A 57,671-nucleotide genomic window follows, 5' to 3' on the forward strand; every position below is an offset into this window, starting at 1 on the left:
TATCGCACGAGTTTTCTACCATAAAGGGTGTCGTGGAAGACGTTACCGAGATCATTTTGAACCTTAAGCAGGTCCGTTTCAAGAAAACTGGGGAGATGGGTGACTCTGAAAAGATCTTTATGGTTGTTAATGGGCAAGATCAATTAACAGCCGGAGATATCACGAATTTTTCCAACAACTTTACCGTATTGAATCCGGATTTGGTAATCTGCAATATGGAAAGCTCTGTAACCCTCGAATTAGAACTCAATGTAGCAAAAGGGCGGGGATATGTCAATGCTGAAGAAAATAAAGTAGTTGACGGTCCAGTTGGCCTTATTGCTGTGGATTCTATTTTCACGCCGATAAAGAATGTAAAATATACCATCGAAAACTACCGGGTCGAGCAAAAGACAGACTACGAGAAATTGTTGTTGGATATATCGACAGACGGTTCCATTCATCCGGAAGATGCATTAAAGGAGGCTGCCAAAATTCTCATTCAGCACTTTATGTTGTTCTCAGATGAAAATATGCTGCTTGAGTCGCAGGCTAAGGAGGAAACGAAGGTGGTAGATGAAGAGATCCTGCACATGCGCAAGATTCTGAAAACAGAGCTGGTGGATCTCGACTTGTCTGTGCGTGCACTCAACTGCTTAAAAGCGGCCGACATCCGCACACTTGCCGAGTTGGTAACATACGATGTTGCGGATATGCTTAAGTTTAGGAACTTCGGTAAAAAATCGTTGAGCGAGATTCAGGAATTAGTAAAATCTAAAGGCTTGTCATTTGGAATGAATTTGTCGAAATACAAGCTTGACGAAGAATAAATAAATAGTTAGCGACCTGTTGCATAATTCCCCTTGAAGGGAGCAAAGACCCAAGGAACAAAGTTCAAAGAAAAACCGCATAGTCTTTAACCCTTGTTCCATAATCTCTGTTCCGAAAAAAGGACGGTATGCACAAATTTAAAGAAAAATGAGACACGGAAAAAAATTCAACCACTTAGGCCGCACAGCAAGCCATCGTAAAGCGATGTTAGCCAACATGGCCACTTCGCTGATTAGGCACAAGCGTATCACTACGACATTGGCTAAGGCTAAAGCCTTGCGCCAATATGTAGAACCTTTAATCACCAAATCCAAGAACGACACGACGCATTCACGGCGTACAGTGTTCAGCTACTTGCAAGACAAGGAAGCTGTGACTATACTTTTCCGTGAGATATCTGAAAAGGTAGCTAATCGCCCAGGGGGCTATACACGGATCATCAAGATGGAAAACCGTTTGGGAGACAACTCCGAAATGGCATTCATTGAACTGGTCGACTACAATGAGGTATATAAGAAGGATGGTGCTGTTACTGAGCGGAAGTCTACCCGACGACGCGGCGGTAAGAAAAAGGCCGGAGCAGGAGCCAGCGAAGCAGCCGCTGCCGGGTCGGTGGCGGAAAGCACTGCTGAAGAGGTGGTAGCTGAGCCAGTTGACGCTGAATCCCCTGCAACGCCGGAAGAGCCGGTTGCTGAAGCAACCGATGCGCAAGAAAACACCGCTGAAACGGAAGAAACTCCAAAGGACGAGAAGAAAGAGGACTAAGCGATTAATCAGGTGTAAAGAGTTGAACCCGTTTTTTGTTTACGAAAAACGGGTTTTTTATTGCAACCAACTACATTGAATACTATTTTTACTTTTGATAAGGCATGAACCTATTTGACGTATATCCAATTAACCCCATTGCGGTCACCAAAGCGAAAGGTAGCATCGTCTGGGATGCCGACGGAAATGAATACCTTGATTTGTATGGCGGCCATGCCGTAATCTCCATCGGCCACACCCATCCCCACTACGTCCGGCGAATCACCGAGCAGTTGAATCAAATTGGATTTTATTCGAATTCTATAGAGATACCGCTGCAGCGGCAGCTGGCCGATTTGCTGGGTAGCGTTTCGGGCAAATCTGATTTTCAGTTGTTCCTATGCAATTCGGGCGCCGAGGCCAATGAAAATGCGCTGAAGTTGGCTTCGTTTCACAATGGCCGAAAAAAGGTCATCGCTTTCAAAGGCGCATTTCATGGACGTACCTCGCTGGCTGTGGCAGCGACAGACAATCCGAAGATTATTGCGCCCGTAAATGAGACGAGCAATGTTGTTTTTCTGCCGTTTAATGATGAAGAAGCATTAGAAAGCGCGTTCGCGGCCTTTGGCGAGGAAATAGCTTCGGTTATCATTGAGGGGATCCAAGGGGTTGGTGGAATCCAGGTGGCTTCTCCGCAGTTTTTAAAGAAGATCCGTGCGCTGACCGAGGAATATGGCGCAGTATTCATTGCGGATTCCGTCCAATGCGGATATGGGCGCACGGGTAATTTCTACGCTCATGATCATGCCGAGGTTGAAGCAGACATTTATAGCATGGCCAAAGGGATGGGCAATGGTTTTCCCATTGGGGCTATTGCCATATCACCGAAGATTAAACCGTGGTTTGGCATGTTGGGTACCACCTTCGGCGGCAATCACCTTGCTTGCGCTGCAGCACTGGCCGTCTTGGAGGTGATGCAACAGGACGACTTGATGCGGAACGCTGCTGACGTGGGCGCATATTTAATCAACGAGCTGCGTGCCTTTGATCGCATACAGGAAGTGCGGGGCATGGGACTGATGATTGGTATTGACCTGCCAGCCGAGCTGAATATGGTCAAGCGGGATTTATTGGTTAAAAACCGTATCTTCACCGGCGAAGCCAAGCCAAATGTGATTCGACTGCTTCCGGCTTTGAGTATGAGTAAACTACATGCAGACCGCTTTTTGGAAGCGTTTGACGAGCGGCTTAAAAATTTTTAGCGTTAGATTAGCGATTTTTGATATACTCGCCTGCCATAAGGCCGGCAATTTCAATATAGTGTGATGAAGCAGTTTTTTTCGGTGGCTGATGTAGCCAACCTCCCGGACATTGTAGATGAAGCGTTGCGCTTAAAAAACAATCCTTTTGTATATGGTCAATTGGGGACGCATAAGACATTGGGATTGGTTTTCCTAAACCCGAGCCTGCGTACACGCCTAAGTACACAGAAAGCAGCCGCCAATTTGGGGATGAATGTCATGGTTATGAATATGGATAAAGACGGGTGGGCGCTTGAAACGAGAGATGGCATAGCTATGAATGGTACGACCGTAGAGCATATCCGCGAGGCGGCTGCTGTAATGGGACAGTATTGTGACGTTCTCGGCATACGTTCATTCCCGAAGCTACAGGATCGGGAAGCCGATTATAGTGAAGATTTATTCCAGAAGTTTATCGCTTATAGCGGTGTGCCGGTGGTCAGCTTGGAGAGCGCCACCCGTCACCCTTTGCAAAGCCTCACCGACCTTATCACCATCCGAGAAAATTGGCACCAATCCCGGAAGCCAAAGGTTGTGATGGCGTGGGCGCCGCATGTCAAAGCTTTGCCGCAGGCGGTACCTAATTCGTTCGCCGAGTGGATGTGCAGGGCGCAGGGCGAAGGCATGGCGGAATTCACGATTGCCCATCCGCCGGGCTATACATTGTCCGAGCAATTTACCCATGGTGCCACAATCACCCATGTACTGGATGACGCACTAGCTGATGCAGACTTCGTCTATGTGAAGAACTGGTCCTCCTATGAAGATTATGGGAAAATCCATCCGGTCAGCGGTCAATGGATGCTGGACCATTCCCGGTTGGCGCTTACCAACCAGGCCAAGATTATGCATTGTTTACCCGTGCGCCGGGACGTAGAGCTGGCCAGCGAAGTATTAGATAGCCCGCATTCCATAGTCATTCAGCAAGCCGGTAACCGCGTATGGGCCGCCCAGGCGGTATTGAAACGTATGCTCGAACAATTATCGGTGGATAAATAAGTAATACGATGCTCGCGAAATTATGGGTAATTAAAATCGGGGGGAATATAATCGACCATCCCGAAGGGTTAAGTCGCTTTCTTGAACGCTTTTCTTACTTGAAGGGAAACAAGATTTTGGTGCATGGAGGAGGAAAGATTGCAACTCGGATTGCGGCCGATCTTGGTGTTGAGGCCAAGCTGGTAGACGGCCGCCGCATTACGGATGAAGCCATGTTGCGTATCGTGACGATGGTATATGCTGGGTTGACAAATAAACAGCTGGTGGCTAAGCTGCAATCGCATAAGTGCAATGCCATAGGGCTTAGCGGGGCCGATGGCAACGCTATCAGAGCAGTGAAGCGGCCGGTGAAGGAGATAGATTATGGGTTGGTTGGGGATATTCTACCCAATTCGGTCGATGCAGAAGCGATAGCCACACTGTTGGATCATGGTTTTGTTCCGGTTTTTTCGGCGATTACACATGATGGGCACGGGCAACTGCTCAACACGAATGCTGATACCATCGCTGCGGCCTTGGCTGTGGCCCTGTCTGACCGATATACAACCTCATTGGTGTATTGCTTTGAAAAACCGGGAGTGCTTCGTGATATCAACGATGAGGCGTCTGTCATACCTCAAATACGGGCTGGGGAGTTTGAACAATTAAGATCATCAGGAATCATTGCCGATGGCATGGTGCCGAAATTACATAACGCATTTGAGGCGATCGCTAAAGGGGTAGCCGAGGTGTGCATCGGCCATGCCGATGACGTGCTCTTACTGCGTGAGCAACAGTTTGGTACGCGAATGATCAGGTAATGGTATCCCCGCAATGGACAATTGATAACTTTTTAACGAAAATGAGCAAAATAACCATTATTGGAAGCGGTAACATCGGCCTATCATTGGCCCGTGGATTAGTAAATAAGGCATACTGTAAAGCAGACGACATTACCTTGACGCGACGGAGCCTCAAATCACTAAGCGAGGAGGCCGCAAATGGGTTTAAAGTCAGTGATAACAATAAAGTGGCCATTTATGACGCCGAGGTCATCGTCTTGGCAGTGCTGCCACAACAGCTCAAAAAAGTATTGGAAGAGATTGCCCCAGCAGTATCGCCGGAAAAGCAAATTGTGGTGTCGGTGGTATCCGGTGTTACCTGTGCCGACGTGCGCGATAAGCTGGGCAACAACATGCAAGTGATCCGTGCTATGCCCAATACCGCCATCGCTATTGGGCAATCGATGACCTGTATTGCTTCCGATAATGCCTCGGATGAACAACTCAACCGGGTGAAACAGCTGTTTGAAACGGTGGGGGCTGTTGTGACCATTAACGAAGATCTCATGACGTCCGCGACTGCGTTATGCGCCTGTGGTATCGCTTTTTTCCTTCGCAGTATTCGTGCAGCCTCACAGGGGGGCGTTGAAATCGGATTCCACGCACACGATGCGCTGAAAATGGCTGTCCAGACTGCCAAAGGCGCTGCCGATTTATTGTTGCAGACGCAAAGCCATCCCGAAAGTGAAATCGACAAGGTAACCTCACCTAAGGGCTGTACCATTGCCGGGTTAAATGAGATGGAACACAATGGGTTCAGTTCTGCATTCATTAAAGGCATAAAACTGTCCGCACTCAAGGCCGGAGGACTGTATAATGATTGAAAAGCTCATACACGATAGCACCAATCTTCTTCGTGACCTCATCCGTATCCCTTCGTTTAGTAAGGAAGAAAACCAAACGGGGGATACCATAGCGCGGTTTTTGCAGCAGCGGGGGGTACGCACTTATCGGAAGATGAACAATATATGGGCGTATAATAAGTTTTTTGATCCGGCAAAACCGACTATCTTGCTCAATTCCCACCACGACACAGTAAAGCCGAATACAGGTTACACACGTAACCCGTTTTCGCCTGATATCGAGGATGGCAAGTTATACGGATTGGGAAGTAACGATGCAGGTGGCTGCCTCGTTTCGTTGATAGCTACCTTTCTCCATTTTTATCCGCAGGAGGGACTCCACTATAACTTTTGCCTTGCTGCTACAGCAGAGGAAGAAATATCGGGTACGAACGGGCTGGAACTGGTCATTCCCGATTTGGGCCCATTGGATTTTGCGATTGTAGGAGAGCCTACGCTTATGCAACTGGCTGTAGCCGAACGGGGACTGATGGTGCTGGATTGCACCGCGTACGGCACTGCCGGGCATGCAGCCCGCGAAGAAGGGGATAACGCAATCTATAAAGCACTTAAGGACATCGAATGGTTTATCAGTTACCGCTTCCCTAAGGAGTCTGAGGAATTCGGTCCGATTAAAATGAGTGTTACCGTGATTCATGCAGGGTCGCAGCATAACGTGGTACCAGCTACGTGCGAATTTGTGGTGGACATCCGTGTAACGGATGCATATCGCAATGAAGAAGTGCTCGATATCATCCGTCAGCATGTAAAATGTGAAGTAAAACCACGTTCTGTACGGCTCAAACCGTCATCGATACCCAAGGAACATCCGGTCGTGCAGGCTGGCCTGGCGTTTGGACGCAAAACGTACGGATCGCCGACCACCAGTGATCAGGCACTGCTGGATATTCCATCGCTTAAGCTCGGACCTGGCGACTCCGCGCGCTCACATATGGCCGATGAGTTTATCTACCTGGATGAAATAGGAGAAGGCGTTCGGTTATACACCGCCATACTTGATAAAGTGGTAAACGGATAGTCCGGCGAGATTTTTTCACGTTTGTATAAGGGTAGGCCGCCCTTAAGTTGTCTGGTCTGAAATCAAACAAAACAAACATGGAAAAAGTAATTAAGCTGACGATGCTCATAGGCATCACACTGGTGTCATTTACCGCTTGCGACAAGGAACGTGTTATCGAGACAGACGAACTTCCATCCAACGCCCGGACTTACATAGCCCTGCATTTTCCAGATTATGAAATTATCCAGGTAGTAAAGGAGCGCGACGATTTAAAAACGACATATCAAGTCTTTCTCGATGAAGGGTTTGAGCTTGACTTCGACAAAAAAGGCGCTATAACAAGTGTGGAAGGAACAAATAAACTGCCCGACAGTGTTATTCCCGACAGGATACTTGCCTACGTGAACGTGACATATCCGGATGATTTTGTTGTGGGCTGGGAGCTGGATGGGGCCGGGCAGGAAATTAAGCTTTCTAATCGCATGGAGTTGAAATTCGACAAAGATGATAACTTTCTACGGATTGACTGACGAGGCATGTAACTTTTCCCTTTGCATGGCATCCAATTGAAAACGGAAAAGTTATGCTGGTTACGACAACACCTCAGGTAGAAGGAAAACGGATAGTAAAGTATATCGGTTTGGTGAGTGGTGAAACCATTATTGGCGCCAATTTCTTCAGGGATATTTTTGCCGGGATACGTGATATCGTCGGCGGACGGTCGGGTTCATATGAAAAGGTACTACGCGAGGCAAAGGAAACGGCAATTTATGAAATGCAACAGTATGCCGCTTCACTGGGAGCCAACGCAGTGGTCGGCGTTGATTTGGATTACGAAACCGTGGGTAGCGGTGGAAGTATGTTGATGGTTACAGCGAGTGGTACGGCTGTGATTATTGAGTGACGGCCGGACTGTAAAAACGTTGCAATCCCTTCATAAAACTAAGCTGACCGGTATCCATGTGGTCTAGGAAATTATAAATAAATGCGTTCAGATATAAGTTCGGGACGCTTTGGTGATTAAACAGCACTGTTAATTTCTGTAAGGGGCTTAACGTCCACTCTTCGTTTTCTAGTCCGCCGGCCGTTATGATGACATTCAGTTTTTCCCTCGGATGAGCTGAGGCCAGTTCTTCAGGTAATTGATAAAGGTAAAAATCATTGTACCACAGCGAGGGGCTTGCTGAAACGATGTTTGAGAAGATCTGGTGCCCCATTTGCGTTTGCTGCAGCAATGCAAAAAGTGCAAAATAGCCGCCAAATGAATGTCCCAAAAGTGTCCGTTGGGTAGTGTCCACTCGTAAATCTGCCTCCAGGTAAGGCAAAAGCTCATCCGTGATAAAACGGTAAAAATCCAATCCACCTCCTGGAGCATCAAGTTCGTCGGTTTCCAGTGATTGGGGGTAAAGCAAGTCCCGCATTCGTAGTGCGTCCATCTTCTGGAAGTCGCCATAGCCGATACCGACTAAGATTATAGGAGGTAGCAGGCCTGTCATCTCATACTGGCGCATTAATGGCGCCAATGTCGGGAAGTAAAAGTCACCGTCGATCAATAATGCAATGGGATAATGTTTGTCCGGCTCGGTTGTGTATTCCTTTGGTGTCTGAATGCTTATTGTGAAGGTATCGCCGACGACCTTCGAATGAAGTTCAACGGACTGGGCGATACAATAATGCTGAGGTTGGCTCAATTGAGCGACGCTGAATAGCGGCAGGCATGAGAAAAGGGCAAGTGCAACGATATTTTCCATGGCTTACTGATTAAGTGAGCGTAAAAATAGATGCCTAATTTTCAGTAGCCTAATGATTTAACTTTTTTAACAACTTTTACATATTTTAACAAAGGCATGCGTACGCCGGACTATTAAAGCATGACTGCCGGTTTTTCCGGTGAGCCCGATGAGTTCGGCGTGTAGGCGGCAAACAGCCGCGAGGCCCGGTGATGGCGTGAGTCCGATGAGGTCAACGACCCAAAGGCGGCTTAGCCCGTAAATACTGAAGCGGCCACGTTACATCTTCACCTACTTGGGTAGCTGCCTGGATCGCAAAGTAGGGATTCCGCAGCAGCTCCCGTCCGAGCAGTACCACGTCTGCCTCGCCTTCCGTAAGAATGGCTTCCGCTTGCGGTGCGGTGGTAATCAATCCGACAGCCGCGGTGAGCATGTCGCTTTCCTTACGGATACGTTCTGAAAAAGGCACTTGATAACCGGGAGTTGCGGGGATTACCGCCCGCGGTACCATTCCCCCGGATGATACGTCTATTACCTCCACCCCGTGGCCTTTCAATACGGTAGCCAGTTGAATACTTTGGGGCAAGTCCCATCCATCCGCCACCCAATCCGTAGCTGATAAGCGTACCCACAACGATACGTCTTTTGGGATAGCCGAAGCGACAGCGTCGACCACTTCAATCAGTAAGCGGATGCGGTTTTCAAAAGGTCCTCCGTAGCCATCGGTACGTTGATTGGATAATGGCGAAAGAAATTGATGAAGTAAGTAGCCGTGGGCTGCATGTATTTCAATAAGTTGGTAGCCGGCGCGAACCGCGCGTCGCGCCGCTTCAACAAAGTCCCTGATCACCTTTGTGATGGCGCGGTTGTCCATGGCCTGCGGTGCATCATCGTCTTTAGCAAAAGGTATAGCAGAAGGCGCAAGTGGGCGCCAAGCGTGTTTACCTGCTTTGATTTGCTTGCCTCCCAGCCAAGGCTTTTCCGCGCTTGCCTTTCGCCCGGCGTGCGCTAATTGGATGCCTGGGATAGCGCCTTGCTGCTTGAGGAAAGCGGTGATACGGTGAAGCGCGGTGATATGCCCGTCTTCCCAAATACCGAGGTCGCCATAGGTAATGCGTCCTTCGGGGCTTACGGCCGTCGCCTCCTGAATGACGGCCGACACGCCGCTGACAGCCCTACTGCCCAAGTGGACGAGGTGCCAGTCATTGGCAAATCCGTCTTCTGCGCTGTACTGGCACATGGGTGATACCACGAGGCGGTTTTTTAAGGTCAGCCCACTGTTGGGCAACGAAAGCGGTGAAAATAATATCGTGTTTGATGACATGTCCGAGTTGCTATTTCGCTTCCAAAATTAGCGATATCAGCATTGCGATATGTCATTGGCTTGTCGTCTTATGGTTAGTCAAATGTCATGGATTTAAAGTTAAAGCCTCCTGTTTCGGCAACAATGCGTATGCGGTGTTGTCCCGGGGAGAATTCCGGCAGTTGTATCGGGATGGTAGCCCATGTCTGCCCACCACCCGTGGCAGGCACTTCAATAGGTTCGGACAGAATTTTACCATTGATCATCACGATGATGCGGCCACCGTCAGTTTCGCTGGCTACGTTAAGCAATAGCTGCGCTATTCCTTCTTCCGCTATATTCAATGTGTATTGCAGCCATTCGCCGTTTTCGATATGGAAGACATAGTAGCCGGACGTATCGGCCTGAATGTCCACCCCGTCATTCCGGTAACTTCGGCCGCGGTTGCCCTGTGTGTTCATGCCGGGGGTATAGTGGTAGCTGGCGGTGTCGGTATCGTAGTAGGCTACGCGTTGCCGGCCCAAATCGAAGTCGGCAGCATTCAGTACGGTGCCCTTGCGAATTGCATGGTTTTTGAAGGCCAGCGCATCATGTGAATAGACCTGCCGGAACATGGCGTCTACCACATCACGATGGAAAATGTTGTTTTCCAGCTTGAGATTTTCCAACCATTGGTTCAATATGCGCAGCGCCTCTTCGTGTGAAGGTTTTTTGCCCTTGCCAGACCAGTAATCCAGCAACGCTGTATAACCTTCGGGGGGAGTGATTTCCAAGGGCTGATTGATGCCCATTTTTTTATTTTGCCACCAAGCCCAGCCGATGCCATTTTGTTCGCATAGCGCAATCGCTTCGGTAAACCAGGTGTTTGAATTTTCACCCGATTCGCCCAGCCATAGCGGGATATCATGCTCATCGCGCAGGTCGAGGAAGCGCTGGATGGATGCTTCGGTATTCGGGTTGCCATATTTATGGAAACTAAGCACCAGATTGTCGTCCCACTTGGGAAAGATGCCGTTGTAGTTGTTGGCGAAGCCATTGCCCTCCAAGAAGATGATGTGGTTGCTGTCTACTTCGCGTATGGCCCGGGTGACGTCTACCAGAAATTGCCGCAGCGGCACATTGGTCTGCTCGGCAGTACCCCTGAAATCAGCAGCATCCTCAAAACCCCAATTGGTTTCATTAAGCACATCATACCCGCCTATCCATTCTTCGTCGGCATAACGCTCAGCCAGCTTACGCCAGAGGGCGATGGTTTTCCGGCGGTTGGCCTCGCTCTCCCAAAAGGAGGGCTTATCGGGGTTGCGGTCCGAGATATTCAAGTCATTGCCTTGCCCTCCGGGGGCGGCATGGAGGTCGAGAATGAGGTACATCCCGTTGGCCTTGCACCAAGTGAGCAGGCTATCCGTGAGGGCAAACCCCTTTTCCAACCAGGTGTTTTCGCCAGTGACAGGCTCATCTTCCACGGGCAATGTATACAAGTTGTAATGCATAGGGAGCCGGATGGAGTTGAATCCCCACGCAGCCATTGAATCGATATCGATGCGTCGCGTATGGTTGACCAACCATTCGTTGTAAAACCGATCAGTCTCTTCCTTGCCTACGACATCTTCAATGCTTTCACGTATGCGATACTGCTGTCCGAGAAAGCCAAGCCTAAACATGTAACCCTCCTGAAGCATCCATCCGCCGAGGCCCATACCACGTAGTATAATGGTATCACCTTGTCCATTTACAATGTGGTGGCCCTGGGCGCGCAGAAAATTTTTCTTTGGCCCTTGGCAACATACGAACAGGACACAGCAGAATAAGATGGCCAGCGTAGCGGATATATTAGGCTTAGCGTCAGGTTTGACAACGTGTGTGTTCATTTTGCAATACGGTTAAGCTAGTTTTCGACCAAATTATAAACACGCACATAATCGACTTCCATGCGTGCTGGAAACGCACCATCGTCGACTCCCTGTTGGCCGCCCCAATTTCCGCCCACAGCGATGTTGATGAGCCAGTGGAATTTCTTGTCAAACGGCCATACTTGGAAACCGCCACCTTCATTGGGAAAGTTAAAGATGGGCATATCGTCTACGTATCCACGGATATAAGCCGGTGTCCAATCCACCCGATAGCGATGGAAATCCGTGGTTGCATGTTCTATCTTTCGAGTTGCGGTCTTCTGTGTGCCGATCGCATGGTTGTATGCTTCGGTATGCACACTTATGTGAACCACATCTTGATCATGCCCCACATGTTCGAGGATGTCGATTTCTCCCGATGCCGGCCACCCGCCATAAGCCCAGTCGGTGGGTAGCATCCATACGGCCGGCCATGTGCCGATACCAGCAGGAACCTTAGCCCTCACTTCAAACCGACCATATAAAAAGTCAGCCTTGCCGCGGCTTACCAGCCGTGCTGAAGTAAAATTCAACCCTTCATAGTCTTCTTTAATGGCCGTGATCGTGAGTACGCCATTTCCAACTTGGGCGTTTTCCAAACGCTTTTCGGTGTAATATTGCAGTTCGTTATTTCCCCAGCCATTGTTTTCAGATCCCACATCATAGCTCCATTTACTTTCGTCAGGAAGGCCTTCGTAATCAAATTCGTCGGACCAGGAAGGGGTGCTTTCGAAGGTGTATTCCGTAGGTTGCGGCGGTTCCGGCATCGGGATATTCGGTTTTGGAGACTCACTGGCGCAGGCCAAAAACAGGATAGGGATTAAAAAAAGACGTATCATGCGAAAATTATTTATGAAGTGTTACAGCGTTCTATTGCCCCGCTCATTAAGGGCCTAACAATGCAATCCGGCGGAATGAACCATGCCGGATTGCCAAACTAACGATAAAATTATAAAAAAACATCAGTAGGAACGTAAAGTGAAGGTCCACCAACCAGGACCGCCGATATTTACGCCGATTTTGAGGATGTCGTAGCCCTCGCCGTTTACATTCTGTTCCATCGCAAGGATATCGTAGGTCACCGAGTTTCCAACGGGGCCACCTGGTGTCTCTCCGCCATTATGCGCTTTCTTGACGCCGATGTGTGCGCCTCGCCCGTTCAACCGCAGTTGGCCAAGTCCGTTGATGCCCGCGCCCTCTATGACAGAAAAGGAAAATGTCCCCGAATCCCAAGCTGCTTGATCACCGGTCAGGTTACTGGCCGGCTCGCAAGCAGTTGATCCAGTACCGAGATAGCCATCAGCAAATAAATCGCCCTTGTTGTCATAGGCAAATGTGCCTTGCGCATCAAATCTAAACGTAAATTCGTCGTTAAACTCACAAGCACGTGCTTGGACATCTCCGGCACCACTTGACCACCAATTGCCATTATCAGGCCCTTCACCTACTTTGAATGCGCCCGCCTCAGGGTTGAGCCGCCAAACTTTTTCTGTACATCCGGCAATGAAACCCAACGGTCTATCCGGGCTGCAGGCGGTGGGGTCGTTTTGGGCGATAGTTACCTGTTTAGTGATGGTAGATGTACCGCCTTTGCCAGCAACTAACAACGTGACGTCATATGTGCCCTCAAAAGTAAGGCGTATAGTAGCCGTATCCCCCCGGAAAGTCTGTCCCGTGTTTTCGACAGTCCAATATGCAATCGTGGGTGTCGAAGTGGTGTTGATAAGTTGCACAGTATTGCTGCCTTCGGCAACCACGGCCTGGAAATCGGCGCTGGGCAGCTGGCCGAGCGAGAGGTCCTCAGTTTCGTCTGAACATCCGGCAAACAGCAATAGTACCGTAACCACATGTAGCGTTTTTGAGATAACGCGCTTGATGTATTTTTGATGCTTATATATCATGGCTTTTCGATTGGGTTATTTGATTGATTATTTCGTCCCACCCCACTCTACGCTCTGTTCGATTTGCGTATTTTCGAGTTCAAGCAGGGGTATAGGCAGGATTTCATGTCGTCCTGCGACAAAACCGCGTGACGCCAATGCGGTAGCTGCATCGCCCCATCGCACAAGGTCAAACCAACGGTGCCCTTCGCCTACCAGCTCCAGGCGACGTTCGCGTTTAATGTTGTCAAACGTTGCTGCTATGGGCCCTAAGCCTACACGGTGGCGTACAGCGTTGAGCAAGGCAGCCGCCCGGGTCGCATTGCCGCCGCCACGGACCAATGCTTCCGCTTCAAGCAGATAGGTATCGGCGAGCCGTATCTCATACATATTCTGCGGGAAGTTGAGTTCGGGACTGCCCGCACCTGTCCAGCGGTCTTTTTCCCGCCCGGCGAATTTTTCAAGAAAATAGCCGGTGTTCATGTACCCTTTTTCATAAGTCGCTAAGCCGTTTGCTTCCAAGCTGTCCAAGTTGGCTACGGTGTGCGGGTTGCGCGGATCGTAGTGTATTTCATCAAACAATTGCGGTGTGATGGGGAGGAAACTCCAGCCAGACACGTAGTCAGGTGCCCCAGGGCGGGGATTATAATTGCGTGGGCCGACCATGATGTTCATCACATTACCCTCGGTACAAGACACACAGCCCCAGTCACCTACAGAGGTGTTGGTAAACGATATTTCAAAAATAGATTCGCTGTTGAATTTATTGGATACTTCAAACAGATCGCCGAAGTTGTCAAGCAGTCTATAGCCGTATTGGCTGGTGCTGCCCGGCTCGCCATTCACTTGTGCCAACTGCTCGGCGGCGGGGCCGAATTTTTCCTGTTGCAGGTAGACCTTGCCGAGCAATGCTCTGGCCGTGCCTTGCGTAGCGCGGCCCCCCTCGGTCGCTACAGGTATGGTCGGTGGAAGCGCCGGTATCGCATCAAGTAAATCTTGTTCAATAAGTGCATACACATCGGCGGGGGGCGCCTGGGTGACGTTATACATTTGGTCGGTTGCTACCGGTTCCGTAAATAACGGGATATTCTTGAATAAGCGTACCAAATCAAAATAAAAGTATGCCCTCAGGAATTTGGTTTCCGCCGTAAAGCGTGCTTTTTCGTTTTCGTCCATAGGAATATCAGGCAATTTTTGAAGCAAGATATTGGCTCGGAAAATGCCTGAGAATCCTTTGCGCCACAACTCTTCCTGTGGCCCTTGTGCCGGGGTAAGTGAATAATCAGACCAAACCTGTAGGTTCGTCACGTCATTTGGCCCGCCACCGCCGGCATAATGATCATCTGAGGCAGCACTCACGGCGTTGATCTTGGTGACATAGCCACCGCCTTGCCAGCCGACCACGTCATAAACAGCCACCAAGCCATTAAAAGCTTCCTGCCTGTTTCGGTAGTAGTTGGCTTCAAGGTCGGTCCCCCGAGGTTTCACATCAAGGAAGGAATCGCTGCATGCACTGCCCAGTAAGGCGACGGTGCAGCTGTAAAAGAAATATTTTATCGTCTTATTCATCGTATTCGTAGTTTAAAAGCCCACATTTAATCCAATCATGAATGACCGTGCTTGAGGATAAATCCCCCGGTCGATACTCATCACGCCGCCGCCTATTTCGGGGTCATAGCCCGTATACCTGGTCAGCGTAAAAAGGTTTTCGCTCATGATGTAAACCCGCGTTTTCTGCAGTCCAATTTTTCGGGATACCTGAGGTGGCAATGAATAGCCCAGCTGGAGCGTCTTCAACCTAAAATAAGCGCCATCTTCCAGGTAAAAGTCGGACGGGTTGGTGAAGTTGTCATTCGGGTCAGCATCGTTCAAACGCGGGAAGGTATTGCTGGAACCCGGTCCAGTCCATCTGCCCAACGCTTTGCGCTGGTAGTTTGCGGTAGACATATCCAAACGGCGCAGCCCCTGGAAAATTTTATTGCCTGCCACACCTTGTCCAAAGATAACAGCATCAAAACCACGCCATGCCATGCTGATCGTAAGACCATAAGTCCAATTCGGTGTTGGGTCGCCGATGAATGTGCGATCGTCTTCGGTAATTGAGCCATCGCCGTTGACGTCGGCCCATTTGAAATCGCCGGGGCTTGCGTTGGGTTGAATTAAACCGCCTTCGCTGTTGACATAGTTGTTGATTTCTTCTTGTGTCTGGAAGATACCGAGGGTTTGAAAGCCAAAGAAGGAATTAAACGCTTGGCCTAAAGCGGTACGCGTGATGGGATAACTGGATGACTGGAAGCTTTGACCGCCTGAAAGATAGCTTATGCCGGTTCCCAAGTTCGTTACTTCATTCTTGAGGTAAGACACATTGCCATCTACCGAAAAGCTGAATTGGCCAACTTGGTTACGGTATCCCAATTCCAGTTCTACGCCAGCATTGCGCATGTCTGCGATGTTTGCAGCCGGATTGGAAATTGCACCGACGTAGCCGGGAATGCGCGGGTTCTGTAAAATGCCTGAGGTGACTTTACGGTACCAATCGAAGGTTATGTTGAAGTTTTGCAGCACTATGGCATCGAAGCCAATGTTTGTTTGGCTGGTCTCTTCCCATCGCAGGTCGGGATTTGATGGTGCATTGGGGCTATAGCCCACAAAATAGCTTCCGGATGTACCTATGGTATAGTTTCTGCCGCTCCCGATGGTAGATAGAAAAGCAAAATCGCCGATGTTATCATTGCCGACCACGCCATAGCCCCCCCGTATTTTCAGGGAGTTGATGATGGTGTTGCCCGTAAGGAATTCTTCATTGGATACATTCCAGCCCAGGGAAAAAGACGGAAAAACTCCATAGCGATTATTGGCGCCAAATCGGGAAGAACCATCGCGGCGTACCAATGCTTCCGCGATGTACCGCTCTTTGTAGTTGTAATTTACCCGGGCAAAAAGAGAAGATACCGTATGACCTGATCCCTCCGAACCTGATGAATTCCGCTGATCGGTAGGGACGTTGTAGTTGAGCGAGGCATCATCAAAATTATCGGCGGGCACATTGAAGTATGTTACACTAAGTCCGCGCGCCTGGCTATCTTTATATGCGCCTTGTCCTATAAGAAAGGTAAAGTTGTGGTCATTGAAGCCATGTGTATACGATATCGTATTTTCGAGATTCCAGTCAAACCCGCGGTTCATTCCCCTATTGAAGGAGGTCTGTGAGCTGATGGTCGTGGGGTTGAGGTAAAAGATCGGTGTGAAGCTTTCCGAGCCCCAGTAGGACAATTTCGTGCCGAATGTGGAGCGGAATGTGAGTCCTTCGATAGGGGATATTTCCGTGTACACGTTGCCTACGATATTGTCCGACCAGCCGTTGTTGCCCAAACGGGTCTGTATATAGGCTAAGGGATTGGTCATCTCTTGGGCGACGATATCCGAAATTCCGTAGGGATTGCCAAAGGCATCGCGCACTACAGGATTATTCGCATACTTGGAAGCTGACGCCTCTGTTGGGTCGGTAATTACCGCCTTCGTGATGGGATCCAAATTGATGGCGGAACTCAACGGCCCGCCAAATTCGCTGTTTGTGTTACCCAATCCGATTGACTTATCGTGGGCGTACCCGAGATTTTGTCCAATTTTCAGCCAACTTGTAATTTTATGTTCAGAATTGAGACGGATGTTTGTCCGTCGGTATTTGGAAATATCGGTGGCAACGATGCCGTCCTGGCCCAGGTATCCAAACGAGGCATAGAATGTAGAACGTTCATTACCTCCACTTATGCTGAATTCATGATTGTGCCGCTGGGCATTATCATTGAAGATTTGCTTCTGCCAATCAGTTCCAACGCCGTAGGCGGCAGGGTCGGGAAAAGGCATACTGTTTCCCGCAGCTAACGAGGCCTCGTTACGTAGCGTCGCGTATTCCGTGGCATTTAGCAGGCTCAGCTTTTTTGCTGGAGCGGAAACCCCATAAAAACCATTGTAATTAATTCTGATGCCACCTGCCTGGCCCTTTTTGGTGGTGACCAGAATAACTCCCGCTGCCGCACGCGCACCGTATATGGCTTGTGACGATGCGTCCTTTAACACTTCAATGGATTCGATATCTGATTGATTGAGGTAGCCGATACCACCTGCATCCACGACCACGCCATCCACGACCCAAAGCGGATTATTGTTTCCAAATGTGGTGATACCCCGTACCCGGATGGTGGAGGCTGATCCAGGCTGTCCGGAGCTTGCGGCAATGGTAAGGCCGGAGGTCCGTCCCTGGAGCGATTGTTCGATTCGCGTAATGGGCATGGTTTCCAAGTCACTGGCTTTTACGCTGCTGATAGCACCTGTGACAACACTCTTTTTCTGTGTGCCATATCCGACAACGACGACCTCGTCTAAGGTGCTTGACTCGTCTTCCAGTGTCACATTGATGGTGCCGCTTTGCGTTACTTCAATGTGTCGTGTGACCATGCCCAATTGCCGGAAAACTAATGTCGATCCGGCTTCAAGAGAGATGACGTAGTTGCCATCGTCATCGGTGCTGGTTGCCATCGTTGAGCCCTGAACAGCTACCGTCACACCCGAAAGGGGCCTCCCGTCTGCCGCTGCTGTAACCTTGCCCGTCACTTGCAGGGTTTGTGCGGCAAGCACCAACGGCGACAAGCAAACACAGAGCACGATGAATGCATGTAAAACTCTTTTTTTCATAATGACTGAACTTATTAATATGGTTAAAAATTGGTTTTGCTTTTTTTTACACACTTGGCGCGAAAAAGCAAAGGCAAAGCTATCATGTAGATTTTAACAAGACCTATCCGCTCGTTCTACAATACCCCTACAAAAATCAAAGGGGTGGGCATTTCGGCAAAAAAATACACTACAATGCCACTACAATCCGTGTATAATATTCTGTTTTTCAGTTGATTGTTTTTTATTTGGCGCAGGGTCAGTAAAATGGCGCCTATCGCTTATCATCCCGGATCTGTAGTAGAAACTCATAAAGGTTTTGCTCGGGATCCAGTTTAATTTTTTTACGCAGCCGGTACCGGCTTACCTCTACGGCTTTGATGGTAATGTTCATCAGTTGGGCAATTTCTTTTGACGAGAGATTCATGCGAAGGAAAGCGCAAAGCTTTAGTTCGTTAGGTGTTAGATCGGGATACAGCTGCTTAAGGCGAGCAAAGAACCCTTGATTGACGTGGTTGAAATGAACACTGAATTGTTCCCAATCCTCCTCGGTGCGCTCAGCCGTGCGGATAAGCCGGATAAGCTGCCTGAAATTGATGGTGCTGTCTGGAAAGTCATGTTTCTTGACCACTGCCAATATCGTTTCCTTAATCTTCGAGAGCACTTCGCCGCGTTGGATAAGGTGCATCGTCATATTGGCCAATTCCTTGTTCTTAAATGCGATTTCTGCTTCTAGTTTTTCATTTTGGAGGCGCACGACTTCTTTTTCGCTCCTGTCAAGCTCTAATTGACTTAAGTATAACTCATGATCGTGTTTGCGTTGCAGCTTCTTTTTTTGCCATTTAAAAAGCAAGAAGATGGCCAGCCCGACCAAAACGCAATAGATCGTATGGCTTACCGGATTGCTGTACCATGGCGGGGCGATAACAAAGGAGTAGGTATCGGTATCCGATTCGTTTCCATTGCTATTCCTGGATTTTACCTTAAAAACATATTGCCCCGGAGGGAGGTTGGTATATTCTTTTTCGCTACGGTTGCTCCAGGTAGACCATGCCCTGTCAAAACCTTCCAGCAGATAGCTAAATTCGACGTTTTCTTGCTGGTCATACAGGGTTGTCGCGAATGAAAAGTGTAGCGAATTAGATCGGTAGTGGAGCGTGGGGGTAGGTGTGTGGGGAGCCCGGTGTCCACCGTATAACACCTGCGCTTGCTCGCCGCTGTTGATTAATTTGACGCGGTTTAAAAGGATGTCAGGTTTGCTGGTGTTTTCTTTGTAGCGTTGGTAATTGAGGTGTATGGCACCCCGATTGGCACCGATAAAGATGTTCTCTTCGTTCAAGATATAGATGTTTTCAAATCCGCCCAGGATCTGCCCATTCAATTCAGGGAAGTATGTAATATCAAACGGGATGCTGTCGCTGGGATTGGAAAAATCAGCTACCCCTAGTTTTTTATGGCTGATAAACCACATATTGCCATCTCCATCCTCTTTCAGGTACTGGATTTCCATGCCTTTGAATCGTGGATAAAATAGTGGCGAAGGTGCAAAGCGATCGGTTTGGGTATCATACTCATAGATCCCGTCGCTGGTTGCAACGGTGATGTTGTTTTTTATAAGAAACAGGTAGTTATAGAGTGACGAAGGAAGCCCGTCATTGCTCGTGTATGTTTTCTGTAGCGTTATCCTGGAGCAGTCTTCCGATAGGTTGAACTTGAAGATACCTCGATAGGGGTGAGAGGCCCAAACCACGTGGGAATGCTCATCATAGTAGATGAAACGCAGTGACTCGTAGGGGCCATCCACACGGCCGGCATCAAGGAACGCCTCGCCGTTGAACATCATGTGGTGTAAGCCGAGGTAAGTTCCAGCAATGAGGTGCTTGGACGGAAACACTCTTGACAACGGCTGATAAAGCCAGGTTCCGGGGACGGTATAAATTTTCCGGATCGATTGATTGACAATTTCAAACGCGCCGTCTTCATGCCCCATAAGCAGCCGGCCATTGATTTCATTGAGGCTCCACACTTGGCCTTCGGTATGATTTACCTCTGAAAAATCGGCATCGGAGAGACTGATATCCCGTTGGTTGGCATCAATCGGCGTCACATACAATCCGTTCGACGTGCCGATGTAGAGGTGTTGGTTGAACAATCGGGTGGTATAACTACTGACTGGGTTTGTTCTATTGGGGTGGATGTATTTTACTGCGCTGTTGATGCCAATGAAATCAATGCCATCATCAAGTGCCAGCCATAAGTTCCGATTGCGGTCGATAAAGACATCCCGTACATTATTCATCTGCAAGCCTTCGCCGTATACGTATTGCTGTACCAGCCGATCATGCCTGTCGACGATCAGTACCCCAGCTGATGTGGTGCCAAATACAAACCAATCGTCGTTTACAGGTAGTCCGCAATAAATCCGGTCAGTCGAAAACAGTTCATCAAATGGCGTCTTCTTCACGATAAGCGTATCGCCTATTAAGTAAAAGAGGCCCCGTTTCAAGGTTGTGACCAATAGGGTGTCTCCGCTGTGCGGCATGATAGCGGTTATGACATTCCCGTTTAGATCCGGGTGGTTGGTCAACGGTTTCCAGAAACCGCCTTCAAAATGCATGATGCCCTGTCTCAGCGCTTGTGCATACAGTTTGCCTTGCACCTGTCCCAGGAATTGCCATTCGGTAGCCGGCTTATCTACGGCAATGCGGCCGTCTTTGTAATGCAAGATCTTTGTGTTGGCCCGGAAAAAGACATCAGAACCCATGACGACGATATTCCATACATCAGCAAACCGGCGCTCCGCTTGGGGGATAAGATCGACCAAAGAGCAATATTGCAGCGTACCTGTGCTGTCGGGTTGGAAATAGCCTATCTCATCTTGCCCGCCTACATAAATCCTATTGTTCGAATCTACAGCCACGGACCTGACCACGGTGGCATTGGGCAGTGGGTAAATGTTCCAGTAACGGCCGTTGAACGTCAGCAAACCTTCGTTATTGCCAAAGTACATGATGCCGTGGCTGTCTTGTGCGATATCCCAGTTTTGCAAACCACCTTTATACTGATTGTTATTGTAATTGATAATTTGCGGAATGGCTACCCGATGTTGCGCAATGCTGCATTGGACTACAACAAAGAAAAGGCCCACAAACACAGCTCGCTTTATATGCACATTGGTCATTAGGTAATGTCGGTTAGTATATCCTTCGGCAAAGGTAAAGATAATTGCATAAGTTCGGTATTTTCGATAAGTTTGTAACAGATACATTAAACAAACAGATCGCATGACTCAATATGCACCTCGGTTGATATTGGGTTTTTGGGTTATACCGTTGATTGCGGTAATGTCTGCCCGTGCCCAACATCAGGTTTCCATCATTCCCAAACCCCAAACATTGGAAATTCACGAAGGGGAATTCGTGTTTCCGGCCAATACGCCATGTTACGCCTTTGAACCATTTCTCGAGGTTGCTGCTTTGCTGGACGATCATCCTTTTGCTGCCTTTGCACCCGTTGAGCGTATAAAGTCGCATAGGCGTATCCCGGAGGCCGGCGTACGCCTTGTTGAGGCTCGTGATATTGACAAGTTGGCGCCAGATGCATACCGGCTTCTCATCGATACAAGCGGGATCACCATTACGGCGCATCAACCAACTGCGATGCGTTATGGGATATTGACGTTGATGCAGCTGGCGTATACATTGCCAAATGGGGGTGTATTGCCCGCCATGCTCATTGAGGACAAGCCCCGGTTTGGCTATCGTGGACTTCATCTTGATGTCTCGGGACATTTTTATCCCGTGTCTTTCCTCAAGAAATTCATCGATATCATGGCACTTTACAAGTTCAACAGCTTCCATTGGCATCTTGCGGGCGGACCGGGTTGGCGCTTGGAAATCAAGCGGTATCCTGAGCTTACGCAGAAAGCTGCCTGGCGTACGCATACCCGTTGGAAAGATTGGTGGCAAAATGGGCGTCGTTACCTGCCTGCAGGCCACCCCAATGCCAGCGGTGGTTATTATACCCAAGATGAGGCAAGGGACTTGGTCGCTTATGCTAAGCGAAAAGGAATCACCATCGTTCCTGAAATCGATGTGCTGGGGCATGCTGACGAAGTGTTGGCTGTATATCCGCAGCTATCGTGCACGGGAAGGCCCTATCAACACGGTGAATTTTGTATCGGCAACGAGGAGACATTTACCTTCCTGAGGCATGTGCTGGAAGAAGTCGTGGATATCTTCCCTTCTACCTACATCCATATCGGCGGCGATGAGGCCAACGGCAACGCTTGGGAAGCATGCCCTAAATGCCAGGCGTTGATGGAGAAAAAGGGCCTGAAAGATGTCAACGAGTTGCAACGTGATGTGGTAAAACGGTTGAATACCTTTTTGCAGTCGTACGATAGGAAACTGATAGGGCCGGATGAAATTCTGGGGGAAGGGCTTCCTGCTGATGCCACGATTATGGGTTGGCGAGGTGCTGTTGGTGGTATCCGAGCGGCAAATGCTGGCCATGATGTCATTATGACGCCCGATTCACACCTGTATTTTGATCATTATCAAGGCAATCCATCGACCCAGCCTGAAGCTGCCGGCGGCTACACACCAGTGCAGAAAGTCTACGGATATGAGCCTGTATCCGACGACATAGCGGCAGATAAGCGAAAGCATGTGCTCGGTGCACAAGGTAATATCCGCACTGAATACATGCCTACCGCTGACCATGTGGAATACATGGTTTTCCCGCGTGCGCTGGCGTTGGCCGAGGTGGTGTGGTCTGCACCGGCTGATCGCGATTGGAACGATTTTCAACGGCGCTTGCAGCACCACTACCCGTTACTGCAACGGTTGCATGTCAACTATTACAGGCCCTCCTATGAGGTGGATATCGCCGTAGACTTCAATGCCGATACATTGACCAATACCATATCCATGGCCACGGAGCAACGTGAGCCGGGTATTCGCTATACGACAGACGGTAAAGAGCCGGATGCCGAATCACCGGTTTACACGAAGCCCATCGAGCTGGCCGTACCTGCGGTAGTCAAGGCAGCTTATTTTGTTGATTCGGGCCGCGTAGGGCCTGTCGCTGCGGCCAAAGCAGATATTCACAAGGCCATTGGAAAAAGCATTACTTATCAGACGTCGTGGGATGACGCCTATCCTGCTCAGGCAGAAAGCACGCTCCTAAACGGACAGAAGGGCGGAAAACATGCTGATGACGGCCAATGGCAGGGTTTTACAAACCATATTGACGTGACGGTAGATTTCGAGCGGCGTGAATCAATGAATAACGTAGCGATAAGCTTCCTGCAAGATCCTGCAATAAACGCCTATCAGCCGGGGGAAGTGAAAGTGCTGCTTTCGGACAATGGCAAGAATTTCCGGGAAGCAGGCACCTTAGTGAATGGCGCGTCTCCTCAAGAAAAATTCAGGCAGGTAAGAACTTTCGAATTGAAATTCGATACCGCGCAAACCGCGCGTTACCTGCGTATTGTGGCAACCAACGTACGGAATGCGTTGCTGCTTGCGGATGAAGTGGTGGTGTATTAGTGGCTATTGCACCACCTTATTCGCGCAGGCTGAGCTGGCAAAAGCTTCAGGCTTGGCCTTGAATACAAACCCCATGCTGAGGATATATCCCATAGCATCATGCAGGGCCTGGTTAGATTTGAACATGGGGTTGGTGTTGATGTCCGCATGTACCTCCAGATCCACATCATAACGGTCAAGCAAATCGCACAGCGCGTATGCGGTTTCGATGGAGCGCTGTACCTCAGCCAACATGCGCTCCTTAATGCTCATTTTTTGAGTTGTGCGATCTTGATGGATGTACATAAAGCCACCTTTTTTTTCGCGTACAAATACGATAACGGTGGCGAACTCGGTGATGGCACCCTTTACTTGTGAGTCTGTGCCGATACATACCTTAAGCTTATTGCCCAACAGGTATTCACGAGCAATGGTGGTAGATACTTCATCAAGAATGGGCTGGCGGATGGGCTCGCCGCTGAATTTTTTCCAAGTCATATTAGATGGGATTGAGGGATACGGAAAAGAACGTTGTTGAATACGATATAAAGTTACCGATAAAAAGCCCTTAATACCAATAACTTAGTATTATGTTTTTATTAACAATAAGCAGGTTTTCAACACAAAAGCGCCGATAGCGGTAGCGCGAGCCGATACGCGGGCGACGCGCAGCAGACCTCAGCTTGCGGGCAGCAGGCATAAAGACCAATCCGGACGGAAATCGCATAGCGACAAATTGAAATGCTTGGCCATCGGCTGAAAACTTCTTTTCCACTTGAAATTGTTATACTTGCTTCGGTTTTTTGATGTCTTCATAAACATTTATGTCAAATTTTCTGAACCTCGGGTTAGCAGCACTATCCTTGCTTTGTCCATTACTCGCCTTTGGCCAAGCCAGCCATCAGGACTCCTTGGTAGTCACCGGCCTGGGGCGGTTTGACCATCAGGTGGCAGTCACCTTCAGGCCCGCATTGGTGATGCCGTCCGTGTCTTTCTTCGACGGGGCAAACCAACGCCGGTTACCCATCAAACGTTCATGGTCTGCTCATATGAACTATTCCTTTGGTTTCCCCAGGGGCTCATTGGGTAGTCGTGTATTTTCCGGGACGTATCAAGGTATAGGTGTCGCATACTTTGATTTTGGCAACCGGTTGGAATTAGGCAGTCCCGTGGCCGCCTACATGTTTCAGCGGTCAAGAATCATGCGGATAAATTCCCGTGTTTCATTGGACTACGAATGGAATTTTGGGTTATCCGCCGGATGGCAGCCTTATCATCCTATGACTAATCCAAATAACATCATCGTGGGTTCGGAGGTAAACGCATACCTCAATGCGGGTCTGCACATCAGGTGGAAGCCCTTACGCCGCTGGGCAGTTATGGGCGGCATCGATGCCACCCACTTTTCGAATGGCAATACCGAGTTCCCCAATGCCGGCCTGAATACCTTGGGGGTGAAGATGGGGGTGCTGTATGATTTCTCGCCGCCGGAACCGGATGATGCGGACCAAATCTACGACAGGGAGCGGCCCGGATTTCCAAAGCATGTGAGTTACGATCTGGTCGTTTTCGGCTCCTGGAAGCGAACGGGCGTGGATTTTTTGGGAACACAGGTGGCGTCGCCCTACAAGTACGCCGTGATAGGGGCATATTTTGCACCGATGTATAACTTTGGATACCGGTTCCGGGCCGGCGTTTCACTGGACGCGATTTATGATGGCAGCGCGAATGTTTACACAGCGGATTACATCGCCGGTACCGACCAGGTGTTTTTTACCCCCGACAGGGATCGGCAGATGGCATTGGGGACTTCAATCAGGGGTGAGTATGTCATGCCCATTTTCACTATCAGTTTGGGCTTAGGCGCCAATGTTTTCCATAAGGGTGGAGATTTGCGGGGCACGTACCAAGCGATAGCGTTAAAGGTGAGGGCAACGAGGAGCTTGTTTCTCCACATTGGTCATAACCTGAAGGATTTCCGTGAGCCGAACTACCTGATGTTGGGCTTAGGGTATCGCTTCGCCAACCGTACGCCCTCGTTGTTAGCAAATTAGTTGCTATCTTTAACCCCATACGCCAGATCGCCCGCATCACCCAAGCCGGGTACAATATAGGCTTTGCTGGTAAGTTCGCTATCGATATCGCCCACCCACAGCTGGGCCTGCGGAAGATATGCCTTGACATGTGCAATCCCCTCTTCACTGGCAATGGCGGATACGATGATGAGCGATTTGACGGTGTAGTCATCCAGCAGCTCTTTGCAGGTGAGCACTGCCGTCCGCCCTGTAGCCAGCATCGGGTCAATTAAAATCAGGATGCGGTTATCCAGATTGACACTGCTTACGTATTCTTTGCGGATTTCGAAAGCACCGCTCTTCTTAGTCTTACGGTAGGCACCGATAAATGCGCAATCGGCCTGATCAAATACATGGAGCATGCCTTGGTGCATCGGTATTCCAGCGCGAAGAATAGCGGCAAGTACCGGCTGTTCGGGCAAGAGTGCGGTCTCGGCAATGCCCAGTGGTGTTTCAATTTCGACAGGCTCGTAGGCCAGTGTCTTACTGATTTCATAGGCAAAGATCTCGCCCAGGCGCTCGAGGTTGCGTCGAAAGCGCATGCGGTCCTGTTGTACGGCAATGTCACGTAGTTCTGCAAGAATATGATTGACGATGCTGTTTTGTTGCGTTAAGACATGGACCATGTTTCAAATATAACGAATTCTCCGGTGCTTTTTGTTATCTTTGTTATCTTGGTCTTAAACAATCCAGGTCTTCCTTGGTTTTAATTGTTGTTGTCAGATGAAATTCAAGCTTACCTCTGAATATACGCCTACGGGCGACCAACCTGAGGCTATCCGTCAATTGGTTGAAGGTGTCAATGCCGGCGAAATGTACCAGACCTTACTGGGGGTGACCGGCTCTGGCAAGACGTTCACCATTGCCAATGTTATCCAGCAAACGCAACGCCCCACATTGATATTAAGCCACAATAAAACGTTGGCCGCCCAGCTTTACGGGGAGTTTAAGCAGTTTTTTCCGGAAAATGCGGTTAACTATTTCGTGTCTTATTACGACTACTACCAGCCGGAAGCTTACATCGCGTCCTCCAATACATACATTGAAAAGGACTTGGCCATTAATGATGAAATTGAGAAGCTGCGCTTGCGCACGACTTCGGCGCTAATGTCCGGCAGGCGCGATGTCATCGTTGTTTCATCCGTATCGTGTATTTATGGTATGGGCAATCCGGAAGACTTTTCCCGCTCGGTATTCCGTTTTGGTGTAGGTACCACCATCAGCCGAAACGCGTTCCTGCATCGGCTCGTGGAGATCCTGTATGCCCGGACAACGACCGATTTTAAACGCGGGACATTCCGTGTCAAAGGAGATACGGTCGATGTGTTTCCTGCCTACATGGACGAGGCTTATCGCATCTCCTTTTTTGGTGATGAAATCGATGAGCTCAGTGTCATCGATCCCATCTCGGGCAAAACGTTGGAAAGGACGGAAACCATGGCCTTGTATCCGGCTAACCTGTTTGTGACGCCACGTGAAAAGTTTGTCAACTCCCTCTGGGCGATAGGAGAAGAGCTGGAGCTACGTAAAGAACAGCTATTGTTGGATGGCAAACCTTTGGAAGCCAAGCGCCTGGAAGAACGTGTGAATTATGATTTGGAAATGATGCGTGAGTTGGGATATTGTAGCGGTATCGAGAATTATTCGCGGTTTTTCGATGGCAGGCAACCGGGAATGCGTCCGTTCTGTCTGCTGGATTACTTTCCCGATGACTACCTGATGGTCATCGACGAGAGCCACGTGACCATCCCCCAAATCCGAGCGATGTACGGCGGAGACCGGTCACGTAAGCTTTCCTTGGTCGAATACGGTTTTCGCCTACCGGCGGCTTTGGATAACCGGCCCTTGAATTTTCCGGAGTTTGAATCGTTGGTGACGCAGACCATTTATGTGAGCGCTACGCCCGGTGATTATGAGCTGCAGCAGACGGGAGGTGTCGTCGTGGAACAGGTCATCCGGCCCACAGGTTTGCTCGATCCGGTGATTGAAATCCGGCCGGTCATTAACCAGGTAGACGACTTGTTGGATGAGGTTGATCGTGTGACGAAGGAAGGCGGACGAATTTTGGTCACTACATTGACGAAGCGCATGGCTGAAGAATTGACCAAGTACATGGCCAAGCTGGGCATCAGAGTGCGGTATATCCACTCCGAAATCAAGACCTTGGATCGAGTGGAGATCCTGCGTGGCCTGCGCTTGGGCGAGTTTGATGTATTAGTGGGGATTAACCTGCTTCGCGAGGGGCTGGACCTGCCGGAGGTTACGCTGGTGGCGATCTTGGACGCCGACAAAGAGGGTTTCCTGAGGTCAGAGCGGTCGCTTATCCAAACGATTGGCCGCGCTGCCCGTAATGACAAGGGACGGGTAATCATGTATGCCGATAGCATTACCGACAGCATGCGGGTGACCATCGAGGAGACGAACCGCCGTAGAGCGAAACAAATACATTATAACGAGGAGCACGGTATTACGCCGCGTACCGTAGGCAAGTCGCGCGAAGCTATTTTAGAACAGACATCGGTTGCTGATTTTAAGGGCGGTGAAGCCAAGATCTATGTCGAGCCCGAGCCAACCAGTAGCATTGCGGCTGATCCGTTGGTGCAGTACATGAGCAAGCCGCAGATGAAGCAGGCCATTGACAAGGTGCGCAAAGATATGGAAAAGGCCGCCAAGGAAATGGACTTTCTACAAGCTGCCAAGCTGCGCGACGAGATGTTTGCATTGGAAAAAACCTACGCCGAACTGTTCGGTGAGTAGGGGCTATAGCTGCTCCAGCAGCTCGGCGGCTTCGCTGTTATCCGGTTGGAGGGCGAGCACTTTCTGCAAGTTTTTCTGTGCAAGCTTTACCTCGCCAGCTTGGCGATAAAGCTTACTTAAACTTAAGTAACTCACCGGATCAGCTGGATACAACAGCGTATTTAACTCCAGTACATTGGCGGCTTCAGTAAGTTGCCCCTGTGCGGCAAGCGCATAGCTGTAACTGTTAAGTTCTCCGGCATTTTTAGAAACGTGCTTGATAGCTGTCGCGAGCTCGGCCAGCCGTTCTGCGGACAGTTTCTCGTTGACGTCATCCTGCTGCTGCCAGTATGTTATTGCGTAATAATTGGATACGTAGGGTTTCCCCGAAAGGATGTCAAGCAAGTCCTGTTCTAAGGAGTTGACGGGGGTTTCCACAATCCGGTTAAGCTCCTTTCCGTCTTCGTAGACGATAATGGTCGGGATGCGATGGATAGCCTTGCCGGCCTCTTCATGCTGCGGACTTTGCTTATAAAGATCTCTGCTATTGTCAACGAAAATAAGCTTTAGCTGGGTCGTGTCAAAATTGCTGGAGTTTAACAGCTTCATCAGCCGGGGGATTTCCCGGCGGGTATCGCCACACCAGCTTCCGGCAAATACTTCTATCACCTTGCCATCGAGGAGGGGGGCAAATTGCTTGGCCAATCCCGAATCGATGGTGTAGCCATCATAGCTGCGATCATACCATTCCCGGTAGATACCGCCTTGCATCATCGATGGCGAACAATGGCCCAACAATACCTTTTGCCCATTGGCGCGCGTATACTCGGTGTTTACGATGGGTGTGCTTGCCGGCTGGGCGACAGCTGGCAGCGCTGAAGCAATGACCGCCAGTAGCGTGTAAAATAATTGTCGCATACGATAATGACTACAGAATATGTAGACAAAAATAAAGAATATTCAATCATTGTCCCAAATGATGGTATGTAATATTCTTGTAACCGGCTTCGCATTCGCGGCAGAGCAGTTCATCTAATGGAATCGTTCGGGCGCGAAAGCGGCGATGTCGGCCGATGTCGTGCCGCGATGGGCGAGCTCAGACACGAGCTTCCCGGCCGCGGGCCCTAAGCTGAGTCCCATCATGCCCATTCCGCCGGCGACAATTAAATTCGATACCGTCGTTGAGCGCCCCAGGTAGGGCAGCCCATCCGGCGAGCAGGGCCTGAATCCATGCCAGACAGCTTGTTCGTCCGGTACAGGCAATCGATATTCCGGATAATATTCAGGCAATGCGTTGACGATGCCTTCCACACGGCGCATATTGACCCGGTGATTGATAGCCGCCAACTCCATCGTTCCCCCGACACGCACCTTTCCGCCCATGGGTGTGAGCGCTACCCGGGCTTCCAGCAATAGTGCCGGATGCCTTACCTTCCCTCCAAAGGCGTCTGTCATAAACGAGTACCCTTTGCCCGGCATCAACGGAATGGAAAGCCCTGCTTTTTTGGCCAGCTCTTGCAGCCATGCGCCGGCAGCTAAGACAATGGTATCTGCGGAGAAACCTCCGCTTGTTGTCATGACTTCTGTGATTTTCCCGCCGCTACGTGTCATGGACACCACCTCAGCATGCGGCACTAATGTGCCGCCCAGCTGTTTAATACGTTCCGTCAGCGCGCCAATGAGCGCAGGAGGGTAGAGGTGAGCATCGCTGCGGTAATGCACGGCTCCCAAAACATCCAGTTGTACATCCGGCTCAAGGGCTTGTACCGCTTCGCGCGTCAAAACGGCGACGTCAAGACCCAATGCTTTGGCTTGCTCGGCTAAGTGGATTTCTTCCTCGGCCGTTTTCTCCGTCTTATAGAGCATAAGGATGCCACGGTGGGTGAGTCCAAAGTCTTCGCTCAATTCATCAGCAAGCGCATCATAAAGGTCTTTGCTAAGGTTATTCAGGGCAAGCAGGTGCGGCGCCGAGCGCGTGACATGATGCTCATTGGCGTGCTTAATGAATTTGAGCCCCCACGAAGCCAAGGAGCGACTCAATGTGGGCTTCACATAAAAAGGGCTTCGGCTGTTGAACATCCATTTGATACCCTGTGCCACGATGCCGGGGGCAGCCATGGGCGTGAAGTGGCTGGGGACGATCATGCCCGCATTGCCGTATGAACAGTTGTCCGAAAAGTCACCTTTGTCCAAAAGGGTCACCTTCCACCCTGCTTTAATCAGGTAGTATGCCGAGGCGAGGCCTATGATGCCGCTGCCGATAACGAGTGCGGTTCCTTGAAAAGGAGAAGCCATATTTTGTTTACGATTTACGATTTACGATACGATTTGCTTTAATCAACGCTGAGCGCTATCACCGAGCACCGGCTACCCACCGTCGCGTACCGGCCACTGGCCGCCGTCTCTGGCTAAATCACCTGAAACCCATGCGCATAGGGGTCGTCGTCATCAATGATGATGGTATTATAGCCTGTCACCATGGCCCAGCCTTCAATGCCAGGCGCGATGGCAGGGCGGCCATCGCCAAAAGCATCGGCTACCTCATCTTCGATAGTGCCAATAAACTTAGAGCCGATAATGCTTTCATGGACAAACCGATCACCCTTTTTGAGTTTACCCTTGGCGTGCCATTGGGCCATGCGTGCGGATGTCCCCGTGCCGCAGGGCGATCGGTCTATTGCCTTATCGCCATAAAACACCGCATTGCGCGCTGTTGATGCCGGGTCAAGGGGCGTGCCCGTCCACTGAATATGGCTCAGCCCGCTGATATTAGCATCCTGAGGGTGTACGAATGTGTACTGATCATTTATCCGCTGGCGCAATATGCGGCTCCAGGCGATTAACTGGTCGGCTGAATGGTGCTCCAGCCCCTTGAAGTTTGGTTGAGGATCAATGATCGCATAGAAGTTGCCGCCATAAGCAACGTCTGCGGTAAGGGTACCCAGCTCGGGGCATTCAACGGTGATTCCTTCCGCTGCCAGAAAAGATTTGACGTTGGTCAATTTTACCGACGTTACCTTTTTGCCCTCTTGCGTGTAGTCGATAAGTACCAATCCAGCAGGGGTTTCGAGGCGCAACTTGCCCGCGTTTTTCGGAATGATCAAGCCCTCCTCAATGGCGATGGTGACGGTCCCGATGGTGCCATGTCCGCACATCGGCAGGCAGCCGCTGGTTTCGATATACAACACCCCGATATCATTGGCGGGGTCTACCGGTGGGTAAAGGATGCTCCCGCTCATCATATCATGGCCACGAGGTTCGAACATCAACCCTTTCCGTATCCAATCATAGTCCTTCAAAAAATGGAGCCTGCGCTCCATCATGTTGTTGCCCTGCAATAGCGGTCCGCCGCCTGCCACCAATCTTACCGGGTTTCCGCACGTATGCGCATCGATGCAAAAGAACGTTTTTTTCATCACAGGCTGCTCTTCGTCAATTCGCCATTCACCGTACGCCAGATTCCTAACGGGTTGGCGTTTTTTAGTTCGTCCGGCAGCCATTCATCTGGCCAATTTTGATAGCTCAGCGGTCGTAAAAATCGCTTTATGGCGTCCGGTCCGACAGAAGTAAACCGGCTATCCGTACTCGCGGGATAAGGGCCTCCATGTTGCATAGCATAGCATACCTCCACCCCCGTTGGGAAGCCATTAAGAAGCAAGCGCCCGCATTTGCCGGTCAGCACCTCAATCAGTGACTGGTGTGCGTGGATGTCCTCAGGCTCCGCCAGCACCGTTGTTGTAAGCTCTCCATGAAACGTTTTGGCGATGGCCTCGGCCTCCTGGGCATTTTCATAGGTGATGATCAATCCGAATGGTCCGAAAACTTCATGCCCCAGCTGTTCATTGGCGAGGAACTGATTAGCCGTGACCGTGGCGACGGTTGCGTTTCCGTGGGTTTCCGGCGAAGTTTCAGGGGCTTCAGCCAACACGGTTACGCCGGCTTGCGCCAATAGCGCAGCTTTGTTCTTGCAATAGGCCGAGGCAATGCCCTGATGGAGCATGGGAGCTGCGGAAGTATCCGCAATGAGTGTCTTTAAAGCATCAATAAACTGCGGTAAATCCTTATGGTTCGGCGCCACAAAAATGCCCGGATTGGTGCAGAACTGGCCTACACCCAGTGTCAATGATGCCGCATATTGCTTTGCTACGTCGGCTGCGGCCTTTTCCAGTTTACGGGGGAGCAAAAATACCGGATTGACACTCCCCATTTCGGCAAATACTGGAATAGGTTCAGGTCGTTTTGCAGCGAGGTCATACAGCGCTTTGCCCCCCGCAAACGAACCTGTAAACCCGACGGCCTTAATCAAGGGATGAGCAACCAGGTACTGGCCGCCTTCGACGTTGTCGCTACGCACTTCGGTGAATAAACCGGTATGCAACCCGGCACGTTGTACGGCTGCCTTAATCGCTCCGGCCATTAACGCCGAGGTTTTGGGGTGGCCAGGATGTGTCTTTACAATTACTGAGCAGCCTGCCGCTATGGCGGATGCGGTATCTCCACCCGCGGTAGAAAAAGCAAACGGGAAATTGCTCGCCCCAAACACGGCAACCACACCCAATCCCACGGCAGTCTTCCGGAGGTCAGGCTTCGGTGGCGTGCGCTGCGTGTCAGCGGTGTCAATGCGGATGTCCAGCACCTTTTCCAGGGCATCTGCGTAGCTGCGCCATTGGAAAACTGTCCGCGCTTTCTCGCCGGCCAGCCTTGCGTCCGGAAGGTTTGTCTCCAGTTTGGCAGTATCGATAAGCTCGGGGCCCAGGGCCTCTATTTCATCCGCCACCAAATGCATAAACGCCGCGCGTTGCTTGCTGTTTATGCGCTTAAACGCCAGGAACGCCTCGTGCGCCTGCTGGACCAGTTGATCGATTTCCGATATCGGGGTATTTCCATTCATGATGCTTGTTCTACTGCTGTATTGAGCGGTAAATTTAAGTAATCTGGCAATAACGGCCGCGTAGCAATCGCATCATCGATGATTTTTTGAATACGAGCCCGTTCTTCACCCTCCAACGTCAGCCTTGGGGCCCTGACGTATTCATTACTCAATCCTTCGGCCGTTGCCGCAAGTTTGATGTACTGAACAAGACGTGGATGGATATCCAATTCCAACAAGGGCATAAACCACCGGTAGATGGCCAGCGCTTCATCCAATCGGCCAGCGCCGGCCAAGCGATAAATCGCTACGGTCTCCCGCGGAAAAGCGTCGACAAGGCCTGCCACGGAGCCATGGGCACCAACCAACTGGCTTTCAAGCGCGATGGTGTCTACCCCACCCAATACTTTGAACCGGTCGCCAAAGCGATTGATCATCCGGGTAATGTTGGTTAAATCGCGCGTGGATTCCTTTACGGCTTGGATGTTAGGACACTCGGCCAATTCGGCAAACATATCCACCGTCACATGGATGGCATAATCTACCGGATTGTTATAAATCATGATAGCCAGGTTCGTGGCGTTGGCAATGGTTTTGAAATAGTGCACGACTTCCCGATCCGAAGCTTTATAACGCATGGGAGGAAGAAGCATCAACGCATTGGCACCAAGTCGCTCCGCTTCCTTTGCAATGCTCACTGCTTCTGCTGTGGTCTGTTCCGCGATGTTGAGGACCACAGGTATATGGTCTGGCACGTGCTGCTTGGCAAACACCAGCAAGTCAAACTTCTCTTGCCTGCTTAATGTGCTGGCTTCGCCCAACGTTCCTGCAATGATAAGTCCAGAAACTCCCGCATCGATTTGCGCCAAGAAATTCTTTTTAAACATTTCATAGTCAATAGCCCCATCGGCAGTAAACGGCGTTAATAGTGCAGGATAGACTCCGTGCCAAAGTGTGGTTTTGTTCATGTCTTCTATTGTTATGGTATATAATGCGAAACTATTACACCTTCATGCATTTAATTAGGTGTGTGCCTGATTAATAATTGGCACAAATATACCATTAACCCACAGGTCAAACCACCCGCTAATTAATCAATATTGTGCAAATTTTAACAGTCTCAGCTATTGGACATTGTTGAGGTATTTAGAAAGGTATTCCTTGGGGGATGCGCCGGCGACGCTTTTAAACACCCGGTTGAAGTTGGTGATGCTGTTGAACCCGCAATTGTAGGCAACGGTGGCGATTGAGTCATACTCACCGGCCGTAAGTTTTTTGCATGCTTGGTTTATCCGCATCTCGTTGAGGAATGTGACGAATGTGACCCCCGTGTGTTTTTTGAAGTACCGGCAGAAGGCCTGAGGCGTGAGATGCGCTTCGGCAGCCACTTCTTCCAACGTTAGGGCATTTTGGTAGTGATGCAAGATATAATTGTATATATTGCCCATGCGCAGTCCTTCGCCATCCGTGATATGTTCCTTGCTGAATGTCGAAAGATGCTTGGGCTTCGGATTCATCTTGCAGAACGTCCTCAAAAGATGGAGAAAATTCAACATCTGATCCATGTTATTGGATGCCTTCAGTTTGAGGATATGTTTGGAAACCACATGGAAGTGCTGCTCCGGTAGTTTGAATCCATATTTATATTCCTTTAAAAAGGCATTGAGCTGACTCAATTCGGGCAGTTGGAGGAAGTTCGCAAGATGGCCGTTTGGGTCATAAAAAACAGAAATGCTATGTACGCCTTCAGCTGATTTGTCGTCATTCAATTGACGACTGCCTTTAAACACATGCGATTGATTTGGCGCAATCATGAATATATCATTGGCCTTGAAGCTGTGCATGGTGTTTTCTGCAATTAATGTGCCCTCACCCCTGATAATCCAGATCAATTGCGCTTCTTTATGGCGGTGTAAGTGCGGGTAAAACTGAGGGATAATATCCTCCTGTATGATTACGGTCCTGTCCGGCGTCACCGGAACGGTAAATTGAAGTGTCTTCATCACAGTGGGTTAATAAAAAGTCATATAAATATACAGATATTAACCTTGTTTATCCAACTATTAAAACAAAAAGGTTAAAATACGGTTGTCAATAGCTAAGAATTGAACACTTGCCGCCCGAAAACATTGTCGTAAGTCATATACTTTTAGCTATCTTTGACCATGATTAGCGAAAAAGCAAACGAGATATTCGATAAAGCGATTCAGGACTATCATGTACATGATCAAATCGATCGGCCGATCATAAATCCTTACCCTCCTGATTCATTGGAGCGTCTATTGTATCTGAAGTGCTGGATTGATACGGTGCAGTGGCATATGGAAGATGAGGTCAGAAGGCCTGATATTGATCCCGTTGAGGGCTTGCGTTGGAAAAGGCGGATAGACCAGTCAAATCAAGACCGTACGGATACCGTTGAAGATATCGATGATTACTTCGTAAGGCAATTCGCCGGCGTAATACCGGAGAAAACAGCCAGAATCAACACAGAAAGCGTTGCTTGGGCGATAGACAGGTTATCAATATTGGCGCTTAAAATCTTTCATATGCAACAACAGACGCAGCGTACGGATGCAGCGCCGGCGCATATATCTGCATGCCGAAGTAAGTTAGCCATATTGGAGGAGCAACGGTCAGACCTGTCGCAAAGTATAGACGAATTGCTTGAAGATATACAAGCGGGACGGAAATACATGAAGGTATACAAACAGATGAAAATGTATAATGATCCGGCACTTAACCCGGTGTTATACACCGCAAGCAAATGAATGGAGCAGGGCAGCCCACACTTATAGTGATCCGGTTATCAGCGATGGGCGATGTGGCTATGGTGGGCAGCGTATTGCACGAATTTATCCATCAACACCCCGGAGTACGTATCGTTATGGTCAGCAATGAGACGTTCAAACCTTTTTTTGCCGGCATCGGAGGTCTTGTTTTTCACCCGTTTTATCCACAGCACATCCATCGGGGTATTCCTGGATTATATCGGCTTTTTAAAGAATTGAAGCGCTATGATCCCTCGGCCGTGGCAGATTTGCATTACAATATACGCAGCCGGTTCCTGGCATTGCTGTTCCGTATGAAAGGGATTGCCGTCAAGCAACTCGATAAAGGCCGAAAAGAGAAAAAAGCACTGACACGGCCGTACCGCAAGGTATTGCGTCCGCTCAAACCTACTACCGAGCGTTATGCCGATGTGTTGAGAAGCTTGGGCTATCCGTTTGTATTGAGCCATCGGTTGATTCGTCGCAGGCTGCCGCTTCCCGAAACGGCGAAGCGTTTTTTTGCCCAAAGTGAAACCGGAAAAGTCATAGGTATTGCGCCCTTTGCGCAACATCAGCCTAAGGTATATCCCTTTGATCGCATGGAGGCAGTAATCGCTTATCTCAGCCAACGTGGGCATACGGTGCTTCTTTTTGGGGGAGGACAGGCCGAACAGCGTACAGCTGAGCAATGGCAACAGCGGCATAACCATGTACAGAGCCTTGTCGGCCAATTTTCGTTGCAGCAAGAATTAGCGATCATTTCCAACCTTGACGCCATGCTGAGCATGGACTCCGCAGGCATGCACATGGCATCATTAATGGGCGTACGTGTCTTGTCTATTTGGGGAGCTACCCACCCTTATGCCGGATTTTTGGGGTATGGGCAAAGTATGGATGACTGTATTCAGGTGGATCATCCGGCGCGTCCCAGCTCCGTATACGGCAATAAACCTTGCATGTGCGACGGAAAGGATAGTATGGAGCTTATCCCTCCCGAAATGGTCATCAATAAATTGCGGGAGATCGGGTTATGAACATCGGCTATGAAGCAAAACGCATATTCCATAATCGAACGGGGTTAGGAAACTACGGTCGCGATTTGGTACGGGCCTTGAGTGAATATCATCCAGAAAACAGGTACTACCTCTACAATCCAAAACCGGCGGAAAGCCGATTGTTTCAGGCGGATCGCGGCAATGTGTTCGAGCGGTTGCCACGCAGGTATTCGGATCGTATCTTCCATAACCTGTGGCGGCAGCGCACAGTGTTGCATGATTTAAAACGGGACGGTATCGAGCTTTACCACGGCCTGTCGGGCGAATTGCCGATGGGTTTGTCGGCCTATCCGATAAAAAGTGTGGTAACCATCCATGATCTGATTTTTGTGCGTTATCCGCAGCTGTATACGCTTATCGACCGCACCATCTATTTTCGCAAATTCCGCCATGCTGCCCATCATGCAGACCATATCATCGCCATCAGTGAGCAGACCAAGCGGGATGTGATGGAATTTTTGAAAGTGGATGAGGCAAAAATAAGTGTGGTTTACCAAGGATGTCATCCAGCATTCAAGCAACGGTATACCGAAGCGGAGAAGCAGGCCGCCAAGGCCAAGTACGGCTTGCCCGACGATTTTATACTGAATGTCGGCACGATAGAAGCACGTAAAAACGCATTATCCATCGTCAAGGCCATCGAGCATATTGATATACCACTGGTCATCATCGGCAGGGAAACACCGTATCTGGATGAAATCAAGGATTACATAGGAAAGCGGGGGATGGCGCACCGAATTTTGTTTGTACATGGAGCCACCCTGGATGATTTGGCAAAACTTTACCAATCGGCGCTTCTTTTTATTTATCCTTCCTTTTTCGAAGGGTTCGGCATTCCGATTATCGAAGCCCTGTATTCTGGCGTTCCGGTCATTACCTCTGATACGGGCTGCTTTCCGGAGGCAGGGGGGCCGCATTCCAAATATGTTGCTCCGGATGACGTAGCAGGGCTACAGGGAGCCATCGGTGAGCTGCTGGCAGATGGCCAGCAGCGAAATTTGATGGTGGATGCCGGTTTTGCGTACGCCCGGCGATTCGACGACAACTCCATTGCAGACGAACTGGCATCTTTGTACAAGACAGTGCTTGTGCGGTAGTTTTTTTAATAAACTTGCCTGTTTCTTAGTAAATTGCATATCTTTGTGACGCAAGCCTAACGTTAAACTTATAGGGATCAATCCATGCGAAAAATCGGGTTCTTCAACTCGGCTAAAACCTGGGGCGGAGGCGAAAAGTGGCATTATGAAGCCGCATTGTACTTTGCTTGCCGTGGTTATTCGGTGTTTTTTTTTTCACAGGAAGGAAGTGTGTTGCAACAAAAAATCACCGAGCAGCCGGCCATTTCATTTGTGCCCTTTAATGTAGGCAATTACAGTTTTCTCAACCGGCAGAAAGTACAGGCATTAAAACACACTTTTCAGTCGCTTGGCATCGACACCCTGTTGATCAACTTGTCAAGTGACCTGAAATTGGCAGGGCAAGCCGCCTCAAAAGCAGGTGTCAAGCGCATCATTTACCGAAGGGGGAGTGCCATACCGATTAAAAACAGTTTTTTCAATAAATACGTATTTAAGCACTGGGTCACCGACATACTCGCCAACTCAGAGGCAACCAAGAAAACAATCCTGCAGTATAATGCACGGCTTTTTCCCGAGCATAAAATCAAAGTCATCTATAACCCCATTGATGTTGAATCCTTTGTAAACACGCCTTTCGAGCCAATTTACTATAAAGCGTCCGGTGAACTGGTCATTGCCAACCTCGGACGATTAGAAGAGCAAAAGAACCAACGGTTTCTGATGTTGTTATCCGTCGAATTGGAGCGGCGGGGCATAGCGCATAAGATTATCGTTGCAGGGTCCGGCAGATTGGATCGGGAGTTGAAAAAGCTGAGCAACAGCCTCAATGTAGCAGACAACATATTGTTTACCGGTTTTATCCATAATGTAAAGGATGTCTTGATGTCGTGTGATATTTTTTTGCTTCCATCATTGTGGGAAGGGTTCGGTTATGTGCTTGCCGAGGCTTCGCTATGCCGCAAGGCCATCGTCGCATTTGACATCAGCAGTAACCCTGAGCTCGTATTGCCCGATGTTTCGGGTTTTTTAGTGACCAAAAACGATGTGAAGGAATGTGCGGAGAAGGTTTGTTTATTGAGAAATAATCCGCAGCTCCGGGAAAAAATGGGGGCCGATGGCATGCTGCACATTATCAATACCTTTGAGAAAAATCGAATCATGGCTACGATAGAGGCGTACATCAATGAATGATGAGCAACACACCATCCGCATAGCGTTGGTTGAAATAGGTGGGTCTCACGACGAGTGCTTGTACAGTCAGTGTCTTTTTCTGCAGGGGCATGCCCATGTCACGTTGGTCGTCACCGCTGATTTGGAGGCCAGGCTGGGCGATTATCATTGGATGGCTTCTTCCACGAAGGTCTTCGGGTTTCATTCGTCGGCTTCATTCCAGTGGAAAAACATTTGGAAGGTATACCGATATCTAAAGTCCCAGCGATTTGATCGTATTGTGTTCAATACTGCGCAGGGTGGCCTTAAGAAACTATTCGTTCTGCCGTTTCCTGAAAAAACGGTCATGCTGGGCGTCATCCACAATACCTCGAAGTTTTACACGGGAATTGGTCAAAAGCTGATTAACCGCCGTGTTAAGCGATACTTCGTCTTGAACGATTATCTGCTTCCCTCCGTATCCCGGCTGACAGGCTTACGATTTGCATCGTACTACCCGATTTTTTTCCCAGAATGGGCTTCTGCAGACACTATCCAGAAACCTGATGGCGCATTATGGATAGGTATACCCGGGGAAGTGTCATCGAAGCGCCGGGATTATGCCGTGCTATTAGACACCTTGAAAGCTTGGAAAGAGAAGCGTGACGTCAAATTTATTCTTTTGGGAAGGCTTTCGGCTGGAGACCGCAACTGGATAATCAAGCAATTGAATGACCATCCCGACCTGAGCGCGCATATTATCTACTTCGAACAGTTTGTGCCGATTGCGACCCTTCATGCCTATATGCGGCTTTGCGATGCTGTGATGCCGTTGATTCACCCCTGCACGCAAGGATTTTCGGACTACCTAAACCATAAAATCTCTGGGGCCTTTAACCTGGCCTTTGCGTACCGGAAACCGCTGATTATCGAACAGTCATTCTCCGCTATACAAGACCTCTGCGAAAATGCCGTATTTTATGCCGGAAGCGAGTTGAAGGACACGTTTTTTACGCAGCTGATGGCAGTGCTGCCTAAGATCAAGGAAGGCGCTTACCGTCACGCAAAGTGGGCGTTCAATGCGCAGCAACAAGCTTACTTGGCGTTTACGGAAGTGAGGCCATGATTAACGGCCAAAGCCCTAATTGGTAAAGGTTTTGGCGAAAGCCATCCAGATTGCCAATTTTTGCGGTTTTACGCGGTTGTAGAAATCTATTATTAATTAAATCAATGATGATTTATTGCATTTATAGATGAATCGCATTTCGCTGATTCAGATGTAACAATATGGATGCACACTCTCGACTATGTAGCAATTGACGATTTAAAACGTTAAAAAGGTAAAAACGATAGTATACAAAGTGAACGAAGACTATTGTCGATATGAGTGCATTAACAGAAACCCCCAAACAGGTGCTGGTGGGAACAAACCATCTTATACAGGTAGGAGGCTCTGAATTATATACTTATGATTTATTGAAAGAACTCAATCGCCGCGAAGATGTTGAGGTTGAATATTTTGCTTTAGAGATTGGCGAAATGGCCGATCGTATAGAAGAAGAGGTAGGGGTTACTTTCATGTCAAAAAATCATTATGACTTGATGCTGGTTTCCCACAATACCACTGTTAAAGCATTAAGTCATTTTAAGGAAGGGTTGATTACTCAAGTTTGTCACTCTGCGACTGTTGAGCTGGAACAGCCGTCACCTTATGCCGATTATCACGTGGGTATAACTGAAGAAGTATGTGAAAGCCTCTCTAAAAAAGGTTACCCTAATGATTTGGTATTGAATGGAATTGATGTTGATCAGAAGTGCCCAATGAAAGAAGTCAATAAGGATTTGAAGGTAGTGTTATCGCTTTGCCAAAGTGATGACGCCAATGAGCTACTGGCCAATGTCTGCGACAAACAGGGGGTTGAGTTCGTGCATTTCAACAAGCATAAGAATCCCACGTTTAATATTGAAAATAAAATCAATGAGGCAGACTTAGTTGTTGGTATTGGACGTTCTGTATACGACGCAATGGCTTGTGGGCGCCCCTGTATTGTGTTCGATAACCGCAATTACAATGGTAACCGCGCTGACGGATATTTGGAACCTGAGTTGTTCGAAGAGTTTGTACAAACCAACTGTTCAGGGCGCTACCATAATCTTACCTTTACTGAAGACGATTTGATGCGAGAATTTGAACGATTTAAACCACAAGATGGTGAAAAGCTACGACAGATCGCAGAAGAAAAATTGGATGTGCGTACTACCACGGAACAGTTACTTCAAACGCCAAACCGAATAAACTGGAAAATGAGATGGCGTAAAAGTGCTCGTGCCTTTTTTAATAGTAATCTCAATTCATCATCTGTAGTTTAAATGATTTCTATTGTCATTTCGTCTGTAAATGCGAAACAGTTGGACCGTGTTAGCGGAAACATCAACAGGACCATAGGCGTTCCTTATGAAATAATCGCGTTTGAAAATGCTGAGGGAAAATATGGGATTGCCGAGATTTATAACGATGGCGTTAGAAAAGCAAAATATGACATGCTATGTTTTACTCATGAAGATGTTGAGTTTCATACGAACAATTGGGGTAAGGTGGTGTTAAACATTTTTGAGGGGCGTTTAAATTTGGGCCTAATTGGACTTTCCGGAAGTACTATTAAATCATCAGTACCGGGGGGAGGAGACAATATATTAGGGACTAACTTTACAAATCTTATTCAGTATTATAAATTTGAAAAGCGACCTCCTCAGCATATATGTGAACCTCTAAATCCGCGCAAATCACTAAACCCTGTAGTATTTGTCGATGGAGTTTGGTTTTGTTGTCCTAAGAAAATAGCCGAACAATATCCGTTTGACGAAACATTAAAGGGGTTCCATGGTTACGACATAGATTTTTCGTTAGCTGTAGGTGAAGCATATGAAGTGGCCGTTACTTTTGATGTTTTATTGAGTCATTACTCAGAGGGAAACTTTTCAAAAGAATGGTTAGATGCTATGCTTTACATCCATCGAAAACGAAAAAAGCAGTTGCCTAAATATAGGGAATTGTATCCGGATTTGTCTGTTCAATCGGCTGAAAAAAAGACTTTTAAGTATCTGTTGAGGAAATATCGAGACAACGTTGGAATTACTTTGTTAGACGGGGTAGAAATTTTAAACAGTAGTAATATACGTAGCTTAGGGCTTTTGCTTTATATCAAACTTTACTATTATGTAATTAAAATACTGTTATTTCGCAAATGACCAAAAGGAATCTAATTGCAAATATACGCAAAACTGATGGTAAGCGTGATAGGCCAGTGATTAGCATTATCATAGCAACTTATAATGCCGAGCATTGCTTGTCTGATTGTTTGGTATCAATTGCAAACCAATCTTTTCGGGAAATGGAGGTTGTCGTGATAGATGGAGGCAGTACAGATCGCACAGTCGATTTGTTGAAGGCTGCGGAGATAGATAAGCTTCGATGGATTAGTGAGCCAGACAAGGGAATTTATGATGCATTAAACAAAGGAGTCCGTGTAGCGAATGGGAGATGGCTACATTTCCTTGGTGCCGATGATAGGTTATTACCCGGGTTCAGTGAGTTAGCATTTAAATTGACTGATGAAGATACTGTTTATTACGGAAATAGTGAGCCGGCGGATCGTTTGCCACAAGGAGCGTTTTCAAACTATCGACTCGCAAAATATTGCATGAATCATCAATCTATTCTCTATCCCGCTCGTGTTTTTAAAAAGTATAGGTATGATTTAAAGTACAAGGTGTTTGCAGACTATGCGCTCAACATCTGCGTTTGGGGAGACAGCGACTTCATAAAAAAGCACTTCCCAATCACTGTCGTAAAGTACCAGATGGACGGCTTTTCATCAACTACGATAGATATCCAATTCCTAAAAGACCGAGAGCGTTTGATTAGGAGATACTTTGGGCTAGTTGTATATTTAAGGTACCTATATAAGAAGTACAAAACCCGTAATATTTCAGGAGGAATAGACCCGGGCGTTACGGGGAGATAGGTAGTTATTTTTTTTTGCCGAATAGTTTCTTTAGCACCCCCTTTTTTCGCCAAGCTTCGTTTTCTTTTGTCTTTATATAGGTTGTTCGTATTAACGAATATTTGCTTTCAAAGGTTTGATAAAACATGTATTTGTTCTGCTTTATTTCCGTATTATAATCTTCATAAAGGGCTTGAAGATCGGGGCGCTGTGTAAGTGTGTAGCGATCGTAATGAAATAAAGGAAGTTCATTTGAGTCTACTTTGAACGAACTAAAATGATAGAAAATCAATGGCTCTTCATTGTTGACGAAGTAATTTCCGTCAATTTTCGTTAGTTCTCGCTCATGCAGATTCCAAGGAGCCATATTTAACCCCTTGTGATGCAGTATTTTTACTCCATCGAAAAATACCGGAACATGATTTATGGGAAGTTGATCGACGAAAAGGCCGTCTTCGGTTTTGAAATATCCCGCTTCATATGTCCGGTATTTCCACCATTTGACTAATTTGTTTGCCGCTTCAGACTGTCGAAGCGCAATAAATCCAAGATTATAAATCCCATACTTCAAAAAAGTGTTCTCTCCAGGTTTTTTTCCATCTATAGGGATAGGAGTATAAATATGTGGAGTTAATAAAATTGGGTGTTTCTGCATTGCATCGTATAAAATTGTCAGTGGGTGATATAATTTTATGTCTGGGTCTAGGTAAATAATCGTTTCGGCGTTCCGTTCTTCAAACAGATACTCGATTACGCGAGGCTTTACCGCGGTATTTAATTCAATGATGTTGTACTTTTTTGCTAAAGCTTCGATCTGGGGTTCAATAATTGCGAGCGTTATAATTTCTGCATTTATTTCTCTATAGTTTATTTCTTCTTGCCTTTTATCGCAAAGTGCAATAACAAATTTGGTTTGAGGTTGATATTTTTTTATAGAATTAGCTAATATAGAAGCTTGGGCTAAATAATTGTTTGAACAGACTGTGAAAATGAAATCCATATATTAGGTGCAACGGTATTAATGTTATTTACCTCATTTGGTGTGTTCATACATTGAGATATTCAAAGATAGCATTTTATCAGAATAAGTTGCTTTTTTTAGTGATGGAGCTTGTATGAATTGTTGCTTAGTCTTCACTTTTTTGCACAATGCCCATACAATTTATTTACTACCTGAGTATAACACTATATTTGCAGTACATGGAAGATCTGAACACCATCGATATCGTCATCCCCTCATACCGGTTGGAAAAAGAGTATATTTTGCCCCTTATCCGTTTGCCCAAACCGGAAGGATGGGTGTTTAACTATTACATTGTCGTAGACAACCCCCAGGTTATCGTCGATGAAGAAATTGCCCGGTTGGCCGCGGCCGGCGATATTGCCTTACTCATCAACCCTACCAACCTCGGCGCTTCTACCAGTCGGAACAGGGGGTTGGAGGCAGGGAGTGGCCAGTGGATTTTGTTCCTCGATGATGATATCAAAGCGGATGAAATGCTCCTGCACCAGTATGTAGATGCAATAGCACGATATCCGGACGAGATTGGGTACATTGGTCTGGTGAAGTTGCCTCCGCCGCCCACAGCATTTGCCCGGGCGCTGGTTATCAATGGGTCGATGATGATATTTGGTATAGCCGAAGAAACGGATACCTTCGCTTGGGGTGCTACGGCCAACGTGATGGTAAGGAGGGAGGCCGTCGGATCGACCAGGTTTTCTACAGACTATCCGAAATCTGGCGGTGGCGAAGATGTCGATTTCTTTTTGAATGTGCGGGACAACAACCATTCACGCAATTATAAAACATTGCAGGAGGCCGTCGTTTACCATCCTTGGTGGGACGGCGGGCGGGCGTCTTTCAAGCGTCCTTTCCGGTATGGGGTAGGCAACAGTTATCTTAGCCAATTTATCTCAAAATATGCCTACTATGATTTTCCAAATACACCGGAAGCGCTTTTCCTGCTGTTGCTGGCATTGCCTTTCATTGCTTTTTTAGCTCCGGCCTACCTGGGGTCGTGGTTGCTGCTGTTTATCGGGATTGGTTTCGCGGAGGTCATTGCAACACTTTTCCAAGCGGCCAAGCGCAAAGCACCGTTGAGTGCAGCAGTCGCCTACTACCTGGTGCCTCTTAAGCTGGCTTATGAGACCGGTTTACTCTGGGGCAACATCGCCCGGTTTAGGTTTAAGGGGATCGGCGCTCGGTTTGAATATAAAGGCCAAGTGCGTGGCAATGGATTTTTCCGATTCAACACCTACAAGATTGTCAAGTGGGTGCTTTATTTGATTTTTTTTGTTTTGCTATTTGGCTGACAAACATCTCTGCTTTAGGACAAGTTTGATTTAGTCGCGGTGCGAACCTGGCCACTTTTCAAATGCCTCCAGCGGATCATCGCCCTTTGCAGACAAACGCCTGATCTTTTGTATGAAATTTTTTTAGCTTTGCGCAGCTTACAAAAAGCTCTTCGATGTTATTCAATGATCAGACTCGTTAAGCCAATTTTATTTTTGGTAGCAATAAGTGCAATCACCGCGTGTGGTGCGATTAAAAGTTCATTTAAATCCGTGGATATGTCAAAAATCAGCATTGGGATGTCCAAAGCGGATGTTTTGCAAGCGCTTGGGAAGAAACCAGATAATGTTATTGGGGCAAAGCAATACGAAAACGGTGTGATGGAAGTGGTGCAATACAGTGGTCCCGCTAACCTACATGCGGCAAACCCTAATACCATAGAAACTTATTGGCTGTACTTCTTCGACGATCGCCTCGTGGAATGGGGCAAGCCATTGTCCGACTGGGAAATCTATGTAACGCGTATTTATGAAACAAGGTGCCGGACAGCACCGTGATCGAAGTTTTAAGATTATTTCCATCAACTGCCCCACAGGTTCGATGGGATCTTGCATCAGCTGCCCTCGAATAATTGCTGAAGCCTTTGCCGCAATAAAGCTATACGATGTGCAATGTATTCCGCCGCCGTCGGTTTGAACTTTGGCTGCGCTAAGAACGCTGCATATTTTCTCGGGTTACGGTATAAATCTTCAACCTGCTGCGTTAAAGTCCCGACGCTGCCACGACCGTTGTAAAACAAGATAGCATCCGGATTAAGCACCTCGGGTTCCGGGTTGTTGTCGCTGCCCCAATAGATGGGAACGGTGTCGGCTTGGATCGCCTGAAAGATCTTCTCGGTGACATACCCGGGATGATTGGTGTTTTCCGGACAGATATTAAACTGGAAGGCTTGCAGAAAATGTGTTTTGTCGTCGTTATACTGCGTTTGGAGTATGTCCGTATTGGTTAAGTAAGTACCCGCGCTGGCTATTGGAGCGACGGTGCTCAGTGCTTTAAAAAGCCTGCCTCTAATACCATTTTTATCATGACTGCATACCATGGAGCAAAACTGGCGAGCATCGATGCTTATTGGTTTCGGCAAGACAAATTGGTCAAGTGTCCGTTGGATAGCGCGCTGGGTTTGTCCGCCGCCAAAGAAATAAAATATCCATATTGGAAAACGGATGTAATTCGGGTGCCTGATGTCGTCAAACCCGAGCGATAGATCTACATCCGGCAAGCAATGGTCCCGGTATTCATGGAAACGCCTCACGTTCTCGCCGGTATAAAATACTTTAATGCTGCTATGGCTGTCAGTTATCAGCTTTCTGGGGCCGAAAACTGAGCTTAATAAAAGCGTTCTTTCAGTAGTTAAGTATTGAGAAAAGTGTTGGCGGACAAACTGGTAGAGCCAAATTTCATCACGTTTTTGGGATGTCCAAAAGTTAAGTAGTTCAATATGGTTTTCATCCGGCTGGTATTGATAAAACGCCGGTTGGCGGTACCATCCTAACTTTTGGAAAAAACGCTTGATATGCATACGATGTACGCGGTGCTATGCCTCAGCCAGTGCATAATAACCGTTTGCACAGCGTTTCAGCCCCAACGAAAGCACTTCTTCATAAAAGTGTTTGTTGTGCTTTTCATGTGCCCTCGAATTGAGCTCGTGGTGGATGTGGTAACAAACCGCGGCGAGTTTAAGGTGTCGCTTCTTGATGCCGTTGTTAATGAAGCGTGCAGCGAGCTCGATGTCCTCATGGCCCCAGCCGGTCAGGTTGTTATTATATCCATTCACCAGTTCGAAATCCGATTTCCAGAAAGCCATGTTGCAGCCTTTTACATCGGCAGGCGACCAGGGGTTTGTTCTGATCAGCCTGGACAAAAACGGCAGCCTCACGGCATTAAAGCGGTGTTCGACCCCTTTCGACATAGAATGAAACTTAATGCGTTTGTTTTGCTGAATAAGCAGCGATGTGTCTTCGTTGACCATCGCTCGGCTTCCACGGACAAATTGCCCGGGCTTGGCTGCCGCCAAATGATCTTTTACAAAGGAGTTGTGAACGATGATATCGCCATCGATTTGGATAATGTATTCCCCTTTGGCTTCCTGTATCGCAGCATTGAGGATAATGGTCTTCCTAAACCCGTCGTCCGGATGCCATACGTGCTTGATTGGAATAGGCGAGCTGGCTTGATAGCGGTCAATCAGTAGCCGGGTTTCAGCTCGCGACCCATCATCGGCGATGATAATTTCATCAGGCATCGTGCGCTGTGCCAATAAACTCTTTAAGCACAAATCCAAAGCCTCCGGCCAATTATATGTGGATACAATACATGAACAAGATGGATATGCCATTTCTCTCGGTTTTATTAAGGGCTAACGGAATTGAATGAAGCAACGCTACACCCATTCCTGCCTTTTGTTCTTCCACGCAACGCTGCTTTGTCTGGTATTTTGCAAATTAGCAGCATGCCGTTAACGGAATATGGCAGAAAAAAAGGCAAAACATGTGCCAAAATTACCGACAACGAGGGCATGATTATTGTCCGAACGTGGGTAAGAAACGAAGTAGTTATGGCCAAACATTTATTCGTCATCCGGCATGCGAAATCAGATTGGAGTTTTGATGTTAGCGACTTTGACCGACCACTGAATGCCCGTGGGTTTAAAAATGCACCTCAGATGGCAATACGTTTGGGCAGCCATACCGTTCAGCCACAACAACTCGTTAGCAGCCCGGCCAAACGGGCCATCACTACGGCGCAGATATTTGCCGAGCACTTAGCGGTGCCGGTGAGTGACATCCAGACCGACAACCGTATCTATGAAGCGCTACCGGATACGTTGCTCCAAGTCATCAACGAATTGAGTGATGACTACAGCAGTGTAGCGCTTTTCGGACATAACCCCGGAATCACCCTGTTGGCTAATTACTTGGCTAATGATGACATTTATAACGTGCCTACTTGCGGCATCGTACATATCCGGTTCGATGACATCGATGATTGGGCGTCCGTAAGCGGGGGAACAGGAATTAATGCTTGGTTTGTTTATCCATAACGATTACCTTTATTGTCACATGCCCAATAAACTTCATAACGAAACATCGCCTTACCTACGGCAGCATCAGCACAATCCGGTGGCGTGGTATCCATGGGGTGCGGAAGCACTGAACAAAGCCAAGGCAGAAAATAAGCTGCTCATCGTCAGCATCGGTTATTCAGCCTGCCATTGGTGCCATGTGATGGAGCGCGAGAGTTTTGAAAACGAGGATATCGCGGCCGTGATGAACGCGCATTTTGTGTCGGTCAAAGTAGACCGCGAAGAGCGGCCCGACATCGACCAGATTTACATGATTGCCGTGCAGCTGATGACCAATCAAGGGGGATGGCCACTCAATTGCGTCTGCCTGCCCGATGGGCGGCCAATTTATGGGGGTACCTATTTCCGCCCGGATGACTGGCGGAATGTCTTGCTGCAATTAAATGAAATGTGGCGCGAGCGGCCGGAAGTGGCCTATGACTACGCCGATCGATTGACTGCGGGCGTCAGGCAGAGTGAGCAATTGCCTATAAACCGCATCCCTGAAGCATATTCGACGGACGATCTGCAAGCCGTTGTCACGCCCTGGAAGCGCCTTTTTGACAAGCAGGAGGGCGGCTATAAGCGCGTGCCTAAGTTTCCCTTGCCCAATAATTGGTTGTTTCTGTTGCGTTATGCTGTACTGGCGCAAGATAGCGACGTGTTGGAGCATGTGCATTTTACCCTTCAAAAAATTGCTTCTGGAGGCATCTACGACCATGTGGGTGGTGGGTTCGCCCGCTACGCGGTAGATGGGCAATGGCATATCCCGCACTTCGAAAAAATGTTATATGACAATGCGCAGTTGGTCAGTCTATATGCGGAGGCTTGGCAACAGCGCCCCATTGAGCAATATAAGCGGGTGGTGGCCGAAACTTTGGAGTGGGTGCTGCGCGAAATGACCAGCCCCCAAGGCGGGTTTTACTGTGCGCTGGACGCGGATAGTGAAGGCGTGGAAGGCAAGTTCTATACGTTTCACCAATCCGAGATCGCACAAATACTGGGAGCCGATGCCGAGTTGTTTATCCGTTACTTCGGTGTTACCGAAGAAGGCAACTGGGAAGAAGAACAAACGAATGTGCTGAAAATTGATGTCGAAGCAGACAAAATGGCACATGAGGCCGGTTTTTCCACCGAAGAATGGGAAAAGTACCTTGCCCAGAGCAAACAGCGGTTGCTTGATTACCGCAGTATACGCGTGCGCCCAGGATTGGATGATAAGCTGCTTGCGTCTTGGAATGGGCTGATGCTCAAGGGATTTGTAGATGCTTATCGGGTTTTTGATGTGCCAGCCTATTTGAAGGCCGCATTGGACAATGCGCAATTTATACGGCATTATTTGTATGCCAAAGACGGCGGCCTACTCCATCAACCCGAGGCAAATGGAAAAATAATTATGGGTTTCCTTGATGACTATGCGTGTTGCATCGAGGCCTTTGTATCGTTGTATGAAGCCACCTTCGATGAAACCTGGCTTTACGAGGCAAAACGGTTGATGGAGCATGTATTGAGCCATTTTTATGACCAAGAGGCGGCGGCATTTTATTTTACGTCGGCCACTGCCGAAGAGCTGATTGCCCGCAAACAGGAAATTATGGATAATGTTATCCCGTCTTCTACTTCCACCATTGTTCGGCAGCTTTACCGGTTGGGCTTGATTTTTGATAAACAGCAATATATAGCTATTGGCTCGCAGGTGTTGGCCAATGTGGTGCCCCATATGGAGGCTTATGGTTCGGCCTATTCCAATTGGGCTATACAACTGCTTGAGCAAGTTTATGGATGCTATGAAATTGTATTTACCGGTGCGGGCCATTCCGAGATGCGTAAGGAGCTCGACAACTATTACATCCCAAACAAAATCGTATTGGGAGGAACAAAGGAGACCCTTCCGTTGTTAGCAGGGAGGGTAGGACATGCAACAAAAGCCTATGTATGCCGTAACAAAACATGTAGCTTGCCCGTGGAGCATGTGGAAGAACTGTTGGAATTAATTACACAATGATAACTGGGGTATGCGTGCCATGCCCATAATTTTTAAAACAATGACTATAGAACCCAACAGCGTGGTGACGCTGACCTACAAACTCCACACCGTTGAAGATGGCAAGAGAACTTTTGTAGAGGAAGCCGGCAAGGACAACCCGCTGGATTTCCTGTACGGTGTGGGCATGATGTTGCCCAAATTTGAAGAAAACATAGCCGGGTTGGCGGCGGGTGATACAACGGATTTTGAACTGGCTGCGGAAGACGCATATGGCGAAGTCAACGAGCAAGCAATCGCTTCATTGCCTATCGACATGTTTAGGGAAAGCGGCATTCCCGCCGTCGGGCAGATTTTACCGCTGCAGGACAACCAGGGCAACCAATTCCGGGGCAAAGTGACGGAAGTCAGCCCTGAGGTGGTTGTCGTCGATCTCAATCATCCCATGGCCGGACAAAACCTGCATTTTTCCATCGAAGTGTTATCCGTTCGTGAGGCTACGCCCGATGAACTGGCACACGGGCATTCGCATGGCCCGGATGGCTCGCACAATCATTAGTAAATTAACTATTCTTTGTTGCCCTGAGCATCTCCCGTTTTCCAGGTGCTCCGGGTACTTTTTCAATAGCAAAGCCCAACGCACTCATCGCGCGTTTGAGGTGGCCGGTGATGGCGTAGGTAACGAATATACCGCCAGGTTTCAGGTATCCGCATACGTGCTTTAGTGTTTCAGCAGACCACATCTCCGGCTGGTGTACCGCCGCAAATGCATCAAAATAGAGGACGTCAAACCGCTTGCTGGTCACAAACTGCAACACATCAGTCGTCATAACTTCCAGCGAGCTTCCGGCTGCGAATGTTTGCGCTTGCCGCTGGCTGTTGGAATAGGATGATAGAAAGGAATGCCAAACCTCCCGCCCAACGTATGCGTCATAGCCGGTTTGTGAGATGATTTCGATGGGTAGTGGGTACGCCTCCACGCCCGTATAGTCCAACGTCACGGCATGCTGGATGCAATAGTCTGCGCTCAGCAGGAAGTTAAGCCCTGTACCGAAACCGATCTCCAGCACCGAAGCACGCCGAATAGCAGGTGACGCCAGGAAATGTTGTAATCCCATACCAAGGAATACATGCCTACTTTCCTGCACGGCACCGTGCCGCGAGTGATAATGTTCGCCTATATCGGGATGATACAACGTTTTTGAGCCGTCCGCCGTGACAACAAATTCCTTCATGTTGTGCAAACATAAAATAAATCCACTACTTTAGTGACGAAAATATGGAAAGGCAGACCTCCAACTTCTTGCGTAGTTACGGCAGTATCCTGCTCTTGTTGCTCGGCATCGTGGTAGGCAGCTTTGTCGGTGGTTTTTTTCCCGGCACCGTTGTCTGGATCAAGCCGTTGGGAGACGTCTTTCTTAACCTGTTGTTCGCCGCGGTCATTCCACTGTTGTTCTTTGCCATCGCCTCGGCCGTGGCCAATATAGACGGGTCGCAGAAGCTTGGGCGGATTATCTCCACCATGGCCGGCGTATTTTTGGGCACGATTCTCATAGCGGCTGTATGCACGATTATTGCGTTGTGGTTTTTTCCCGTCGAAGCGCCGCAAGCCGTTCAGGAGCCCGCAAGTACGTTGCTCGAGGACGATCCCAATGACACGTGGGGCGATAGGCTGGTGAGGTTTGTGACGGTTGATGAATTTTATAAGTTGCTTTCTCGCGAAAATATGCTGGCGTTTGTCATCTTCTCTTTTCTTTTAGGAGTTGCTGCTCAGCGATCGGGGGAGGCAGGTGCGCCGTTCAGAAGGTTTTTGTTGTCAGCAAATGAGGTCATGAAGCATTTGCTTATGCTCATTATGAAGGTCGCTCCCCTTGGTCTTGGTGCGTATTTTGCGTATCAGGTGGGGACCATTGGCCCTGCACTCTTTGGCTTTTATGCCAAGCCATTGGGGTTGTACTATCTTTTGGGCGCATTTTATTTTGCCGTGTTTTTCAGCTTTTATGCGTATGTGGCCGCGGGCAAAACCGGCGTACGCCGGTTTTGGAAAAATAATATCCTGCCTTCCGCTACGGCTATCAGTACGTGCAGCAGTATTGCGACGATGCCAGTCAATCTTGCCGCAGCGCCCGGCATGGGCATCCCCCCCGCGGTAGCCAACGTGGTGATTCCGCTGGGCACCACGTTGCATAAGAATGGTTCATCCATGTCCAGCATCATTAAGATCTATGTTGCTTTCGTGCTTATCGGCTGGGATTTTTTCGAACCGATGACCTTGCTGACGGCCTTAGGCATCACCGTATTGGTCAGCATCGTGGCGGGCGGCATCCCCAATGGTGGATACATTGGGGAGATGCTGATGATATCGGTGTACGGACTGCCCACGGAAGCCATTCCTGCGGTCATGATCATCGGTACCCTCGTAGACCCTATGGCCACGGTATTGAATGCCACGGGGGATACGGTGGCGGCGATGCTGGTCAGCCGCTTCGCTTTGGGCAAGCATGCAGTGCATTCAAATGAAGGGGGAGAAGCGGATGGCATGGAATAAGCAGCTCGATACGGAGGCCTTATTGCCCTATGTGCAATTTCAGACTTCCAGAAGCGGCGGCAGTGGCGGCCAGCATGTCAATAAGGTGGAAACCAAGGTCACCCTGCTGTTTGACATTGATGCCGCGCCGTTTTTTTCAGCAGACGAAAAGGAACATATCCGGAAACACCTATCGAGGCGCTTGCAAAGCAATGGATTATTGCAGGTGACCAGCCAGGAAACCCGCAGCCAACTGCAGAATAAAGAAATTGCACTGCAGAAGCTGGTTGAGCTATTGGCCAGTGCGACCCGGGTCAGGCAGCCCCGTAAAGCAACGAAGCCATCGAAGGCAGCCTTGGAAAAGCGTCTTGATGCCAAGCGGCGGCAGGCGCTGCGTAAGATCAACCGCAAAAAGGATTGGCTTTAAAACCTGTAGCTCATTCCCACCGAACCATAGCGATGCCTGAAAAACATTCCGGGGACCTCCTTCGTGTAGAAAATGTAATGCAGGCGGAGCGTAAGCGCACTCCGGGCATACATCACGCCAAACTGGTTGTACCACACCCAGCGCGCCGGGTCGTGTGTCACCGGCCCCTTGTCGCGCAGGAACATGCCCCCTTGGAGCGTAGCATTGTAGCCCACAAAATTCAGCAGCGGGCTGTAATAAAAAAACAGCTCATCGCCGACAGGCTTGGCCTTCGTTTGCAACCGGCTGGATGTGTAAGCGGATTGGTGGAGCGGGTTTAAACGTCCCAGCCGGATCGTCGGCGCGACGGATAATCCGGTATGATTTAAGCCCAATTTGGCTTCGGCTCCAGCCGATAGGTCAAACCATTGCCGCGCATTGCGATACAATAGTCTGCCATATTGAACCGCTGCGTCGATACCGAAGGCATTCTCCAGCTGGTATTCCCAGCCCGCGATCTCGTACAAGTTTAGCACGTTGTGGATGCCTTCCTGAAGCTGCCGTCCGAATGCACGCTGCCCGATGGTGCCGACTTCACCAGCCAAGGACACGAACGATTCGTTGGCAAAATACCGGTCAATATCCACCGCGAGGAAAAGATAAGCCGTTATCGGCCGGTCGACCTCCTCAATGTAGCGGATGTGCGCGGTATATGCATTGTATATTTTTTGCCCGATTGTGATGCCCCAAAGCCTGTTCACCTCGTTAGGTGACAGCGAAACGCTATCGACAGTTTTGCGGATATTGAAGAAAACACCGTTTGTATAGTATTGATCCTGTTTATTGAACAAATAAAGATCGTTGTCATTTCTGAAATTAAATTCAGATCGGGGTGTGTGTTGTGCAAGGCCTCCAGTGTAAACAAAAAATAGCACGGCCACGGCGTAAACTTTGGGACGACTATATAGGCTGTTGATCATGAATGGTGTAGCTGTATCTCGCCGTAGCAAACATACTGATTTTTTTGATGCTTTTGGTTATAAGCTATATGCATTAGCTTATACGCTTACGGCCCACTCTTCTAATTTAGAATAGTTCTAAAAAATAGCAATCAGTTGCAATATTCGTAGCTTCATTTTCCAATTCGTAATTTTGCATTCCGGTATTAATCCATTGGGGGATAATGACATGAAGAAAAGTTCGGTAATAGGAATCATCATCATTGCTATTGCTATCGCGATGATTATTGTGATATACACAGATTCAAGTACGTATTCAACGTTCACCGAAGCGAGGGAAAAGCAAGCTGAATTATATGTGGTCGGTGTGCTGAATAAGGAAAAGGATTTGGTCTATAATCCAACCGTAGACGCCAACCATTTTTCGTTTTATATGTATGACAACGACAGCACTGAATGCAGGGTCGTGTTCCGGGGCGCAAAGCCGCAGGACATTGAGCGTTCGGAGCAAATTGTACTGACGGGCAAAATGGTGGGGGATGAATTTCACGCCAGCAAGATTTTGATGAAATGCCCTTCTAAATATAACCAAGACGAGGTAGAGGTGACTGAGGCAACCGCTGCACAGGCTTTGAGCTTCGTTCCAACCGATAATCGATAGGACACAATAAATGGATATAACGTATGTAGGTGAAAACCTGCTGCCCGGGAAAGTAGGGCAGCTCTTTGTCATTCTTTCGTTTGGGACAGCATTATTGTCTTGCATCAGCTACTATTTCGCTGCCAACCACAAAGAAGAACAGTCATGGAAAACCATTGCACGGTTTGCTTTTTGGGCAAACGTGGTGGCCGTGGTGGGTATCGGTACCTGTTTGTATTACATCATTTACAGCCACCTGTTTGAGTATCATTATGCCTGGGCCCATTCCTCCAGGGCATTGCCCACCCATTACATTATTTCCAGTTTTTGGGAAGGCCAGGAGGGCAGCTTTTGGCTGTGGATGTTTTGGCAGATTGTACTGGGAATCGTGTTGGTGTTCAAGGCGAAAAGCTGGGAAAATCCCGTGATGGCGGTAGTCATGCTTTGCCAGGCTGTATTGGGCTCGATGCTTATCGGCGTCGAGATTTTCGGTGAGCGCGTGGGTAGCTCGCCATTTATTCTGCTACGGGAGGCTATACCGGGACCGATTTTTGCCAACCCGGATTACTTGACCATGGTTACCGATGGCCGGGGCCTTAATCCGTTGTTGCAGAATTATTGGATGGTCATCCATCCTCCCACACTTTTTCTTGGCTTTGCGGCGATGATTGTGCCCTTTGCCTATGGTGTGGCCGGATTGTGGCAGCGACGATATCACGAGTGGATTACACCCGGTATCCCATGGGCGCTCTTTGCCGTCATGACGCTCGGGGCAGGTATCATCATGGGCTCGTTTTGGGCATATGAGGCGCTTAATTTTGGAGGATTCTGGGCTTGGGATCCAGTCGAGAATGCTTCGATTATTCCCTGGCTTACCCTCATTGCAGCCGTACACGTCATGGTGGCATACAAAAATTCGGGCCACTCATACTTTACCGCTACCTTTTTGGTGCTGGTCAGCTTCGTACTCGTCATCTATGCATCGTTTCTTACCCGCAGTGGTGTGCTGGGAGAGACTTCTGTACATTCCTTTACCGATCTGGGACTTTACTGGCAGTTGGTGGCGTTCAACATTATCTTCCTCGGTATCATGGTCTACTTGCTGGTCAAGCACAAGAAGCGCATGCCGTCAACACCGAAAGAAGAAGACATCTATTCACGGGAGTTCTGGTTGTTTATCGGTGCATTGGTGCTCTCGGTCGCCTGCGTACAGATTATCTCATCGACGTCCATCCCCGTATTCAATGCTGTTTTTGGAACCAAGGTAGCTCCTCCTGTTGAGCCGGTGCAGCATTACAATAAGTGGCAGGCGGGCTTTGCTGTAGTCGTTGGCCTACTTTCGGCCTTTACGCAATTCATGAAATACAAGCGTACGGATGTACGCAAGTTTTACGCTGCGGCTATCGCATCGTTGGTTGTCGCCATGGTCGTTACCGCCCTTGTGGTGTATATCACCGGCGTATATACCAATTTTATGTATATCCTGTTGGTGTTTTCCGCTGCCTATGCTGTTGTGGCCAATGGCAGGATATTGGGTGAGGCCATCAAGGGTAAATGGAAGCTCACCGGATCAGCAGTGGCACATATTGGGTTTGGGTTGTTGCTTATCGGTGCGCTGGTAGCTGCCGCAACAAACGAAGTGATTTCGGTCAACAGTAGCAATTACATTGCGGTGGCAGGCTTTGACCAGGTCGAAAAACCCGGTGACAACCTCTTTCTCACCGAGGGCGAGCCCGTGCAAATGGGTGATTACCGCATCACGTACGTAGGTGATAGCGTAGCGCGCCCCAACGTATACTACAAAATCAACTATGAAAAGATAGATGAGGAAACTGGCAGGGTGACCGAGCGTTTCCAGCTTCGGCCGTTTGCACAGAACAACCCACAGATGGGGGGGCTCATCGGTACCCCGGCAACCAAGCATTACCTGACCCATGACATATATACGTTGATCACCGCCGCGATGTCGGATGCACACCAGCAGGCCCAACCGGGTGAGCAGGGAGGTTTTGAGGATTACGAAGAACCGGCTATCTACGAAACCAATATCGGGGATACGCTGCGCTATCGCAATGGCTATATTGTGGTGGAAGGTATCAACCGCGATGCCACGGTACAGAACATCCCCCGCCGGGATGATGACGTCATTGTCGGGCTCAAGCTGAAGGTACATGCAGTGAGCGGCGAATCTTACGACGCGGAGCCTGTATTCCTGATTCGCGGAGGCAGCACATTTGATTTATTCAAAGACGTCGAAGAGCAGGGACTGCGGCTCCGGTTCAGCAACATCATCCCGCAGAAAGATAAGCTGGAAGTCATGGTGTACCAAAAGCCGGTACCGGAGAAAAAGTGGATCGTGTTTAAGGCTATCAAATTCCCTTACATCAATTTCTTCTGGTGCGGGGCTATTGTAATGACCATTGGCTTTTTGCTTTCCATCTTCCGACGCAACAAAGA

The 57,671-nt window shown here is 48.7% G+C and carries 51 protein-coding genes (2 of these 51 only partly in view); 29 read left to right on the forward strand and 22 right to left on the reverse strand.

Annotation, left to right across the window (positions count from 1 at the left end; genetic code table 11):
* From JHJ32_RS01290 to JHJ32_RS01330, 9 genes are all read left to right on the forward strand, one after another.
* A protein-coding gene (locus tag JHJ32_RS01290) for a DNA-directed RNA polymerase subunit alpha (RefSeq protein ID WP_079714808.1) crosses the window boundary here: on the forward strand, positions 1 to 809 show its 3' portion. The gene continues 184 nt to the left of window position 1, outside the view; 809 of the gene's 993 nt are visible here — the last part of the coding sequence; its start codon lies off the left edge, out of view; the stop codon is at positions 807 to 809.
* A 148-nt stretch (positions 810 to 957) separates the two neighbouring features.
* Positions 958 to 1,575, forward strand: coding sequence for a 50S ribosomal protein L17 (rplQ, locus tag JHJ32_RS01295; protein ID WP_200119299.1), 618 nt, complete (start codon positions 958 to 960; stop codon positions 1,573 to 1,575).
* A 104-nt stretch (positions 1,576 to 1,679) separates the two neighbouring features.
* A complete protein-coding gene (locus tag JHJ32_RS01300; RefSeq protein WP_200119300.1) occupies positions 1,680 to 2,816 on the forward strand; it encodes an aspartate aminotransferase family protein in 1,137 nt (378 codons plus the stop codon).
* Between the two features lie 63 nt (positions 2,817 to 2,879).
* Positions 2,880 to 3,854 (forward strand): acetylornithine carbamoyltransferase, encoded by a 975-nt coding sequence (locus JHJ32_RS01305; protein ID WP_200119303.1) that lies wholly within the window; start codon positions 2,880 to 2,882, stop codon positions 3,852 to 3,854.
* Between the two features lie 8 nt (positions 3,855 to 3,862).
* Positions 3,863 to 4,654: an acetylglutamate kinase gene (gene argB / locus JHJ32_RS01310; RefSeq protein WP_079714812.1), complete on the forward strand. Its 792-nt coding sequence runs from the start codon at positions 3,863 to 3,865 to the stop codon at positions 4,652 to 4,654.
* 41 nt (positions 4,655 to 4,695) lie between these two features.
* Complete coding sequence (gene proC, locus JHJ32_RS01315; protein WP_079715369.1) at positions 4,696 to 5,499, forward strand: pyrroline-5-carboxylate reductase; 804 nt, start codon at positions 4,696 to 4,698, stop codon at positions 5,497 to 5,499.
* The gene (locus JHJ32_RS01320; RefSeq protein ID WP_079714813.1) at positions 5,492 to 6,556 is read left to right on the forward strand and encodes a M20 family metallo-hydrolase; all 1,065 of its coding nucleotides are present in this window, start codon (positions 5,492 to 5,494) and stop codon (positions 6,554 to 6,556) included. Before proC ends, JHJ32_RS01320 begins: the two co-directional genes overlap by 8 nt.
* A 77-nt stretch (positions 6,557 to 6,633) precedes the next feature.
* Positions 6,634 to 7,068, forward strand: coding sequence for a PepSY-like domain-containing protein (locus JHJ32_RS01325; RefSeq protein WP_200119307.1), 435 nt, complete (start codon positions 6,634 to 6,636; stop codon positions 7,066 to 7,068).
* A 53-nt stretch (positions 7,069 to 7,121) separates the two neighbouring features.
* Positions 7,122 to 7,442 carry a heavy metal-binding domain-containing protein gene (locus tag JHJ32_RS01330; protein ID WP_079714815.1) on the forward strand — a complete coding sequence of 107 codons (321 nt, stop codon included), beginning with the start codon at positions 7,122 to 7,124 and terminating at the stop codon, positions 7,440 to 7,442.
* Here JHJ32_RS01330 and JHJ32_RS01335 read toward each other — a convergent pair.
* The 8 genes from JHJ32_RS01335 to JHJ32_RS01370 form a co-directional block, all read right to left on the reverse strand.
* A complete protein-coding gene (locus JHJ32_RS01335) occupies positions 7,432 to 8,289 on the reverse strand; it encodes an alpha/beta hydrolase (protein ID WP_079714816.1) in 858 nt (285 codons plus the stop codon). The genes JHJ32_RS01330 and JHJ32_RS01335 overlap by 11 nt on opposite strands.
* A gap of 211 nt (positions 8,290 to 8,500) precedes the next feature.
* Positions 8,501 to 9,592 carry an NADH:flavin oxidoreductase/NADH oxidase gene (locus JHJ32_RS01340; RefSeq protein ID WP_200119309.1) on the reverse strand — a complete coding sequence of 364 codons (1,092 nt, stop codon included), beginning with the start codon at positions 9,590 to 9,592 and terminating at the stop codon, positions 8,501 to 8,503.
* 74 nt (positions 9,593 to 9,666) lie between these two features.
* Positions 9,667 to 11,439: a cellulase family glycosylhydrolase gene (locus JHJ32_RS01345; protein ID WP_200119311.1), complete on the reverse strand. Its 1,773-nt coding sequence runs from the start codon at positions 11,437 to 11,439 to the stop codon at positions 9,667 to 9,669.
* A gap of 17 nt (positions 11,440 to 11,456) precedes the next feature.
* Positions 11,457 to 12,299, reverse strand: coding sequence for a family 16 glycosylhydrolase (locus tag JHJ32_RS01350; protein WP_200119313.1), 843 nt, complete (start codon positions 12,297 to 12,299; stop codon positions 11,457 to 11,459).
* Positions 12,300 to 12,422: 123 nt separating this feature from the next.
* On the reverse strand, positions 12,423 to 13,361 hold the full coding sequence (locus JHJ32_RS01355; protein WP_200119315.1) for a PKD domain-containing protein: 939 nt from the start codon (positions 13,359 to 13,361) through the stop codon (positions 12,423 to 12,425).
* 27 nt (positions 13,362 to 13,388) lie between these two features.
* Complete coding sequence (locus JHJ32_RS01360; protein WP_200119317.1) at positions 13,389 to 14,909, reverse strand: RagB/SusD family nutrient uptake outer membrane protein; 1,521 nt, start codon at positions 14,907 to 14,909, stop codon at positions 13,389 to 13,391.
* 12 nt (positions 14,910 to 14,921) lie between these two features.
* Complete coding sequence (locus JHJ32_RS01365; protein WP_200119319.1) at positions 14,922 to 18,035, reverse strand: TonB-dependent receptor; 3,114 nt, start codon at positions 18,033 to 18,035, stop codon at positions 14,922 to 14,924.
* A gap of 253 nt (positions 18,036 to 18,288) precedes the next feature.
* Positions 18,289 to 21,195, reverse strand: coding sequence for a triple tyrosine motif-containing protein (locus tag JHJ32_RS01370; RefSeq protein ID WP_200119322.1), 2,907 nt, complete (start codon positions 21,193 to 21,195; stop codon positions 18,289 to 18,291).
* Between the two features lie 103 nt (positions 21,196 to 21,298).
* On the opposite strand from JHJ32_RS01370, the gene JHJ32_RS01375 reads away from it, so the two are divergent.
* Complete coding sequence (locus JHJ32_RS01375; RefSeq protein WP_200119324.1) at positions 21,299 to 23,566, forward strand: family 20 glycosylhydrolase; 2,268 nt, start codon at positions 21,299 to 21,301, stop codon at positions 23,564 to 23,566.
* 3 nt (positions 23,567 to 23,569) lie between these two features.
* Here JHJ32_RS01375 and JHJ32_RS01380 read toward each other — a convergent pair whose 3' ends face one another.
* A complete protein-coding gene (locus tag JHJ32_RS01380) occupies positions 23,570 to 24,043 on the reverse strand; it encodes a ribonuclease H-like YkuK family protein (protein ID WP_079714825.1) in 474 nt (157 codons plus the stop codon).
* Between the two features lie 70 nt (positions 24,044 to 24,113).
* Complete coding sequence (locus JHJ32_RS01385) at positions 24,114 to 24,320, reverse strand: hypothetical protein (RefSeq protein ID WP_139378466.1); 207 nt, start codon at positions 24,318 to 24,320, stop codon at positions 24,114 to 24,116.
* A gap of 49 nt (positions 24,321 to 24,369) precedes the next feature.
* Here JHJ32_RS01385 and JHJ32_RS01390 point away from each other — a divergent pair, with 49 nt between their 5' ends.
* Entirely contained in the window at positions 24,370 to 25,599 is a 1,230-nt protein-coding gene (locus JHJ32_RS01390) for an acyloxyacyl hydrolase (protein WP_200119327.1), read from the forward strand.
* Here the strand turns inward: JHJ32_RS01390 and upp are convergent.
* The gene (gene upp / locus JHJ32_RS01395; RefSeq protein WP_079714827.1) at positions 25,596 to 26,246 is read right to left on the reverse strand and encodes a uracil phosphoribosyltransferase; all 651 of its coding nucleotides are present in this window, start codon (positions 26,244 to 26,246) and stop codon (positions 25,596 to 25,598) included. The genes JHJ32_RS01390 and upp overlap by 4 nt on opposite strands.
* Before the next feature lie 97 nt (positions 26,247 to 26,343).
* On the opposite strand from upp, the gene uvrB reads away from it, so the two are divergent.
* Positions 26,344 to 28,377 (forward strand): excinuclease ABC subunit UvrB, encoded by a 2,034-nt coding sequence (gene uvrB / locus JHJ32_RS01400; protein ID WP_079714828.1) that lies wholly within the window; start codon positions 26,344 to 26,346, stop codon positions 28,375 to 28,377.
* Positions 28,378 to 28,380: 3 nt separating this feature from the next.
* Here uvrB and JHJ32_RS01405 read toward each other — a convergent pair whose 3' ends face one another.
* The 6 genes from JHJ32_RS01405 to JHJ32_RS01430 form a co-directional block, all read right to left on the reverse strand.
* A complete protein-coding gene (locus JHJ32_RS01405) occupies positions 28,381 to 29,274 on the reverse strand; it encodes a thioredoxin family protein (protein WP_079714829.1) in 894 nt (297 codons plus the stop codon).
* Positions 29,275 to 29,388: 114 nt separating this feature from the next.
* On the reverse strand, positions 29,389 to 30,651 hold the full coding sequence (locus JHJ32_RS01410) for an FAD-binding oxidoreductase (protein WP_200119329.1): 1,263 nt from the start codon (positions 30,649 to 30,651) through the stop codon (positions 29,389 to 29,391).
* Positions 30,652 to 30,764: 113 nt separating this feature from the next.
* On the reverse strand, positions 30,765 to 31,772 hold the full coding sequence (locus JHJ32_RS01415) for a 4-hydroxyproline epimerase (protein WP_200119331.1): 1,008 nt from the start codon (positions 31,770 to 31,772) through the stop codon (positions 30,765 to 30,767).
* Positions 31,772 to 33,247 carry an aldehyde dehydrogenase (NADP(+)) gene (locus JHJ32_RS01420; RefSeq protein ID WP_200119334.1) on the reverse strand — a complete coding sequence of 492 codons (1,476 nt, stop codon included), beginning with the start codon at positions 33,245 to 33,247 and terminating at the stop codon, positions 31,772 to 31,774. The genes JHJ32_RS01415 and JHJ32_RS01420 overlap by 1 nt, the downstream gene beginning before the upstream one ends.
* Positions 33,244 to 34,194, reverse strand: coding sequence for a dihydrodipicolinate synthase family protein (locus JHJ32_RS01425; RefSeq protein ID WP_079714833.1), 951 nt, complete (start codon positions 34,192 to 34,194; stop codon positions 33,244 to 33,246). Before JHJ32_RS01425 ends, JHJ32_RS01420 begins: the two co-directional genes overlap by 4 nt.
* 156 nt (positions 34,195 to 34,350) lie before the next feature.
* Entirely contained in the window at positions 34,351 to 35,229 is an 879-nt protein-coding gene (locus JHJ32_RS01430) for an AraC family transcriptional regulator (protein WP_079714834.1), read from the reverse strand.
* Positions 35,230 to 35,391: 162 nt separating this feature from the next.
* Here JHJ32_RS01430 and JHJ32_RS01435 point away from each other — a divergent pair, with 162 nt between their 5' ends.
* From JHJ32_RS01435 to JHJ32_RS01470, 8 genes are all read left to right on the forward strand, one after another.
* On the forward strand, positions 35,392 to 35,997 hold the full coding sequence (locus JHJ32_RS01435; RefSeq protein WP_079714835.1) for a DUF4254 domain-containing protein: 606 nt from the start codon (positions 35,392 to 35,394) through the stop codon (positions 35,995 to 35,997).
* Complete coding sequence (locus JHJ32_RS01440) at positions 35,994 to 37,031, forward strand: glycosyltransferase family 9 protein (RefSeq protein ID WP_200119336.1); 1,038 nt, start codon at positions 35,994 to 35,996, stop codon at positions 37,029 to 37,031. Before JHJ32_RS01435 ends, JHJ32_RS01440 begins: the two co-directional genes overlap by 4 nt.
* Complete coding sequence (locus tag JHJ32_RS01445; protein ID WP_079714837.1) at positions 37,028 to 38,149, forward strand: glycosyltransferase family 1 protein; 1,122 nt, start codon at positions 37,028 to 37,030, stop codon at positions 38,147 to 38,149. The genes JHJ32_RS01440 and JHJ32_RS01445 overlap by 4 nt, the downstream gene beginning before the upstream one ends.
* 84 nt (positions 38,150 to 38,233) lie before the next feature.
* Positions 38,234 to 39,322 (forward strand): glycosyltransferase, encoded by a 1,089-nt coding sequence (locus tag JHJ32_RS01450; protein ID WP_200119338.1) that lies wholly within the window; start codon positions 38,234 to 38,236, stop codon positions 39,320 to 39,322.
* On the forward strand, positions 39,315 to 40,406 hold the full coding sequence (locus tag JHJ32_RS01455) for a glycosyltransferase family 4 protein (RefSeq protein WP_139378467.1): 1,092 nt from the start codon (positions 39,315 to 39,317) through the stop codon (positions 40,404 to 40,406). Before JHJ32_RS01450 ends, JHJ32_RS01455 begins: the two co-directional genes overlap by 8 nt.
* A 257-nt stretch (positions 40,407 to 40,663) precedes the next feature.
* Positions 40,664 to 41,650: a hypothetical protein gene (locus JHJ32_RS01460; RefSeq protein WP_200119341.1), complete on the forward strand. Its 987-nt coding sequence runs from the start codon at positions 40,664 to 40,666 to the stop codon at positions 41,648 to 41,650.
* Positions 41,651 to 42,529, forward strand: a complete 879-nt coding sequence (locus JHJ32_RS01465) for a glycosyltransferase (protein WP_200119343.1) — start codon at positions 41,651 to 41,653, stop codon at positions 42,527 to 42,529.
* Positions 42,526 to 43,305, forward strand: a complete 780-nt coding sequence (locus tag JHJ32_RS01470) for a glycosyltransferase family 2 protein (RefSeq protein WP_200119345.1) — start codon at positions 42,526 to 42,528, stop codon at positions 43,303 to 43,305. The genes JHJ32_RS01465 and JHJ32_RS01470 overlap by 4 nt, the downstream gene beginning before the upstream one ends.
* A gap of 4 nt (positions 43,306 to 43,309) precedes the next feature.
* Here the strand turns inward: JHJ32_RS01470 and JHJ32_RS01475 are convergent, their stop codons facing one another.
* Positions 43,310 to 44,284 (reverse strand): hypothetical protein, encoded by a 975-nt coding sequence (locus tag JHJ32_RS01475; protein WP_200119348.1) that lies wholly within the window; start codon positions 44,282 to 44,284, stop codon positions 43,310 to 43,312.
* Positions 44,285 to 44,484: 200 nt separating this feature from the next.
* Here JHJ32_RS01475 and JHJ32_RS01480 point away from each other — a divergent pair, with 200 nt between their 5' ends.
* The gene (locus tag JHJ32_RS01480) at positions 44,485 to 45,597 is read left to right on the forward strand and encodes a glycosyltransferase family 2 protein (RefSeq protein WP_200119351.1); all 1,113 of its coding nucleotides are present in this window, start codon (positions 44,485 to 44,487) and stop codon (positions 45,595 to 45,597) included.
* A 258-nt stretch (positions 45,598 to 45,855) separates the two neighbouring features.
* Positions 45,856 to 46,134 carry a hypothetical protein gene (locus JHJ32_RS01485; RefSeq protein ID WP_200119353.1) on the forward strand — a complete coding sequence of 93 codons (279 nt, stop codon included), beginning with the start codon at positions 45,856 to 45,858 and terminating at the stop codon, positions 46,132 to 46,134.
* A 56-nt stretch (positions 46,135 to 46,190) separates the two neighbouring features.
* Here JHJ32_RS01485 and JHJ32_RS01490 read toward each other — a convergent pair whose 3' ends face one another.
* Both JHJ32_RS01490 and JHJ32_RS01495 read right to left on the reverse strand, forming a co-directional pair.
* A complete protein-coding gene (locus tag JHJ32_RS01490; protein WP_079714849.1) occupies positions 46,191 to 47,156 on the reverse strand; it encodes a glycosyltransferase family 10 domain-containing protein in 966 nt (321 codons plus the stop codon).
* Positions 47,157 to 47,171: 15 nt separating this feature from the next.
* On the reverse strand, positions 47,172 to 47,972 hold the full coding sequence (locus JHJ32_RS01495) for a glycosyltransferase family 2 protein (RefSeq protein ID WP_200119356.1): 801 nt from the start codon (positions 47,970 to 47,972) through the stop codon (positions 47,172 to 47,174).
* Between the two features lie 219 nt (positions 47,973 to 48,191).
* Between JHJ32_RS01495 and JHJ32_RS01500 the strand changes: the two genes are divergently transcribed.
* The 3 genes from JHJ32_RS01500 to JHJ32_RS01510 are packed head-to-tail and all read left to right on the forward strand — an operon-like array spanning position 48,192 to position 51,241.
* Positions 48,192 to 48,677 carry a histidine phosphatase family protein gene (locus JHJ32_RS01500; RefSeq protein WP_079715370.1) on the forward strand — a complete coding sequence of 162 codons (486 nt, stop codon included), beginning with the start codon at positions 48,192 to 48,194 and terminating at the stop codon, positions 48,675 to 48,677.
* A 19-nt stretch (positions 48,678 to 48,696) separates the two neighbouring features.
* Entirely contained in the window at positions 48,697 to 50,703 is a 2,007-nt protein-coding gene (locus tag JHJ32_RS01505) for a thioredoxin domain-containing protein (protein WP_200119359.1), read from the forward strand.
* A 40-nt stretch (positions 50,704 to 50,743) separates the two neighbouring features.
* Complete coding sequence (locus tag JHJ32_RS01510) at positions 50,744 to 51,241, forward strand: peptidylprolyl isomerase (protein ID WP_200119362.1); 498 nt, start codon at positions 50,744 to 50,746, stop codon at positions 51,239 to 51,241.
* Between the two features lie 4 nt (positions 51,242 to 51,245).
* Here the strand turns inward: JHJ32_RS01510 and mnmD are convergent, their stop codons facing one another.
* A complete protein-coding gene (gene mnmD, locus JHJ32_RS01515; protein WP_079714852.1) occupies positions 51,246 to 51,917 on the reverse strand; it encodes a tRNA (5-methylaminomethyl-2-thiouridine)(34)-methyltransferase MnmD in 672 nt (223 codons plus the stop codon).
* Between the two features lie 44 nt (positions 51,918 to 51,961).
* On the opposite strand from mnmD, the gene JHJ32_RS01520 reads away from it, so the two are divergent.
* Together JHJ32_RS01520 and arfB are read left to right on the forward strand one after the other, a co-directional pair.
* Positions 51,962 to 53,230, forward strand: coding sequence for a dicarboxylate/amino acid:cation symporter (locus JHJ32_RS01520; RefSeq protein ID WP_200119364.1), 1,269 nt, complete (start codon positions 51,962 to 51,964; stop codon positions 53,228 to 53,230).
* Positions 53,199 to 53,636, forward strand: a complete 438-nt coding sequence (gene arfB, locus JHJ32_RS01525) for an alternative ribosome rescue aminoacyl-tRNA hydrolase ArfB (protein WP_233632426.1) — start codon at positions 53,199 to 53,201, stop codon at positions 53,634 to 53,636. The genes JHJ32_RS01520 and arfB overlap by 32 nt, the downstream gene beginning before the upstream one ends.
* On the opposite strand, the gene JHJ32_RS01530 is transcribed toward arfB, so the two are convergent.
* A complete protein-coding gene (locus tag JHJ32_RS01530; RefSeq protein WP_255539689.1) occupies positions 53,633 to 54,595 on the reverse strand; it encodes a lipid A deacylase LpxR family protein in 963 nt (320 codons plus the stop codon). The genes arfB and JHJ32_RS01530 overlap by 4 nt on opposite strands.
* A 208-nt stretch (positions 54,596 to 54,803) precedes the next feature.
* Here JHJ32_RS01530 and JHJ32_RS01535 point away from each other — a divergent pair, with 208 nt between their 5' ends.
* Together JHJ32_RS01535 and JHJ32_RS01540 are read left to right on the forward strand one after the other, a co-directional pair.
* Positions 54,804 to 55,235: a cytochrome c maturation protein CcmE gene (locus JHJ32_RS01535; protein WP_079714855.1), complete on the forward strand. Its 432-nt coding sequence runs from the start codon at positions 54,804 to 54,806 to the stop codon at positions 55,233 to 55,235.
* Between the two features lie 10 nt (positions 55,236 to 55,245).
* On the forward strand, positions 55,246 to 57,671 hold the 5' portion of the coding sequence (locus JHJ32_RS01540) for a heme lyase CcmF/NrfE family subunit (protein WP_200119379.1). The gene runs 22 nt beyond the window's last position; only the first 2,426 of its 2,448 coding nucleotides appear in the window; it begins with the start codon at positions 55,246 to 55,248; its stop codon lies off the right edge, out of view.

The sequence above is a fragment of the Parapedobacter sp. ISTM3 genome (assembly GCF_016533505.1).
GTDB lineage: Bacteria > Bacteroidota > Bacteroidia > Sphingobacteriales > Sphingobacteriaceae > Parapedobacter > Parapedobacter luteus.

What these genes read in the sequence shown, in the direction of transcription:
- rplQ (WP_200119299.1), top strand. Translation starts at nt 958, where the DNA reads ATGAGACACGGAAAAAAATTCAACCACTTAGGCCGCACAGCAAGCCAT.
- JHJ32_RS01300 (WP_200119300.1), top strand. Translation starts at nt 1,680, where the DNA reads ATGAACCTATTTGACGTATATCCAATTAACCCCATTGCGGTCACCAAA.
- JHJ32_RS01305 (WP_200119303.1), top strand. Translation starts at nt 2,880, where the DNA reads ATGAAGCAGTTTTTTTCGGTGGCTGATGTAGCCAACCTCCCGGACATT.
- argB (WP_079714812.1), top strand. Translation starts at nt 3,863, where the DNA reads ATGCTCGCGAAATTATGGGTAATTAAAATCGGGGGGAATATAATCGAC.
- proC (WP_079715369.1), top strand. Translation starts at nt 4,696, where the DNA reads ATGAGCAAAATAACCATTATTGGAAGCGGTAACATCGGCCTATCATTG.
- JHJ32_RS01320 (WP_079714813.1), top strand. Translation starts at nt 5,492, where the DNA reads ATGATTGAAAAGCTCATACACGATAGCACCAATCTTCTTCGTGACCTC.
- JHJ32_RS01325 (WP_200119307.1), top strand. Translation starts at nt 6,634, where the DNA reads ATGGAAAAAGTAATTAAGCTGACGATGCTCATAGGCATCACACTGGTG.
- JHJ32_RS01330 (WP_079714815.1), top strand. Translation starts at nt 7,122, where the DNA reads ATGCTGGTTACGACAACACCTCAGGTAGAAGGAAAACGGATAGTAAAG.
- JHJ32_RS01335 (WP_079714816.1), bottom strand. Translation starts at nt 8,289, where the DNA reads ATGGAAAATATCGTTGCACTTGCCCTTTTCTCATGCCTGCCGCTATTC.
- JHJ32_RS01340 (WP_200119309.1), bottom strand. Translation starts at nt 9,592, where the DNA reads ATGTCATCAAACACGATATTATTTTCACCGCTTTCGTTGCCCAACAGT.
- JHJ32_RS01345 (WP_200119311.1), bottom strand. Translation starts at nt 11,439, where the DNA reads ATGAACACACACGTTGTCAAACCTGACGCTAAGCCTAATATATCCGCT.
- JHJ32_RS01350 (WP_200119313.1), bottom strand. Translation starts at nt 12,299, where the DNA reads ATGATACGTCTTTTTTTAATCCCTATCCTGTTTTTGGCCTGCGCCAGT.
- JHJ32_RS01355 (WP_200119315.1), bottom strand. Translation starts at nt 13,361, where the DNA reads ATGATATATAAGCATCAAAAATACATCAAGCGCGTTATCTCAAAAACG.
- JHJ32_RS01360 (WP_200119317.1), bottom strand. Translation starts at nt 14,909, where the DNA reads ATGAATAAGACGATAAAATATTTCTTTTACAGCTGCACCGTCGCCTTA.
- JHJ32_RS01365 (WP_200119319.1), bottom strand. Translation starts at nt 18,035, where the DNA reads ATGAAAAAAAGAGTTTTACATGCATTCATCGTGCTCTGTGTTTGCTTG.
- JHJ32_RS01370 (WP_200119322.1), bottom strand. Translation starts at nt 21,195, where the DNA reads ATGACCAATGTGCATATAAAGCGAGCTGTGTTTGTGGGCCTTTTCTTT.
- JHJ32_RS01375 (WP_200119324.1), top strand. Translation starts at nt 21,299, where the DNA reads ATGACTCAATATGCACCTCGGTTGATATTGGGTTTTTGGGTTATACCG.
- JHJ32_RS01380 (WP_079714825.1), bottom strand. Translation starts at nt 24,043, where the DNA reads ATGACTTGGAAAAAATTCAGCGGCGAGCCCATCCGCCAGCCCATTCTT.
- JHJ32_RS01390 (WP_200119327.1), top strand. Translation starts at nt 24,370, where the DNA reads ATGTCAAATTTTCTGAACCTCGGGTTAGCAGCACTATCCTTGCTTTGT.
- upp (WP_079714827.1), bottom strand. Translation starts at nt 26,246, where the DNA reads ATGGTCCATGTCTTAACGCAACAAAACAGCATCGTCAATCATATTCTT.
- uvrB (WP_079714828.1), top strand. Translation starts at nt 26,344, where the DNA reads ATGAAATTCAAGCTTACCTCTGAATATACGCCTACGGGCGACCAACCT.
- JHJ32_RS01405 (WP_079714829.1), bottom strand. Translation starts at nt 29,274, where the DNA reads ATGCGACAATTATTTTACACGCTACTGGCGGTCATTGCTTCAGCGCTG.
- JHJ32_RS01410 (WP_200119329.1), bottom strand. Translation starts at nt 30,651, where the DNA reads ATGGCTTCTCCTTTTCAAGGAACCGCACTCGTTATCGGCAGCGGCATC.
- JHJ32_RS01415 (WP_200119331.1), bottom strand. Translation starts at nt 31,772, where the DNA reads ATGAAAAAAACGTTCTTTTGCATCGATGCGCATACGTGCGGAAACCCG.
- JHJ32_RS01420 (WP_200119334.1), bottom strand. Translation starts at nt 33,247, where the DNA reads ATGAATGGAAATACCCCGATATCGGAAATCGATCAACTGGTCCAGCAG.
- JHJ32_RS01425 (WP_079714833.1), bottom strand. Translation starts at nt 34,194, where the DNA reads ATGAACAAAACCACACTTTGGCACGGAGTCTATCCTGCACTATTAACG.
- JHJ32_RS01430 (WP_079714834.1), bottom strand. Translation starts at nt 35,229, where the DNA reads ATGAAGACACTTCAATTTACCGTTCCGGTGACGCCGGACAGGACCGTA.
- JHJ32_RS01435 (WP_079714835.1), top strand. Translation starts at nt 35,392, where the DNA reads ATGATTAGCGAAAAAGCAAACGAGATATTCGATAAAGCGATTCAGGAC.
- JHJ32_RS01440 (WP_200119336.1), top strand. Translation starts at nt 35,994, where the DNA reads ATGAATGGAGCAGGGCAGCCCACACTTATAGTGATCCGGTTATCAGCG.
- JHJ32_RS01445 (WP_079714837.1), top strand. Translation starts at nt 37,028, where the DNA reads ATGAACATCGGCTATGAAGCAAAACGCATATTCCATAATCGAACGGGG.
- JHJ32_RS01450 (WP_200119338.1), top strand. Translation starts at nt 38,234, where the DNA reads ATGCGAAAAATCGGGTTCTTCAACTCGGCTAAAACCTGGGGCGGAGGC.
- JHJ32_RS01455 (WP_139378467.1), top strand. Translation starts at nt 39,315, where the DNA reads ATGAATGATGAGCAACACACCATCCGCATAGCGTTGGTTGAAATAGGT.
- JHJ32_RS01460 (WP_200119341.1), top strand. Translation starts at nt 40,664, where the DNA reads ATGAGTGCATTAACAGAAACCCCCAAACAGGTGCTGGTGGGAACAAAC.
- JHJ32_RS01465 (WP_200119343.1), top strand. Translation starts at nt 41,651, where the DNA reads ATGATTTCTATTGTCATTTCGTCTGTAAATGCGAAACAGTTGGACCGT.
- JHJ32_RS01470 (WP_200119345.1), top strand. Translation starts at nt 42,526, where the DNA reads ATGACCAAAAGGAATCTAATTGCAAATATACGCAAAACTGATGGTAAG.
- JHJ32_RS01475 (WP_200119348.1), bottom strand. Translation starts at nt 44,284, where the DNA reads ATGGATTTCATTTTCACAGTCTGTTCAAACAATTATTTAGCCCAAGCT.
- JHJ32_RS01480 (WP_200119351.1), top strand. Translation starts at nt 44,485, where the DNA reads ATGGAAGATCTGAACACCATCGATATCGTCATCCCCTCATACCGGTTG.
- JHJ32_RS01485 (WP_200119353.1), top strand. Translation starts at nt 45,856, where the DNA reads ATGTCAAAAATCAGCATTGGGATGTCCAAAGCGGATGTTTTGCAAGCG.
- JHJ32_RS01490 (WP_079714849.1), bottom strand. Translation starts at nt 47,156, where the DNA reads ATGCATATCAAGCGTTTTTTCCAAAAGTTAGGATGGTACCGCCAACCG.
- JHJ32_RS01495 (WP_200119356.1), bottom strand. Translation starts at nt 47,972, where the DNA reads ATGGCATATCCATCTTGTTCATGTATTGTATCCACATATAATTGGCCG.
- JHJ32_RS01500 (WP_079715370.1), top strand. Translation starts at nt 48,192, where the DNA reads ATGGCCAAACATTTATTCGTCATCCGGCATGCGAAATCAGATTGGAGT.
- JHJ32_RS01505 (WP_200119359.1), top strand. Translation starts at nt 48,697, where the DNA reads ATGCCCAATAAACTTCATAACGAAACATCGCCTTACCTACGGCAGCAT.
- JHJ32_RS01510 (WP_200119362.1), top strand. Translation starts at nt 50,744, where the DNA reads ATGACTATAGAACCCAACAGCGTGGTGACGCTGACCTACAAACTCCAC.
- mnmD (WP_079714852.1), bottom strand. Translation starts at nt 51,917, where the DNA reads ATGAAGGAATTTGTTGTCACGGCGGACGGCTCAAAAACGTTGTATCAT.
- JHJ32_RS01520 (WP_200119364.1), top strand. Translation starts at nt 51,962, where the DNA reads ATGGAAAGGCAGACCTCCAACTTCTTGCGTAGTTACGGCAGTATCCTG.
- arfB (WP_233632426.1), top strand. Translation starts at nt 53,199, where the DNA reads ATGAAGGGGGAGAAGCGGATGGCATGGAATAAGCAGCTCGATACGGAG.
- JHJ32_RS01530 (WP_255539689.1), bottom strand. Translation starts at nt 54,595, where the DNA reads ATGATCAACAGCCTATATAGTCGTCCCAAAGTTTACGCCGTGGCCGTG.
- JHJ32_RS01535 (WP_079714855.1), top strand. Translation starts at nt 54,804, where the DNA reads ATGAAGAAAAGTTCGGTAATAGGAATCATCATCATTGCTATTGCTATC.